The organism is Pseudocitrobacter sp. 2023LY-00077 (assembly GCF_055796175.1).
Map to the genome: position 1 here is coordinate 57672 of NZ_JBSPEI010000002.1, position 57498 is coordinate 115169.

Genomic DNA, 57498 nt, shown 5'->3' on the forward strand with positions numbered 1-57498 from the left:
CATTCCTGGCTCATCAACCTCTTTTCCCGCAACGGAAACAGAAAATAATGAGACAAAATAGGGCGTTGGGTTATTTACCACTAACTGATTACCCGTCGCGTGAAATTGCAGCTGCTGCCATGCTTTACCCGGGTCGCCCGCCAAATTGTCAGGGCGATAAAAAATCTTAAATTTAGATTTAATATTTACCTGTAATTTATTCACATCCCCTTTTTGGGAAGGTGAAATAGTCTTCACATTCAACCAGAATACGGACTCCCGATCATGCGGCAACTCCATACCGGTAAAGCTGATGCGCAGCATATTTCTTTTTTCAGGATCAAGGCGGAACAGCGGCGGCGTAACAATAAAGGGCACCGGGCGTTTGTCATTTTCGTTAAAATTCTCAGCCCAGGATTGCACCAGATACGGTGTATGGGTATCAGCATTAGTCACCGAAATAGAAGCCTCACGCTTCCCTTCCTCATATATTACGCGGGTTCCCCCCACGACCACGCCCGCCTTAGCAGCAGTAACCAATAAGAATGAAAGAGCAACGCCTGCGATAATACGTTTCATAAATAGCAATCATTTGTCAGGGGAAACGAGAAAAGGATTAATGAGCAGGAGAAATCCCCTGCTCAGATTCGACTTAGTTGTAAACCATTTCGAAGTTGGTCACACCGTCAGCGTTACCTGCCGTGACTTTATCAGCGGTGGCGCGATAGTCAGCGTAGAACAACAGATCGGCGGTACCCGCCTCACCGTCACTGCCCGCATCAATCGGGTACTCTTTGGAAATCGTACCCAGTTTAACCTGCGTGGTTTCATCCGCTTCAATCAGCTTAATGCCGACGCCAGTGGCATCACCGTCAATCGCCAGCAGATCGGCTTCATTGGCATCATGCGTACCGTCAAACAACACAGCAACTTTGCTCACTGAAGACGGGCAATCTTTCACATTGATATGGAAAGGTGTTTTGGTGGTTTCCGTACCGGTTGCTTTAAAGTAGCTGCTTGCCCACTTGCCCAAATCGACCACCTGATTGGTACTATTGGTATCGATATCGCACGCGGCGTCAGTAATTTCCCCGGTAAATTTCACCTGGCCGCCAGCACCCTGAGCACCATCCGCAGCGGGCACGGTGGTGGTCATGTCGTTGGCAATAGCGGAAAGCGTGGTGCCTGATGCCAGAGCCGCGATAACGACGGCCATAATACGGAACTGCGATTTCATTTTATTTCTCTCTTCTTTGACGGCTATCCAATGCGGTATACGCGAGGCAATAAAATGCCAAACGGTACCGCCAGTTCTTCCGTGTTGAAGTTAATCGTCGTTCCATCGGTAGGATATTGTGCACAGTCTTTATCTCAGTTTTATCAACCGAACAATATCGACTTTATTGAGTGTCAGACCCGATGAACATATTAGGTCTGCGAATAAATGATATCGGCAGTAGCACGAATTGCAACAACAAATTATGTGGTCTATGCGTTGCGGAATTTAAACATTTCCAGGTTAATCGTTAAATACGAATGATATGTTTAATTGCGGCTATCAGAGAATGACTTATGAATTACACTATGAATCATTAAAATTAACACAACTGTCAATAAGCACTGACAATTAACATAAAATTGATCTTTAGAGTGAATAATATTCATCCACAAGCTTTCAATATTTACATTAAGTAAGAACATTCCTATTAAAAATATTAACCATAGCTATAACGTGGATAAACCATGATCTTACTAAGAGTTCAAATTCAAATCATGATTATTTTACTCTTTTTATTAATCATGAATGCCGAATAGTGCACAGTTCTCATACTCGTTATTTACCTGTATATACATTAAGATAGGAACAACCCTGCATAAGGTACCAGGATAATGACAACAGAGATGATTTCCCCCCAGCAGGCGCTGACGCAACTTCATGAAGGCGCAAAGCTGGTTGATATCCGCGATGCGGATGAATTTGCCCGCGAACATATTGCCCAGGCTCAACCGTTCCCGTTAAGCGCCATTGAGCAGGGTTCGACGCTGCCTGTGAACGCCGATGACGTCGTTATTTTCCATTGCCAGTCCGGAAACCGCACCCGCAACAATCTCACCCGCCTGGTTGCCGCCGCTGCGCCTGCTAAGGTAATGGTGCTGGAAGGTGGCATTCAGGCATGGAAAGCCGCCGGGCTGGAAACAATCGAAGATAAAAAGCAGCCATTACCGCTTATGCGGCAGGTGCAAATTGCGGCCGGTGGATTAATTCTTCTGGGCTGCGTGTTGGGTTACACGGTTTCAGAGGCATTCTTCCTGCTGAGCGCCTTTGTCGGTGCTGGCCTCACCTTCGCGGGTATCAGCGGATTTTGTGGCATGGCCAGACTGTTGGCCGTCATGCCGTGGAATCGTCGTTAAGGATAACGACACTCTGCATTTACTATTTCGTTACACCAGCTTAATCTTAGGTAACGTTAACAAATAGAGCAGGAGTATCGCGATGTATTCAGTTGGTGATTTTGTACAACCGAAAATGGGTGGGCCAAAACTCAAAGTTCTGGAAACGCACAACGATCATATTGTAGCGGTACAGGCAAGCAATGAGCAGGGAGAGAAATATACCCTGAAGCTGGAAGACGTTACGCCATATACCGAAGAAGGTGATTTTGGCGTTTGCTAAAAATTGTGCGGTGAGATGGTTCTCACCGCTTTTCCCGGCCACTAGATCAGAAAATCATCCAGTGATTTACCGTTAGCCAGCCCCTGCGCGATAGGTTTTGGCGTACGGCCCTGGCCGGTCCAGGTTTTTACTTCACCGTTGAAATCGGTAAAACGATATTTTGCCGGACGCGATGCGCGTTTTTTCGGCGCGCCAGCAATCGCCGCTTTCATATCCGCCAGCTCTTCCGGCGAAATACCATCAGCCTGCATTAACTCCAGCCAGGTATTAATTTTTTCTTGCTGCTCAGCGCGTTGCTGCATCGCTAACTGCTCTTCATTTCTCTTTTCTTCAGTGACGATCCTGACTTTTTCCAGCATTTCTTCAAGAACGTCAATGGAGAAATCTCGCGCCATTGCACGCAAAGAACGGATGTTATTCAATTTTTGTAACATAACAGACATAGGGCTATAAAATTCCTTATTCAAAAAAAAAAATACATTACTACAGCTGCTAATTATATTGTATTTAAGAATATATTGCCACCGCCGAAATATTACTGAATATATCCTCACTCTGTTTCGAAATTATATTTAAATATAGCCAGCAAATACTAAATTAATATTCCCGGAAGCGATGCGCATTTGCCGCATATCGCAACGTCTTGTTAACAAAACAACAAAATGAATAATCACCCACGTTAAGTGCATAATTACAAATTAATGACATCAGAACTAACTGCTGCAAAACTCCGTTAACTGGCATAAAAAACACCAAAAATGACAAAGATCACACTTATAAACCGTATCCCACGCTTGCTGGCCTCAGTAGCGCATCTCAGTTATCTGCAACACGGTGCGCGCATAAGCATAAACTATTGATTTTTAAATAATAAAAATGATACATAACTAAAAATAATGCCAACAGTTAAAATCATCCGCTAACAGAGTATTTTATTGACAAAAAGCGTCTAAATAAAAATATTTCACTAGTTGTTAGTTTTAACCCAGCCAGATAATCTATACATATCAACAAAGGCAACCCAAAACGCCTTTAGACACCCCTTTAATGACGGTTTTCGTTACTTTTCGAGGAGCATACCGATGTTCTCTGCGCAGTCACGCCTGCGTCACGCAGCAGCAGACACTTTCGCCATGGTGGTCTACTGTTCCGTCGTGAACATGATGATTGAAATTTTTCTCTCCGGAATGACCTTTGAGCAGTCGCTTTCTTCTCGTCTGTTAGCGGTGCCGGTAAACATTATTATTGCATGGCCGTATGGTATTTATCGCGATGCCATTATGCGCCAGGCACGTCGCATTAGCCCGGCAGGCTGGGTGAAAAACCTCGCTGATACGCTGGCGTATGTTACGTTTCAGTCGCCGGTATATGTGATTATCCTGCTGACTATCGGCGCAGACTGGCATCAGATTGCCGCCGCCGTAAGCTCGAATATCGTGGTTTCAATGGTGATGGGTGCGGTGTACGGCTATTTTCTCGATTTCTGCCGCCGTCTTTTTCGTGTCAGCCAGTACAGTCAGGCAAAGGCATAATGCACAGCGACTGGCCAATGCCAGTCGCTCGCTTAGTGAAATTCGCCAAATAAACCGTTCAGGTAACGCTCCAGCGCAATGCGCGAACTGAAGCCATGAGGAATTCCATAGTGTTGCTGTTCATTTCCGCCTAAATAGAGGGGGAATTGCTGATAGTGATCGCAGGTTTTCATATCAGAAGCGGGTTCGGCCAACGAATTGCTTCGCTCTTTTAACGCCGGATGGATAATCAACGCCGTGCGTCCCATCCGCGCTTCACGATTCACATAAACATAATTCTCCCCACGGCGATAGCCATAGGCTTTTTGGGTTACCACATCCACAGTGAAGCCCACTTTTTCAAGAACGCGCGCCACCTCATCAGGTCGTAAATACATTATTTTTTCCTCGTCATCTTTTACTGCACCGCCACCTTACAGTAATCAGCATTAACCCCGCCTTCAGAAAAATCCACAAACGCGTCGATTCGCTGTGATTCGCCCCAAAGGATAAAAATTTTGCCTACACTTAATTTCGTCCCCACTTAAAAAGGAGAAGCACATGCCTAATCGATTTGGCCGCAATGACGTAGTTGATGAGACGCAGGATATTCAGGATCAAGTCAATCAGTTAGCCGACAGTCTTGAGGATGTACTGAAAAGCTGGGGTAGCGATGCAAAAGGCGAAGCTGACGCCGCACGTCGTAAAGCACAGGCGCTGTTGAAAGAGTCCCGCGCCAGACTGCATGGCCGCAGCCGTTCGCAGCAGGCCGCCTGCGATTATCTGAACTGCGCCAGCACCTATGTGCGTGATAAACCCTGGCAGAGCTTAGGCGCGGTTGCCGCCGTTGGGATATTTGTTGGCGCATTATTAAGTTTGCGTCGATAATTGAAGTGAAACAGTGAAGATAATAAATGCGCCGTATCAGGAAAATTGAGATCAGTTTCTGAACGGCTACGCGTCTGCACCCCGGCTTTTACGCCGGGGTTTTTAATTTAAGGCCTGCTTTAACGCTAACACCTGCTCCCTTGCCATCGCCTGCGACGTAATATTGGTAAAGCTCATGATGAGCCCTGGCGCACCGCTTCCGCGAATCCGCCAGTCATTCACCGCCTGCACGGCCAGCCCGGCATCACGCGCGCGCCGCGCCTGTAACCTATCGTCACCGGAAATATTGACCACCAGTTGAATGCCCCCTTGCTGCGCCACCACGTCAAAACCGTGCGCCTGTAAGGCCTCCTCCAGCCAGCGCCGCCGCTCGGCGTAATGCACGCGCATCTTCTTCAGATGCCGCCAGAAGTGGCCTTCATGGATAAAATCACCCAACGTTTGCTGCCACAGCAGCGGCACCGGGCAGGCAATTTTTTGTACGTGGCGGCGAAACTGCGCCACCAGCGGCACAGGCACCACCAGCCAGGCGGTGCGCAGCGCCGGAAACATCGCTTTGCTGAAGGTACCGGCGTAAATGACGCGTTGCGGCGCATCCAGGCTTTTAAGCGGCGGTAGCGGTTTACCCTGATAACGAAACTCACTGTCGTAATCATCTTCAATGATCCACGCCTGCTGACGCGTTGCCCAGTCCAGCAGTTGTCGGCGACGCGGCAGAGAGAGCGCCACGCCAAGCGGGCTTTGATGTGCCGGGGTGAGCAGCGCAAAACGGGCGTCTGGCACGTTAGCAAGCGCCCACTCCACATTCATCCCTTCTCCATCTACCGGAACCGGCAACAGGTTTACCCGCTCCTGCGCAATCACCGGGCGGATTAACGGAAAACCGGGATCTTCCACCCACATACCCTGACCATCCAGCGCTCGCAGAATCAGGCTCATCGACGCCGCATAGCCCGACGTAATAAAAACCTGTTCCGGCTGGCACTCAATGCTGCGCGACAACCGCAGATACTCGACAATCGCCTGACGTAGCGCCATCTCGCCACACACATCGCCCAGCGCCAGGTCAAAACGCGTCTGAGTACGCAACCGCCGTCCCATCACTTTTGCCCACAATGCACGCGGGAAGAGATCCAGCGCAGGCAGCCCAAGCTGAAAAGGTTGCGGATGCGGTTCCTCGCCGCAAAACCAGGTTGGCTCTGCCACCGCCGGTTTGAGCGTGAGATGTTCACTGACAAACGTCCCGGCCTGGCCGCGCCGTTCAAGCCAGCCCTGCGCCACCAATTCACCGTATGCATTTTCCACCGTCACGCGCGACACGCCCAGCTCCTGGGCATATACCCGGCTGGACGGCAGTCGCCTGCCGGCCGTGAGCTTGCCTTCCTCAATCGCGGTTTTCAGCTGCCTGGCAATCTGCCGATAGCGTGGGCCATCACTTTGCATCATGGTCTGCTTTTTTACTCATAATATGGCTATCTGATGCAGACCATTATAGTGCTACTTTTACGCATATCGATAACGAGGAGAAACAATATGACCCTGCTGCGCCAACCCTATAATGAATTAAGCCCGGACGTGTACAAAGGTATGGTTCAGGCAAGCCTGGCTCTGGAAAAAAGTTCGCTGGACCGCACCCTGCTGGAGCTCGTCTACCTGCGCGTTTCACAGATTAACGGCTGCGCCTTCTGTCTGGAGATGCACAGTAAAGCGCTGCGCAAAGCGGGTGTGGATCAGAGCAAGCTTGACGCCCTGGCTGGCTGGAGAGTGAGTAATCACTTCACTGAAGCGGAAGCCGCTGCGCTGGCCTGGGCAGAAGACGTGACGCACATCGCCGAGCACCATGCGGAAGATAGCGTCTATCAACCATTGCTGGCGCACTTCAACGCCGAGCAAATCAGCGATCTGACCTTCGCCATCAGCTTGATGAATGCCTTTAACCGTCTGGCTATCGCTATGCGCATGTAATTTTTAGGCAAAGTTCCCCGGCCCCCGTCGCATTACGCGCCGGGGGCTTTTTTTGTTCAAACATCTATATATTGTATGGTTGAAGTTTTCAAAAACTACATCTAGTATTCCTTTCAGGTAACCACTCCCGGACCGACGCTCTTAACTGCGCCCTATTGTCATTTTAAATGGAAATACGAATCATGCGCATTACTATTTACACTCGTAATAACTGCATCCAGTGCCACGCCACCAAACGGGCAATGGAGAGTCGTGGCTTTGATTTCGAGATGGTCAATCTCGACCAACATCCTGAGATGGCCGATACCCTGCGTGAACAGGGCTTTCGCCAGCTTCCGGTGGTGATCGCGGGGGAAACCCGCTGGTCCGGCTTCCGCCCGGATATGATCAATCGCCTGCGACCTGATGCCATTGCCGCTCACGCATGAGCCGCCTCGTCTACTTCTCCAGCAGCTCTGAGAACACGCACCGCTTTATGGTGCGTCTCGGGCTGCCTGCGATACGTATTCCGCTGAATGAGCGGGAGCGAATCCAGGTCGAGGAGCCGTACATTCTGGTCGTTCCCAGCTATGGCGGCGGCGGTACGGCAGGCGCAGTTCCGCGTCAGGTGATCCGCTTCTTAAATGACCCGCAGAACCGGGCGTTAATCCGTGGCGTGATTGCGGCGGGAAACCGAAACTTTGGCGACGCTTATGGCCGCGCGGGCGCGGTGATCGCTGAAAAATGCCACGTTCCCTGGCTCTACCGCTTTGAGCTGATGGGCACGCAACACGATATTGATACAGTGCGAAAAGGAGTGAGCGAATTTTGGCAACGACAACCGCAGAACGGGTAACCCAGGCCGTGCCTGACTATCATGCGCTTAATGCGATGCTGAATCTGTATGACCGGAACGGGCAGATTCAGTTTGAAAAGGACAGCGAGGCCGTAGATGCCTTTATGACCGCTCATGTTCAGCCGAACAGCGTCACGTTTAATGATGCAGAGGAGCGTCTGCGCTGGCTGGTCGCGGAGGGCTACTACGATGATGCCGTGCTTAAACGTTATCCACGCGCGTTTGTCACTGCGCTGATTAAACACGCGCACGCCAGCGGTTTTCGTTTCCAGACCTTCCTCGGCGCATGGAAGTTTTACACCAGCTACGCGCTGAAGACCTTCGACGGCAAACGCTATCTGGAACACTTCGCCGACCGCGTTTGTATGGTGGCGTTAACACTTGCCCAGGGCGACGAAGCGCTGGCCTGCCAGCTTACCGATGAGATGCTTTCCGGTCGTTTTCAGCCCGCGACGCCGACCTTCCTCAACTGTGGTAAACAGCAGCGCGGAGAGCTGGTTTCCTGCTTCCTGCTGCGTATCGAAGACAATATGGAGTCGATTGGCCGCGCGGTGAACTCGGCGCTCCAGCTTTCTAAACGCGGCGGCGGCGTGGCCTTTTTACTGTCGAATCTGCGTGAATCCGGTGCACCGATTAAGCGCATTGAAAATCAGTCATCCGGTGTCATTCCGGTGATGAAAATGCTGGAAGATGCCTTTTCCTATGCCAACCAGCTCGGTGCGCGTCAGGGCGCGGGGGCCGTTTATTTACACGCGCATCACCCGGACATTCTGCGATTCCTTGATACCAAACGGGAAAATGCCGACGAAAAAATTCGCATTAAAACGCTCTCGCTTGGCGTGGTGATCCCCGATATCACGTTCCAGTTAGCGAAAGAAAACGCCGAGATGGCGCTCTTCTCGCCCTATGATGTCGAACGTCTGTACGGCAAACCATTTGGCGATATCGCCATCAGCGAAATGTATGCCGAGCTGGAAGCGGACACCCGCGTGCGCAAAAAATATATTAATGCGCGTGATTTCTTCCAGACGCTGGCCGAGATCCAGTTTGAATCCGGTTATCCGTACATCATGTACGAAGATACGGTGAACCGCGCGAACCCGATTGCCGGGCGCATCAACATGAGCAACCTGTGCTCGGAGATTTTGCAGGTTAACAGCGCTTCAACCTACGATGAGAACCTCGATTATGCCGCCACCGGGCATGATATCTCCTGTAATCTCGGCTCGCTGAACATCGCGCACACCATGGATTCGCCCAACTTTGGCCTGACCATCGCCACCGCAATACGCGGGCTGACGGCGGTATCCGATATGAGTCATATCCGTTCGGTGCCATCGATTGAAGCAGGTAACGCCGCCTCACACGCCATCGGCCTTGGGCAGATGAATCTGCACGGTTATCTGGCGCGGGAAGGCATCGCCTACGGTAGCCCGGAAGCGCTGGAATTTACCAACCTCTACTTCTACACCGTCACCTGGCATGCCCTGCATACGTCAATGCTGCTGGCGCGCGAGCGCGGGCAACGCTTCGCCGGGTTTGAGCAATCACGCTATGCCAGCGGCGAGTACTTTACGCAATATCTGGAAGGTGACTGGCAACCAAAATACGACCGTGTTCGCGCCCTCTTCCAGCGCTCAGGCATTACCTTACCGAGCCACGAAAACTGGCGGCAACTGCGCGAAGCGGTAATGTGTTACGGCATTTATAACCAGAATTTACAGGCGGTACCGCCGACGGGGTCGATTTCCTATATCAACCACGCCACCTCAAGTATTCACCCGATAGTCTCGAAGGTGGAGATTCGCAAAGAGGGAAAAACCGGGCGTGTTTACTACCCTGCGCCGTTTATGAATAACGACAATCTGGCGTTCTATCAGGACGCCTACGAGATTGGCCCGCAGGCGATTATCGACACCTACGCAGAAGCGACGCGGCATGTCGATCAGGGGCTGTCATTAACGCTGTTCTTTCCTGATACCGCCACCACGCGCGATATCAATAAAGCGCAAATTTACGCCTGGAAGAAAGGCATCAAAACCCTCTACTACATTCGCCTGCGCCAGCTTGCGCTGGAAGGCACTGAAATTGAAGGCTGCGTGTCCTGCGCGCTGTAAGGAGAAAAGGATGAATCGTTTATCGCACGTCAGCGCCGTCAACTGGAACAAGATTCAGGACGATAAAGATCTGGAGGTGTGGAACCGCCTGACCAGCAACTTCTGGCTGCCGGAAAAAGTGCCGCTCTCCAATGATATCCCCGCCTGGCAGAGCCTGACGCCCGCCCAGCAGCAGCTGACCATCCGCGTGTTCACCGGCCTGACGCTGCTGGACACCATTCAGAATACGGTGGGTGCCCCGTCGCTGATGCCTGATTCGCTCACGCCACACGAAGAAGCGGTGATGTCGAATATCAGCTTTATGGAAGCGGTCCACGCCCGCTCCTACAGCTCGATTTTCTCGACGTTATGCCAGACGAAAGATGTCGATGCCGCCTACACGTGGAGCGAAGAAAACGGGTCGTTGCAGAAAAAAGCACACCTGATGCTGGCGCGTTATCAGGCCAATGAGCCGCTGAAGAAAAAAATCGCCAGCGTATTTCTTGAATCATTCCTCTTCTATTCCGGCTTTTGGTTGCCGATGTACTGGTCGAGCCGGGGCAAGCTCACCAATACCGCCGATCTTATCCGCCTGATTATTCGCGATGAAGCCGTACACGGTTACTACATCGGCTATAAGTATCAGAAAGGGCTGGAGAAAGTGAGCGAAGCAGAGCGTGAAGCGCTGAAAGATTTTGCCTTCGATTTGCTAATGGACCTCTATGACAATGAACTGGCCTACACCGAAGCGCTTTATGCCGACAGCGGTTGGGTTGATGAGGTAAAAGCGTTTCTCTGCTACAACGCCAATAAGGCGCTGATGAATCTGGGTTACGAGGCGCTGTTCCCGGCAGAAATGGCCGAGGTCAACCCGGCTATCCTCGCCGCACTCTCCCCTAACGCTGATGAAAATCACGACTTTTTCTCCGGTTCAGGTTCCTCCTATGTGATGGGAAAAGCCGTCGAAACCACCGACGACGATTGGAATTTTTAATCACGTTTTCCGGCAAAAATATCCCTCATTTTTTGCCGGATTATTTTTAGAATAACGCAATTAATCACACAAATATTTTCAGGGCTACTACACTGTTATTTTCCTCTTCATTTCACCTGAATTTATCGCTTTCAGGTGAAATTTACGGTGGAAGAACGTAAAAATATCAGAAAAATTCTAATTGCTCTCAGCCCTTATATCACGGGAAGCCCCGGCAATTCGCCCTTCCCATTTCGGCAAGCAGAATCCTCCCAAGGGTTGTCACAGAATCTCAGTATGTTAGGGTATACCCGTGTAATTATTTCCATCAGGAATCATATCGATATAAATAAATAACGGGAATTCTATTATTGCATGGCAATTAAATTAGAAGTGAAGAATCTTTATAAAGTATTTGGTGAGCATCCACAGCGCGCATTCAAATATATTGAGAAAGGCCTCAGCAAAGAACACATTCTGGAGAAAACAGGATTATCGCTTGGCGTTAAAGACGCCAGTCTGGCCATTGAAGAAGGCGAGATATTTGTCATCATGGGATTATCCGGTTCCGGCAAATCAACCATGGTACGCCTTCTCAATCGCCTGATTGAACCAACCCGCGGGCAGGTGCTGATTGACGGCGTAGACATCGCCAAAATCTCTGACGCCGAGCTTCGCGAGGTGCGCAGAAAGAAAATCGCGATGGTCTTTCAGTCGTTCGCCCTGATGCCCCATATGACCGTGGTCGACAACGCCGCTTTCGGCATGGAGCTGGCGGGCATTCCAACCGCCGAGCGTCAGGAGAAAGCCCTGGACGCGCTGCGCCAGGTCGGGCTGGAAAATTATGCCCACTCTTATCCGGACGAACTCTCTGGCGGTATGCGTCAGCGTGTTGGTTTAGCCCGTGCACTGGCTATCAACCCCGATATCTTATTAATGGATGAAGCCTTCTCGGCGCTCGACCCATTAATTCGAACGGAAATGCAGGATGAACTGGTAAAATTACAGGCCAAACATCAGCGCACCATCGTCTTTATTTCTCACGATCTCGACGAAGCCATGCGAATTGGCGATCGCATTGCCATTATGCAAAATGGTGAAGTGGTACAGGTTGGCACACCGGATGAAATTCTCAATAATCCGGCCAATGATTATGTGCGTACCTTCTTCCGTGGCGTCGATATCAGCCAGGTATTTAGCGCGAAAGATATCGCCCGTCGAAGCCCGGCAGGAATTATCCGAAAAACGCCAGGATTCGGCCCGCGATCGGCCCTGAAATTATTGCAGGATGATGACCGTGAATATGGTTATGTCATCGAACGCGGGAATAAGTTTGTTGGGATTGTCTCCATTGATACGCTGAAAGCTGCCCTGAGCGCAGGCCAGGGAATTGAAAGCGCCTTGTTGGATCCGCCATTAGTGGTTGACGCAGAAACACCGCTCAGCGAATTGCTCTCTCACGTCGGCCAGGCACCGTGCGCGGTCCCGGTTGTCGGGGAAGAACAGCAGTACGTTGGCGTAATTTCTAAACGCATGCTTCTTCAGGCTTTAGATCGCGAGGTGACAAACAATGGCTGATCAATCCAATCCGTGGGATACCGCACCGGCGGCCGATAACGCCGCACAATCCGCCGACGCCTGGGGCAGCGCGCCTGTCGACGGCGGTGGCGGCGCAGACTGGCTGACCAGCGCACCCGCGCCGCAGCCAGAGCATTTCAATATTATGGATCCGTTCCATAAGACGCTGATCCCGCTGGATAGCTGGGTGACGCACGGGATCGACTGGGTCGTGCTGCACTTCCGTCCGCTGTTCCAGGGCATTCGTGTTCCTATCGATTACATTCTCAGTGCCTTCCAGCAGTTGCTGCTGGGGATGCCGGCACCGGTTGCGATTCTCGTTTTCGCCCTGATTGCCTGGCAGATGTCGAGCCTCAGCATGGGTGTCGCCACGCTGGTGTCGCTGATTGCCATTGGCGCAATTGGCGCCTGGTCGCAGGCGATGATCACCCTCGCGCTGGTTCTGACCGCGTTGCTGTTCTGTATCATCATCGGGCTACCGTTGGGGATATGGCTGGCACGCAGCCCGCGAGCGTCGAAAATCATTCGTCCGCTGCTGGATGCGATGCAGACCACGCCAGCGTTCGTTTACCTGGTGCCTATCGTGATGCTGTTCGGTATCGGTAACGTACCGGGCGTGGTGGTGACGATTATCTTCGCCCTGCCGCCGATTGTGCGTCTGACTATTCTGGGGATTAACCAGGTGCCGGCGGATCTGATTGAAGCCTCGCGCTCATTCGGTGCCAGCCCGCGTCAGATGCTGTTTAAAGTCCAGCTTCCGCTGGCGATGCCGACCATTATGGCGGGTGTGAACCAGACGCTGATGCTGGCGCTCTCTATGGTGGTTATCGCCTCGATGATCGCCGTGGGCGGCCTGGGGCAGATGGTTCTGCGCGGTATTGGCCGTCTTGATATGGGCCTTGCTACCGTGGGTGGCGTCGGGATCGTTATTCTGGCGATTATCCTCGACCGCCTGACGCAAGCCGTCGGCCGCGATTCCCGCAGCCGTGGCAACCGTCGCTGGTACACCACCGGTCCTCTGGGTCTGCTGACCCGTCCTTTCAGCAAGTAATCCTGTTTTCACCCGGCGCATCGCGCGCCGGGCTCTCAAACCTTACTCATCATAAAAAAGGAACAACGATGCGACATAGCGTAATGTTAGCCACAGCCTTCGCCACCCTTGTTTCCACCAGCACCTTTGCGGCGGATTTACCGGGCAAAGGCGTTACCGTACAGCCGATTCAGAGCACCATCACGGAAGAAACCTTCCAGACCCTGCTGGTCAGCCGCGCGCTGGAAAAACTGGGTTATACCGTCAATAAGCCCGATGAAGTTGACTACAACGTTGCTTACACCTCACTGGCCTCCGGCGATTCCACCTTCACCGCCGTCAACTGGCAGCCGCTGCATGACGATATGTATGCCGCCGCCGGTGGCGATAAGAAATTCTACCGTGAAGGTGTCTTCGTGAACGGTGCGGCTCAGGGTTATCTGATCGACAAGAAAACCGCCGACCAGTATCACATCACCAATATTGAGCAGCTTAAAGATCCGAAAATCGCCAAACTGTTCGACAGCAATGGTGACGGCAAAGCAGATTTAACCGGCTGTAACCCTGGCTGGGGCTGTGAAGCGGCGATTAACCACCAACTGGACGCCTACGACCTGACCAAAACCGTCACCCACAACCAGGGTAACTATGCGGCGATGATGGCCGATACCATCACCCGCTACAAAGAAGGCAAACCGGTGCTTTATTACACCTGGACGCCGTACTGGGTAAGTGACGTGATGAAGCAGGGTAAAGATGTTGTGTGGCTGCAGGTGCCGTTCTCTTCCCTGCCAGGCGTGCAGAAAGACATCGACACCAAACTGCCGAACGGCGCGAACTATGGCTTCCCGGTCAGCACCATGCACATTGTTGCCAACAAAGTCTGGGCCGAGAAAAACCCGGCGGCGGCGAAGCTGTTCTCTATTATGAAACTGCCGGTTGCTGACATTAACGCCCAGAACTCGATGATGCATGAAGGTAAAGCATCGGAAGGGGATATTCAGGGTCACGTTGATGGCTGGATCAAAGCGCACCAGGCGCAGTTTGATGGCTGGGTGAAAGAAGCGCTGGCGGCGCAGAAATAACACCCTAACCCCTGCCCTCTCCCACAGGGAGAGGGAGAAAACCGGTGCAGGACGTGCAGATATGCACACTCAGTCCCCTCTCCCTCTGGGAGAGGGTTAGGGTGAGGGGCTTCCCCACAGAAACCGCACGTCTCGCCACTATTCATTTCACTTAATTCCCTCTGCTTCCGTTATTATTGGTAACATCAATAATAATCACCACGAAAATAATTTACCCCAATGACCAAAACCTCACACGGGCTGAGTCCCGCGCTGATTGTCCTGATGTCTGTCGCCACCGGGCTTGCCGTTGCCAGCAACTATTATGCACAGCCGCTGCTCGAAGCCATTGCGCGCGCATTTTCCCTGAGTGCGAGCCAGGCGGGCTTTATCGTCACGGCGGCCCAGCTTGGCTATGCAGCCGGGCTGCTGTTCCTGGTGCCGCTGGGCGACATGTTTGAACGTCGACGGCTGATTGTGGTGATGACGCTGCTTGCCGCTGGCGGGATGCTGATTACCGCCAGCAGTACATCGTTGGGAATGATGATTCTGGGTACCGCTCTGACCGGCCTCTTTTCGGTGGTGGCGCAGCTGTTAGTGCCAATGGCGGCCACGCTCGCTGCGCCGGAAAAGCGCGGCAAAGTGGTCGGCACGGTGATGAGCGGCCTGCTGCTTGGGATCTTACTGGCGCGCACCGTTGCCGGGCTGCTGGCAAGCCTGGGCGGCTGGCGCACCGTGTTCTGGGTGGCCAGCGTATTAATGGCGGTTCTGGCGCTCGCGCTGTGGCGGGGTTTACCGAAGCTCAGGCAGGAAAATCACCTGAGCTACCCGCGAATTCTGGGCTCAATTTACCATCTGTTTGCCCATAACAAACTTCTGCGCACCCGCGCGCTGCTGGGCTGCCTGACCTTCGCCAGCTTCAGCATTCTCTGGACATCCATGGCTTTCCTGCTCGCAGGCGCGCCCTATCACTTCTCCGAAGGCACCATTGGTCTGTTCGGCCTGGTGGGTGCGGCCGGCGCGTTAGGCGCGCGTCCGGTGGGGACGCTGGCTGATAAAGGCAAAGCGCATCTGACCACCACGGTAAGCTTGCTGGCGCTGCTGCTCTCCTGGCTTGCTATCTGGTACGGGCAGGTCTCCGTGGCGGCGCTGATCGTCGGTATTCTGGTGCTCGATCTGATGATTCAGGGCGTCCATATCACTAACCAGACGGTGATTTATCGCGTGCATCCCGATGCGCGTAACCGTCTGACCGCAGGTTACATGACCTGCTATTTCATCGGCGGCGCGGCCGGGTCGCTGATTTCCGCTTCCGCCTGGCAACACGCAGGCTGGAACGGGGTTTGTCTGGTTGGCGCATGCATTACGCTGCTCAATCTGTTGGTGTGGTGGCGCGGCTACCGGCACCAGCCGCAGGAGTAATTCCCTGCACTGCTTGCACCGGGCTGCGGAACGGCCCGGCCTTCACTTTGATAGATTCGTCATATAAATTCGAATCAATAATTCATTTACTTTATTTGTCACCGTCGTTACTATATCGGCTGAAATTAATGAGGTTATGCCCAAATGGATAGTTCGTTTACGCCCATTGAACAAATGCTAAAATTTCGCGCCAGCCGCCACGAGGATTTTCCGTTTCAGGAGATTCTTCTGACTCGTCTTTGCATGCACATGCAGGGCAAGCTGCTGGACAACCGCAATAAGATGCTGAAAGCTCAGGGGATTAACGAGACATTGTTTATGGCGTTAATTACGCTGGAGTCTCAGGAAAATCACAGCATTCAGCCTTCTGAGCTGAGCTGCGCGCTGGGCTCGTCTCGTACCAATGCAACCCGTATCGCCGATGAGCTGGAAAAACGCGGCTGGATCGAGCGTCGTGAAAGCGACAACGATCGTCGTTGCCTGCACCTGCAGCTCACCGATAAAGGTCATCAATTCCTGCGTGAGGTTCTGCCTCCGCAACATCATTGCTTACACCAACTCTGGTCTTCTTTAAGCGCTGCTGAAAAAGACCAGCTTGAGCATATCACCCGGAAGCTCCTCACCCGTCTGGATCAGATGGATGAAGATGGCGTTGTCCTTGAGGCACTGCGCTAAGTCCGGATATCGCTCAATTATCCTGATTGATAACAGAAAACTGACAGGCCAGCAGATTAATCCCTGCTGGCCTTTCTGATAAACAGGTCGGCTCAGCCGATGTGAAATAATAAGATCGTGGAGAATAACATGAGCGCAAATGCGGAGAGTCAAACCCCGCAGCAACCGGCCAACAAGAAAGGTACGCGTAAGCGCGCCCTGATGCTGTTGACCTTGCTCTTTGTCATTATTGCTGTGGCATATGGGATTTACTGGTTTTTAGTACTGCGTCATTTTGAAGAAACCGATGACGCATACGTGGCAGGGAACCAGGTACAAATTATGGCGCAGGTGTCCGGCAGCGTGACGAAAGTCTGGGCCGATAACACCGATTTCGTACAAAAAGGCGATGTACTGGTGACGCTCGATCAGACCGATGCGCAGCAGGCCTTCGAAAAAGCGCAAACCGCGCTGGCGTCTACCGTACGTCAAATGCGTCAAACGATGATCAACAGCAAGCAATTGCAGGCGAGCATCGACGTGAAAAAAACCGCACTGGCGCAGGCGCAAACGGACTTAAACCGCCGTATACCGCTAGGCAGTGCCAACCTGATTGGCCGCGAAGAGCTGCAACACGCGCGTGATGCGGTTGCCAGTGCACAGGCGGAACTCGACGTCGCTATCCAGCAATATAACGCCAACCAGGCGATTATTCTGGGGACGAAGCTGGAAGACCAGCCGACCGTCAAGCAAGCGGCGACAGAAGTGCGTAACGCATGGCTCGCCCTGCAACGTACCAAAATTGTCAGCCCGATGACCGGTTACGTGTCGCGTCGTGCCGTACAGCCTGGTGCGCAAATCAGCCCAACCACCGCGTTGATGGCGGTTGTTCCGGCGAACAATTTGTGGGTTGATGCGAACTTCAAAGAGACGCAGCTGGCGCACATGCGTATTGGCCAGCCGGTCACCGTTATCTCTGATATTTACGGCGACGACGTGGAATATCACGGCAAAGTGGTCGGCCTCGATATGGGGACCGGTAGCGCCTTCTCGCTGCTACCTGCGCAGAACGCCACCGGGAACTGGATCAAAGTGGTTCAGCGTCTGCCGGTTCGTGTTGAGCTGGACGAAAAACAGCTGGCGGAACATCCGCTGCGTATTGGCCTCTCCACGCTGGTGAAAGTGAATACCTCTAACCGCGACGGTCAGATCCTGGCAAGCCAGGTACGCACCAGCCCGGCTTACGAAAGTAACGCGCGTGAAATCAGTCTCGATCCGGTCAACAAGCTGATTAACGACATCGTGCAGGCCAACGCCAACTGATCCCGGGGTGAGTGTAATGCAACAGCAAAAACCGCTGGAAGGCGCGCAACTGGTCATCATGACCATTGCGTTGTCGCTTGCGACTTTCATGCAGGTGCTGGACTCCACCATCGCAAACGTGGCGATCCCAACGATCGCCGGTAACCTTGGCTCATCATTGAGCCAGGGCACCTGGGTTATCACCTCATTCGGCGTGGCAAACGCCATCTCCATTCCGATTACCGGGTGGCTGGCGAAGCGCGTCGGTGAGGTGAAACTGTTCCTGTGGTCCACCGTAGCCTTTGCTATCGCGTCGTGGGCCTGCGGCGTCTCCAACAGCCTGGGCATGCTGATCTTCTTCCGCGTAATTCAGGGGATTGTTGCCGGGCCGCTTATCCCGCTGTCGCAAAGCTTGTTGCTCAGTAACTATCCGCCTGCGAAACGCTCTATCGCGCTGGCGCTGTGGTCGATGACCGTTATCGTTGCGCCGATTTGTGGGCCTATCCTTGGCGGGTATATCAGCGATAACTATCACTGGGGCTGGATCTTCTTCATCAACGTGCCGATTGGTATCGTGGTGGTGCTGATGAGTATTCAGGCGCTGCGTGGGCGCGAAACGCGTACCGAACAGCGTCGTATCGACGGTATTGGTCTGGCGCTGTTGGTTTTGGGTATCGGTAGCCTGCAGGTGATGCTCGACCAGGGGAAAGAACTCGACTGGTTCAACTCCACCGAGATCATCGTGCTGACCATTGTGGCGGTGGTGTCGCTAAGCTTCCTGATCGTCTGGGAACTGACTGACGATAACCCGATAGTCGACCTCTCGCTCTTTAAGTCGCGAAACTTTACCATCGGCTGTTTATGTATCAGCCTGGCCTATATGCTCTACTTCGGCGCAATCGTTCTGTTGCCGCAGCTATTGCAGGAAGTGTACGGCTATACCGCGACGTGGGCAGGGCTGGCTTCTGCGCCGGTGGGCGTGATACCGGTGATTCTGTCGCCGATTATCGGTCGCTTTGCGCATAAGCTCGACATGCGTCGTCTGGTCACCTTCAGCTTTATTATGTATGCGGTCTGCTTCTACTGGCGCGCATACACCTTCGAGCCGGGGATGGATTTCGGCGCGTCGGCCTGGCCGCAGTTTATCCAGGGTTTCGCGGTGGCGTGCTTCTTTATGCCGCTGACGACCATTACGCTCTCCGGTTTGCCGCCTGAGCGTCTGGCCGCGGCGTCGAGTCTGTCGAACTTTACGCGTACGCTGGCGGGCTCTATCGGGACGTCTATCACCACAACGTTATGGACCAACCGGGAATCGTTGCACCATGCGCAGTTAACGGAGTATGTGACGCCGTATAACCCGGATTCTCAGGCGATGTACAACCAGCTTGAGGGGATGGGCATGTCGCAACAGCAGGCTTCGGGATGGCTGGCGCAGCAGATAACCAACCAGGGGCTGATTATCTCGGCGAACGAGATATTCTGGGTGTCGGCGGGGATATTTATTATTCTGCTGAGTCTGGTGTGGTTTGCCAGACCGCCATTCGGTGCCGGAGGCGGCGGCGGTGGCGCGCACTAATATGTCGATATAAAAAAAGGGCCGATGGCCCTTTTTTGTTGCCCGGTGGCGCTTCGCTTACCGGGCCTACGTTGTCCGTAAGATCATGTTGGCCGGATTAACCGGCACAACCAAACTAAATGTGCAATTCCTGTAACTTCTCTTTCGGCAGCGCCAGCTCATCGTTGCTGTTCACACGCACGTCGCGGTCGAGAATGTGGCGCGCGATGTCCTGCGCTTCTGCCAGGGAGTGCATCTGATACGTACCGCACTGGTAAACGTTCAGTTCCGGGATCTGATTCTGATCCTGAACCTTCAGGACGTCTGCCATTGCCGCTTTCCACGCATCCGCCACGCGCTGTTCATCCGGCGTACCAATCAGGCTCATATAGAAACCAGTGCGGCAGCCCATCGGGGAGATGTCGATGATCTCAACACCGTTACCGTTCAGGTGATTACGCATGAACCCGGCAAACAGGTGTTCCAGCGTGTGAATGCCCTTTTCCGGCATCACTTCTTTATTCGGCACACAGAAGCGCAGGTCAAAAACGGTAATCGCGTCACCATGCGGCGTGTTCATCGTTTTGGCTACACGGACGGCTGGGGCTTCCATACGGGTGTGATCGACAGTGAAGCTATCTAACAACGGCATTTCGTAACCTCCGGTGTATCCCTCATCCTCGGCATTTTATTTTTTCATCGTAACGGATTGAAAAATAAAAAATTTAAGCCATTCCGGTCAGGATTTTTGGGGATAAAGTGATTTTTTTTAAAAAAAACTGAACTCTTCATTCCAGTGCGAGTCTGAGTATATGAAAGACGCGCATTTGTTATCATCATCCCTGAATTCAGAGATGTATATTTGGCCACAGTGATGTGGCCTTTTTCTTTTCTGTCAGGCGTGTTTTGCCAGCAACGCTTCAAATGATTCCGTATCCGATGCTTCAAGCTTACGCTGACGTTCAACGGATGCATCACGTTCCGCAGCAAACTCCTCTTCTGTGAGGATCTCCAGCGGCTCTTCACGCAGCATATTTCGATACTGCTCCGCCAGCGCCTTACCGGTTCCGCCAATCCCTTCATCAAGCATAGAACGCAGAATGCGGGCTGAGAAAGTTAATTCCGGATTATCAAAGCAGGCGACCAGTTCATCGCACACTTTCTGGTAGGCATTCCCGCCATCAATACCGTCCATGGTCTGCGCCACGCGTTTCAGATCGCGGAACAGATCTTTACCCACTTTCGGCAGCGGGAACTGTGCGGTTTCGCAACCGATGCCCAGCGTCAGACCCGGTTTACGCCCTTCCAGAATCACGCGATTCCAGTTGGTACGCGTACATTGCAGCTCCTGGCTGCTCATTTCTGGCGCATCGGCCAGCACGCACCAGACCATAAACAGGTCAAGGAAACGAATCTGCTGCTCGTCCACGCCAATTGGCGAGAACGGGTTGATATCCAGCGAGCGCACTTCGATATACTCAATACCGCCGCGCAGCAGCGCATCGGACGGATTCTCACCGCTGCGGGTGACGCGTTTTGGGCGAATCGGCGCGTAAAGCTCGTTCTCAATTTGCAAAATATTGCTGTTGATCTGCAGACGCTTACCGTCTTTCTCAACACCAATACGCGCATATTCTTCCGATGGCGTTTTGATTGCCCGCTTTAATCCTGCCACGTATTCGTGCAATTCGTTAAACGTAATTCCGAGATTGCTTTGCGATTTATTGGTATAGCCCAGGTCGCTCAGGCGCAGAGACGTCGCGTAAGGCAAGTAATACATGCCGCATTCAGTTTTTTCAAACGGCAGCGCGCTCTCTTTCCCTTGCAGGAAGGAAGAACAAATCGCCGGAGACGCACCAAACAGATACGGGATCACCCAGCCAAAACGGTAATAGTTGCGGATCGCGCGGAAGTAACCGGCAGAGATCGCCTCTTTACCGCTCTCCGCATCCGTCACGCCGCATTTCGCCTGCCAGAATGCCATCGGCAGAGAGAAGTTGTAATGCACGCCAGAGATGGTTTGCATCAGCGCGCCATAGCGGTTCTTCAGCCCTTCACGATACAGCGTTTTCAGACGACCGACGTTTGAGGTGCCGTACTGCGCCAGTTCGATATCCTGGCCCGGCGCGATATAGCACGGCATACTCAGCGGCCACATCCGTTCATCGCCAAGATGACGCGCCGTATAACGGTGAACGTCACGCAGGAAAGTGAGCATATGGTTGACGTCGCCATCAACCGGAGTGATAAATTCCAGCAGCGCTTCGGCGAAATCGGTGGTGATCCATTTATGGGTCAGCGTCGAGCCCAGCGATTCCGGGTGTCCGGTCGTTGCCAGTGAGCCATCGGCGTTAACGCGTAGCGTCTCACGCTCAAGACCACGATTTATCCCTTTCAGTGCTTCAGGGTGTTTTTCCAGCCAGGTCAGCGCCTGTGATACATCCGGGATCAAATTGACCTCCCGCCTGTCGATATCATTTTATTAAGCATAATTGTAATGGTTGACGATTAAAGGTCACAAGCAATCCAATTAGTGCCACCACGTCATACCCTGGAGCGTCGCCGCCGCTACAGCGATGTAGCGTAACGCTTTTCCAAGGCATAAAAAAAAGAGCACCGGTCCCCAGGAGATGCGCATCCATCCCGCCAGCAGACACAGTAAATCACCGATAACGGGCATCCAGCTCAGTAACAGTGTGGCTGCGCCGTAACGTTTTAACCAGGATGTCGCTTTTTCCTGCCAGCGCGATTGCTTACGCACGGGAAACAACCGTCCAAGGATAACGTTTGTTGCCCCACCAAGGCTATTACCCATTGTTGCTATTAATACTAAAAGCCAGGGGTGACTGAGGCCAGAGACGAGAAGCGCCACAAGTACCGCTTCGGAGTTGCCCGGCAGCAGCGTGGCGCTCAGAAAGCTGCTGGCGAATAACGACGCCAGCGCCAGCCCGTCACTCACAGCAGACGAACGTCAACAGCGTCCATACCGGCGCTTCTTGCCGCCTGCAGGCCAAAATCCGCATCTTCAAACACGACGCATTTTTCCGGCGCCACGCCTAAGCGTTGTGCGCAAAGCAAGAAGGCATCGGGCGCGGGTTTGTGATTCTTGACGTGATCGGCAGCGACCACCGCAGAAAAGTAGTGTCGCAGGCCCAGATGCGCCAGCAATGCTTCAGCAATAGCGCTCTCGCTGCCTGTACCGACCGCCATCGGGCGACGTCCGTGCCAGGCTTTCACCACATCAATAAGCGGTAACGGCGTCACAGAGTCCAGCAGCATCGCTTTAACGGCGGCTGTTTTTTCCTGTGCCAGAAGATGAGGGTCGAGATCGGCCTGATGAAGTTCAATGATGGCTTGCGCGATACGCCAGGTTGGAGAACCGTTAAGGGCGACCATCGCCTGCTCGTCGAAACGCATACCATAACGCCCCAGCACCTCGTGCCACGCTTTACGGTGCGTAGGTTCGGTATCCAGGATGGTGCCATCCATATCAAAGATTAATCCCGCGTAGCGTTCGTACATCACGTTCTCACAGACAAGATAAAGTGAGATGTTACTTTAACGTAAAAGGCGGTTTTTGTCGCTGACAGACACGCTGGAAATATGCAGAGAAGAAGAGTTTAAAAGAAAATAGGATTTTGTAAGAAAATCGAGGGGAAACAAGAGATGGTGCATCCGGGAGGATTCGAACCTCCGACCGCTCGGTTCGTAGCCGAGTACTCTATCCAGCTGAGCTACGGATGCATCGGGAAATGCTATTCGTTGAAAACAAGAGATGGTGCATCCGGGAGGATTCGAACCTCCGACCGCTCGGTTCGTAGCCGAGTACTCTATCCAGCTGAGCTACGGATGCATCGGGAAACTTGCTTTACTGCCGATGTTGATATCACGAAAATGATATCAAGTAAGATGGTGCATCCGGGAGGATTCGAACCTCCGACCGCTCGGTTCGTAGCCGAGTACTCTATCCAGCTGAGCTACGGATGCATCGGGAAACTTACTTTACTACTCTGATACTACCCTGATTTAACATCACTAATGCAATGTTAAGTAAGATGGTGCATCCGGGAGGATTCGAACCTCCGACCGCTCGGTTCGTAGCCGAGTACTCTATCCAGCTGAGCTACGGATGCAAAATGGCGGTGAGGCGGGGATTCGAACCCCGGATGCAGCTTTTGACCGCATACTCCCTTAGCAGGGGAGCGCCTTCAGCCTCTCGGCCACCTCACCACACGCCTCTTACGAGTGCTTCGGAGAACTCGTTAAAAGCTCTTCGTCGCTGCGTGGCGCACATATTACTTTCTGGGCTTTATAAGTCAAACAATTTTTCGAGACCTTTTATCGTTTGCACACTTCGCGCACAATTAGGCGTTAAAAACGGCAAAAAGCCTGTTTTCTCAACAGTAAAATCGCTAACTCACGGTAAAACAAAACAGAAAGAATGCGGCACAACAGACGCGACAAAATCACGACGGGACGAAAAAGAGAAGAAAGCGAGAAGAAAACGAAGAGGTAAAACGGGAAATCTGGGAAGGATGCGTCTCACCGGGAGGTGAGACGCGAGAACTTAGTAACTGGACTGCTGGGATTTTTCAGCCTGGATACGCTGGTAGATCTCTTCACGGTGAACGGATACTTCTTTCGGAGCGTTAACGCCGATACGCACCTGGTTACCCTTCACCCCTAAAACTGTCACAGTGACCTCATCTCCAATCATGAGGGTCTCACCAACTCGACGAGTCAGAATCAGCATTCTTTGCTCCTTGAAAGATTAAAAGAGTCGGGTCTCTCTGTATCCCGGCATATCCATCATATACACACTCATCATCAGGCTTCCTTGATTTGACCTGAACGCTTCGTGCATAACGCCAAACGTACGCTGTGACAAACACCTGGTGCAACTGTCACGGCATCACATTCTGTTAAACGTAAGTTTAGCCGATATACATGACTTCAACCTGACTTTATCGTTATCAGTACTCCATATGCAAGGCGTCTTAACAATTAACGTTAAGACGCCCACACAGGATTTATTTTTGTTACAGCTTAGCGCTTACCCAATCTTTCACACTGGACAATGCTGCTGGAAGTGCCGTCGCATCGGTACCACCGGCTTGCGCCATGTCCGGGCGACCACCGCCTTTACCGCCAACCTGTTGAGCCACCATGCCGATGAGCTCCCCTGCTTTTACGCGGTCAGTGACATCCTTAGACACGCCCGCAATCAGAGAAACCTTATCGTCAGCCACGGTCGCCAGCACAATAATGGCGGAACCAAGCTGGTTCTTCAGATCGTCAACCATCGTACGCAGCATTTTCGGCTCAACGCCGGAAAGCTCGCTCACCAGCAGCTTAACGCCGTTGATGTTTTCTGCTTTGCTGGAAAGGTTTGCACTCTCCTGCGCTGCCGCCTGCTCTTTCAGCTGCTGCAGCTCTTTTTCCAACTGACGGGTACGTTCCAGCACGGTGCGCACTTTCTCCGTCAGATTATGGCTATCGCCTTTCAGCAACTGGGCGATATCGCCCAAACGATCGCTTTCTGCATGCAAGCTGGCAATCGCGCCTTCACCGGTTACCGCTTCGATACGGCGAACACCCGCAGCCGTACCGGATTCAGACACAATACGGAACAGGCCGATGTCACCGGTGCGTGAAGCGTGAGTACCGCCGCACAGTTCGGTAGAGAAATCGCCCATGCTCAGCACACGTACGCGGTCATCATATTTTTCGCCGAACAGCGCCATTGCGCCCTTCGCTTTTGCCGCGTCGAGATCCATTACGTTGGTCTCAACAGGCAGGTTACGACGGATCTGGGCATTGACCAGATCTTCGACCGCGCGAATCTCTTCCGGTTTCATCGCTTCGAAATGCGAGAAATCGAAACGCAGGACTTTGTCATTTACCAGAGAACCTTTCTGCGCAACGTGCGTGCCGAGAATCTGGCGCAGCGCCGCGTGCATCAGGTGCGTAGCGGAGTGGTTCAGACGAATACGCGCACGACGCGCTTCGTCAACATCGGCCTGCACCGCGTCGCCCACTTTCAGGGAACCCGCCGTCAGTTTGCCGAGATGACCAATCGCCTGACCATATTTCTGCGTATCGTTCACGCTGAAGCTAAAGCCCGCGCCTTTCAGCTCGCCTTTATCGCCAACCTGACCGCCCGATTCCGCATAGAACGGAGTCTGGTCCAGAATGACCACCGCTTCCTGACCGGCCGCCACGCTATCAACCGCTTTACCGTCGATAAACAGTGCAGTCACTTTGCCGTTCAGTTCCAGATGGTCGTAGCCTTTGAATTCTGACGCGCCATCAACGCGAATCATCGCGTTGTAGTCTGCGCCGAAACCGCTGGATTCACGCGCACGACGGCGCTGTTCTTCCATCGCGGCTTCAAAACCTGCTTCATCAACTTTCAGGCCGCGTTCACGGCAAACGTCCGCCGTCAGGTCAACCGGGAAGCCGTAGGTGTCATACAGACGGAAAGCGGTTTCACCATCCAGCGTGTCGCCAGTCAGCTTAGACAACTCTTCGTCCAGCAGCGCCAGGCCGCGTTCCAGCGTACGGGCAAACTGCTCTTCTTCAGTTTTCAGAACCTGTTCAACCTGCGCCTGCTGGCGTTTCAGTTCTTCACCGGCAGAACCCATCACTTCGATCAGCGGGCCAACCAGTTTATAGAAGAAGGTGTCTTTCGCGCCCAGCATGTTGCCGTGACGAATGGCGCGACGAATGATGCGACGCAGCACGTAGCCACGGTTTTCATTCGACGGCGTAACGCCATCAGCAATCAGGAACGCGCAGGAACGAATGTGGTCCGCAATCACGCGCAGTGACTTGTTCGTCAGGTCAGTCGCGCCGGTGACTTTAGCCACGGAATCAATCAGCTTACGGAACAGGTCAATTTCATAGTTAGAGTTGACGTGTTGCAGTACCGCAGTGATACGTTCCAGGCCCATACCGGTGTCGACAGACGGTTTTGGCAGCGGCTCCATGGTACCGTCAGCCTGACGGTTGAACTGCATGAAGACGATGTTCCAGATCTCAATGTAACGGTCGCCGTCTTCTTCAGGCGTTCCCGGAGGGCCGCCCCAGATGTGGTCGCCGTGATCGTAGAAGATCTCGGTGCACGGGCCGCATGGGCCGGTATCGCCCATCTGCCAGAAGTTATCGGAAGCATACGGCGCGCCTTTATTGTCGCCGATGCGGATGATGCGCTCACGCGGGATTCCGACTTCTTTTTCCCAGATTTCGTAAGCTTCATCATCGGTTTCGTAAACGGTCACCCACAGACGCTCTTTCGGCAGGGCGAACCAGTTTTCACCGGTCAGCAATTCCCACGCGTACTGAATAGCGTCGTGTTTGAAGTAGTCGCCGAAGCTGAAGTTACCCAGCATTTCGAAGAAAGTGTGGTGACGCGCGGTGTAACCGACGTTTTCCAGATCGTTATGTTTACCACCCGCACGAACGCAACGCTGCGCAGTAGTTGCGCGAGAATAATTACGTTTGTCGAGACCAAGGAAAACATCCTTGAACTGGTTCATCCCGGCGTTGGTAAACAGCAGGGTCGGGTCGTTATTCGGCACCAGGGAGCTGCTGGCAACTACCTGATGTCCCTTGCTATGGAAAAAGTCGAGAAACGCCTGACGGATCTCAGCGGTGCTCTTGCTCATAATTATCCTGAAATCAAGCTAACGAATGGTCGCCGTCGTAGCAGGTCATTTATCGTTCAACTTGCTACCAGACGGAAAAAGTGGGAATAAGATAAGTTTTCTTTAAAGGGAAGTAAAATCCCCCGTGCGGTCAATCGGCAAAATTTCGCCATATTTCCTGGATATCTTCCATCAAATAGCCGCGGTAAAGCAAAAAGCGCTGGATTTTCACTTTTTCGGCAAATGTGGTCGGTAACGGTTCACCATATTTCCGCTCCGCCTGGTCACGCGCCAGCTTGCACCAGTCGATATCACACTCGCGCATCGCCTGCTCGATGTCATTACGCGCAATGCCTTTCTGCCCGAGTTCCTGACGAATACGCGCCGGGCCGTAGCCTTTGCGGCTGCGGCTGGCGATAAACTGCTGCACAAACCGCAGGTCATCGAGATAGCGATTCTCGTGACACCAGGCGATCACTTTCTCGACCTCTTCTTCCGGCGCATCGATGGGCTCGGGGCCGTTTTTGGTCATCACCGGGGCCGTCAGTTTGCGACGCAGCTCCTGTTCGCTATGGTCACGCATCGCCAGAATACGAATGGCACGATCCAACAAACGCGCGTAGGCGGAGCGGCGTGGTGCGTTCTCGTTCATAACCCTCCCGGTCGTTTAAATGCAAAAAAGGGCTGCATTGGCAGCCCTTCTGTTTTCTGATGAGAGGTTATCAGAAATCTTCGTTGGTTTCTTTCGCGTGGGTGTCGTTTTCATCGACCACGAAATCCGGCGAAGAATCCTGATTGCTGAGCAGCAGCTCGCGCACTTTCTTCTCGATTTCTTTCGCCGCCGCCGGGTTCTCTTTCAGCCAGGAGATAGCATTCGCTTTACCCTGACCAATTTTGTCACCGTTGTAGCTGTACCAGGCGCCCGCTTTTTCGATCAGCTTCTCTTTCACGCCCAGGTCTACCAGCTCGCCCAGGAAGTTAATGCCTTCACCGTAGAGGATCTGGAATTCTGCCTGTTTGAACGGTGCGGCGATTTTGTTTTTCACCACTTTCACGCGGGTTTCGCTACCGATGACGTTATCGCCCTCTTTCACCGCGCCGATACGACGGATGTCCAGACGAACGGACGCGTAGAATTTCAGCGCGTTACCGCCGGTCGTGGTTTCCGGGTTACCGAACATCACACCAATTTTCATACGGATCTGGTTGATGAAGATAAGCAGGGTGTTGGACTGTTTCAGGTTACCGGCCAGCTTACGCATCGCCTGACTCATCATACGTGCCGCGAGGCCCATGTGAGAGTCACCGATTTCGCCTTCGATTTCCGCTTTCGGCGTCAGTGCCGCAACGGAGTCGACAACCAGCACGTCAACCGCACCAGAGCGCGCCAGCGCGTCACAGATTTCCAGTGCTTGTTCACCGGTGTCTGGCTGGGAGCACAGCAGGTTGTCGATATCAACGCCTAACTTACGTGCATAGACAGGGTCCAGCGCGTGCTCTGCATCGATAAAGGCACAGGTTTTGCCTTCACGCTGTGCCGCAGCAATAACCTGCAGGGTCAGCGTCGTTTTACCGGAAGATTCAGGCCCGTAGATTTCGACGATACGCCCCATCGGCAGACCGCCTGCACCCAGCGCGATATCCAGTGAAAGCGAACCGGTGGAGATGGTTTCCACGTCCATGGAACGGTCTTCACCCAGGCGCATGATGGAGCCTTTGCCGAATTGCTTCTCAATTTGGCCCAGTGCTGCCGCCAACGCTTTCTGTTTGTTTTCGTCGATAGCCATTTTTACTCCTGTCATGCCGAGCAAGCCCGGGGAATGAATTCTGTTCTGTTGAAGCAATTATACTGTATAGTCATACAGTATCAAGTGTTTTGTAGAAATTGTTGCCAGAGCAGCTGCAAGGCAAATGCCGTGGCCTGTCGGCGTACCGATTCCCGGTCGCCCGCAAAGCATTCACGCTGAGTGACGCCCTGCCCGGTCGCACTTGCCACGCCAAACCAGACGGTGCCGACGGGCTTCTCATCGCTGCCACCATCCGGCCCGGCAATGCCGCTGACCGATACCGCATAAGAGGCGCGCGCAGCCCGCAATGCGCCCACGGCCATTTCGACCACTACCGGTTCGCTCACCGCGCCGTGCTGTTCCAGCGTCACCGCGCTGACGCCAATCATTTGTGATTTGGCTTCATTGCTATAGGTGACAAAGCCGCGCTCAAACCACGCGGAGCTTCCCGCGACATCGGTCAGGGTTTTGGCAATCCAGCCGCCGGTGCAGGATTCTGCCGCGGTAACCGTTGCGCCCTGCGCTTTCAGCGCCTGCCCGACCTTTTCGCTCAGTTGAAATAATTCGCTGTCAGTCATCACCACTCCTGTCAGGTAGATATCTGTCGGACAAGATAGCACTTTCCCAACACAGATGGGGGCGAGGTGTCGATTTTACGAGGGGGGTTCAGAAAATGGATCTCAAGCATAACCCTGGTGCTTTTCGGATAGCAGCCTGAAAAACGTGGTGAGATAATTTTACCGGGACCCACCACGGAAAAATGGAAAGGATAGGGATATGGCGAAACCACGAACTGCAGCTGAAAAAAAACTCAAGCAAACTGAACAATTGCGCTTAATTACGATTATTTGCGGCCTGTTTACATTACTGAATGTGGTGTTACGTGTCAGTACAGGTCCGTTTGATTTATTGTTTATGGCGGTTGAAGCGTTGCTTGGTCTGGGGTGTCTGATTTATGGCCTGCATTTGGGTAAAACAGTGAAATCATTAAAAGCCAGCAAGACACAGTGAAATATATGTCGGCCCTCACGGGCCGACCGATATTACTGCATACTGGCAACAATAGTCTCCACGTTATGCCGCACCATCTTCACATAGCTGTCCGCTACGCCGCCCGGTTTCGATAACGCTTCCGGATAAAGCTCGCCGCCTGCCTGCGCACCGGTTGCGGACGCAATCTGTTTGACCAGTCGCGGGTCGAGCTGATTTTCCATAAACCAGGTGTGTACCCCATCGGCTTTGATTTGTTTAATCAATGCGCCGACCTCCGCCGCGTTCGCTTCGCTTTCTGATGACAGCCCCTGCGGCGAAAGGAAATCCACCTGATACGCTTTGGCAAAATAGCCGAACGCATCGTGGCTGGTCAGCACCTTACGCTTCTCGCGCGGAATAGGGCTGAAACGCTGCTTCACCCAGCTATCGAGCGCCCTGAGCTCATCCACATATTTCGCACCGTTAGCTTTAATTACGCTGGCGTCCTGCGGGTCCGCTTTAGCAAGGCCCTCGGTAATGTTCTGCGCATAAATGACGCCGTTCGCCACGTTATTCCAGGCGTGTGGGTCCGTCACCGTTTGTCCATCCTCTTCCAGCGTTTGCGTGGCGACGCCCCGCGAGGCAACGACCAGTTGCCCTTTAAACCCGGACGCTTTGACTAATCGGTCAATCCACCCTTCCAGCCCCAGTCCGTTCACCACCACCACATCCGCTTTGCTCAGCAACGCGCTCTCTTTTGGCGACGGCTCAAAAGTATGCGGATCGCCGTCCGGCCCCACCAGCGTCGTCACCTTCACCGCATCGCCCCCAACCTGCTGCGTGATATCGCCCAGCACCGAAAAACTGGTGACCACATTGAGCGTTTTCGCCATTGCGCCCTGCGCGATTAACCCCAGCGCCAGCGCCAGAATCACCTTCTTCATTTTCATACCATCCCCTCAGTTAAAAAGCGCCCGCAGGCGATAGGCCAGCCTGCTACGCGTGCCAAAAATTAGTGAAAAAAGAAAAACCAGGCTGGCGGTCAGCACAATAGCTGGCCCGGCTGGGAGGCTCGCCGCCCACGAGAAACTCAACCCTATCCAGGCGCAAAGTACACCGCAAAGGCCCGCCAGCCCGAGCATGGCTGGCAGCGTTTGCGCCCAGCAGCGAGCCGCTATCGCGGGCAGCATCATCACGCCCACCGCCATCAAGGTACCCAGCACCTGAAACCCGGCCACCAGGTTCAGCACCAGCAGTGCGAGGAACAATCCGTGCAGCGCCGAGGGCAGCCAGCGCGCATTCACCTGTAACCAGCTGCTGTCGAACGCTTCAACCACCAGGCCGCGATAGCACACCGCCAGCGCGATCAGCGTGATGCTGGCCACCAGCGCGACAAACAGTGCAGACGGCCCATCCACCGCCAGAATGGAACCGAACAGCAGATGCAGCAGATCGACGTTTGAGCCGCGAAGCGACACCAGCGTGACGCCCAGCGCCAGAGAGCCCAGGTAGAATCCGGCAAAGCTGGCATCTTCTTTCAGAAGCGTGCGGCGACTCACCCAGCCCGCCCCCAGCGCCACGGCGATCCCTGCCACGAAACCGCCGATCGTCATTGCCAGCAATGACATTCCATTCATTAAGTAGCCCACGGCAACGCCGGGAAGAATGGCGTGCGAAAGCGCATCGCCCATTAAGCTCATTCGCCGCAACAGGAGAAATACGCCGAGCAGCGTGGTGCTCAGTGAGAGCGCGAGGCACACCATCAGCGCGCGGCGCATAAAGCCAAACTCAATAAACGGCAGAAAAAAGGTGTGCCAGATCATGCTGACCTCGCAGGTAACATCGGGGATATTGCGCGCATGCCGCCCAGCTCAAGCACCTGTGGAAAAAAGCGCGCCACTTTTTCGCTGTCATGCAGCACCGCCAGCACCGTTTGCCCATGCCGCTGCATATCAAGGATGAGCGACATCACCATCTCAGTCGTCGTTTCATCGATGCCGGTAAAGGGTTCATCCAGCATCACCAGCGGGGCCTGCTGAACGAGGATGCGGGCAAAGAGCATGCGCTGAAACTGGCCGCCGGATAAGCTGCCTATCGCTGTTTTCGCCATCGACAGCAACCCTACCCGATCCAGCGCATCAGCTACGCGTCGGCGCACCATCCGATCAATGCCGAAACACAATGAGATGCGCGGCCACGCTCCCTGGCACACGACATCCTGCACCGTTAACGGAAATTGCTGATCCATCAGCTGTCGCTGCGCCAGCCAACCGATAACCGGGCGGCGCGTCTGCCAGTGCACACGCCCACTTACAGGAGGAATAAATCCGGCGAGGGTTTTTAGCAGCGTCGATTTACCGCAACCATTCTCACCGACGATCGCCATCAGGCTGCCACGTGTGATGCATCCATCGACGGGCGGCGCAATCGCCTCGCCGTCATAGCCGACACAAAGGTTATTCAGAACGATCATGGCAGCGATACCGCCCACCAGGCGACCAGCCAGATAAACGCCAGCAGCAGACAAACGCCTGCCAGCCGTCTCAGGCTGGATAGAGAGAAAAGCGAAGATGACATCAATAGCGCCCCAATCATTATGTTATAACATAACAATAAACAGTGAGCAGATAGATGTAAATCCTTGTCAGCGCCTGAGGGTGTATCGAAATGTAACTCCCCTCCCGGACGGGAGGGGAAGCGGGATTACTGAACGCGAGCCAGCGCGACGGCCTGACCAAGCTGCCAGACAGCCATTGCATAGTGCGTGCTGTGGTTATAGCGGGTGATGGTGTAGAAGTTCGGCAAGCCGTACCAGTACTGATAACTGGTGCCGACATCCAGACGCAGCAGGCTCGCCTGCTGATGGTTGCCCAGCGAATCCATCGGCGTCAGGCCCGCAGCAGAAAGCTGCGACACGCTGTATTTAGTTTTAAAGCCGTTTTCCAGCCCTGGTGCCTGGCCCATCGCCTGCACCGCTACCTGGTCGCCCTTCACCCAACCGTGCTGTTTGAAGTAGTTTGCCACGCTGCCGATGGCATCTTCCGGATCCCACAGGTTAATGTGTCCGTCACCATTAAAATCAACAGCGTACTGTTTGTAAGAGGACGGCATGAACTGGCCATAGCCCATTGCGCCTGCGAAGGAACCTTTCAGATCCAGCGGGTCATCGCTTTCGTCGCGTGCCATCAGCAGGAAGGTTTCCAGCTCGCCGGAGAAGTACTCCGCGCGGCGCGGGTAGTTAAAGGAGAGCGTCGCCAGCGCATCGAGGATACGGGTTTTGCCCATCACGCGGCCCCAGCGGGTTTCAACGCCAATAATGCCGACGATAATTTCCGGCGGCACGCCGTACACCTGCCATGCGCGTTTCAGCGCCGCTTCATGTTGGTTCCAGAACGCTACGCCGTTTTGCACGTTGTCCGGAGTAATAAACTGTTTGCGATAGCGCAGCCACGCACCGTTTGGCCCGCTCGGCGGCAAGCCGGTCGGTGCCTGGCGATCCATCAGACGCAGCACGTAATCAAGACGTTTCGCCTGGGAGAGAATTTCGTGCAGCTGTTGTCGGTCAAAGCCGTGCTTGCTCACCATCTTATCGATGAACTGCTCTGCCGCCGGGTTATTGGCAAAATCACCGGTTGGGATCAGCGCATTGTGCTGCGGCTCCAGCAGGAAACCGCCGGAAGGTGTGCCAGCCGTTGCCGGAGCGGCGGCGGTTTTTGGTTTGCTGCTACAGGCAGCGAGCAGAACACACAGGGGCAGTAAGGCGATATAACGACGCTTCAACATGGGACATCCATTTAACAATATCGGCAAGAGTTAATTATGGTAAAGCAATCGCAACGCCTCAAGGAAGCGCCTTCGCGTGTCGCAGAGAAAAAAACTTCGCCCTCAGCGAAACGCCCAGACCTTGATCGCGCTATTGGTATTAGGGGCAAGAAATCATTACCCTTACGCCGCACGTCGGTAAACGCCGAACCCTACACCTACGACATACAAAAATGACAGGATGCAACGCCATGATTGCGGATAAAAATTTTTTACTTGAAGCGGGCCGTCAAACGCTGGTGCTGGAACTTCATGAAGCCAGCCAACTGCCGGACCGCCTGGGTGATGACTTTATCAAAGCCGCCGAAGCCATCATTAATTGCAAAGGCAAACTGATTGTTTCCGGTATCGGTAAATCGGGCCATATCGGTAAAAAACTCGCCGCAACCTTCGCCAGTACTGGCACCCCCGCATTCTTTGTTCATCCGGCAGAGGCGCTGCACGGCGATCTCGGTATGGTAGAAAGTCAGGATGTGATGCTGTTTATCTCCTACTCCGGCGGCGCGAAAGAGCTGGATCTCATCATCCCGCGTCTGGAAGAAAAATCCGTTGTTCTACTGGCGATGACCGGAAAATCCCACTCGCCGTTGGGTTTAGCCGCAAAAGCCGTTCTTGATATTTCCGTGGAGCGTGAAGCCTGCCCGATGCGTCTGGCCCCCACTTCCAGCACCGTGAATACGCTGATGATGGGCGATGCGCTGGCGATGGCCGTGATGCAGGCGCGGGGTTTCAATGAGGAAGATTTTGCCCGTTCGCATCCGGCTGGCGCACTGGGCGCGCGCTTACTGAATAAAGTGCATCATCTGATGCGCCGCGATGCCGAGGTGCCGCAGGTGAGCATTCACGCCAGTATTATGGACGCGATGCTCGAACTGAGCCGCACCGGGCTGGGCCTGGTTGCCGTATGCGATGAGCAGTTGCAGGTGAAAGGCGTGTTTACCGACGGCGACCTGCGCCGCTGGCTGGTTGGCGGCGGCGCGCTGGCGGATAACGTGAGCCTGGCGATGACGGTGAACGGCACGACGCTGAATGCGCAGAGTCGCGCCATTGATGCTAAAGAACAACTGATGAAGAAAAAAATCAGCGCCGCGCCGGTGGTGGATGACCACGGCCAACTGGTTGGCGCGATCAACCTGCAAAACTTCTATCAGGCCGGAATTCTTTAATCCTTCATTCCCAGACGTTTCGCCAGCCGATGCAGGTTGGCGACGTCTGTCTCCAGCGCCCGCGCGCTGGCCGCCCAGTTATTGTTGTTTTGCGACAGCGCCTGACGAATCATCTCACGCTGGAAGTGCTCGGTCGCGTCACGCAGGTTGTGACACACGGGTAACGCTGGCGCTTCACTTTCAAGGACTGGCGCAACCGTGCTTTCTTCAAACGTGAAATGCTGCGCTTCCAGAATCACTTCGCCACCGTTGCGCGTTGCGCGCGCCAGCACCACCGCGCGATGCACGGCATGTTCCAGCTCTCGCACGTTGCCCGGCCAGCCATAACTCAGCAAATGCGCCCGCGCCCCGGAGCTTAGAATCACGCGGGACAACCCGAGACGCAACCGACACTGTTCGCAGAAATAGCCCGCCAATAGCACCACGTCATCACCACGTTCACGCAGCGGTGGAACGGAGAGCGGGAAGACGCTCAGACGATGGAACAGATCGGCACGAAAACGCCCGGCCAGCACCTCTTCGCGCAGGTCGCGGTTGGTGGCCGCCAGCACGCGCACATCGACGCGCAGGCTACGGTCATCGCCGACGCGCTGAATATCGCCATACTGCAATACGCGCAGCAATTTGGCCTGCAACGACAGAGACAGTTCGCCAATTTCATCGAGGAATAGCGTACCGTTATCGGCCATTTCAAACTTACCGCTACGGTTGCTGATTGCCCCGGTAAACGCGCCCTTTACATGGCCAAAGAGCTCACTTTCCGCCACGCTTTCCGGTAGCGCCGCACAGTTGAGATAGACCAGCGGGTTAGCCGCACGCGGCGATCCTTCATGAATCGATTTCGCCACCAGCTCCTTCCCGGTACCCGTTTCGCCACTAATCAACACATTGAGATCGGACGCCGCGACGATTTCTATCTCTTTTTTCAGCTGCATCATATTCGGCGACAGGCCAATCATATCGGTATTGGCAACCGGCTCAAAGGCGGCAGGCGTTCCCGGCAGCATATTCTGACTTTCCAGCTGTTCAATCAGCAGCGCGTTGCTGAGTGCCCCGGCGGCCAATGCAGATATCAGTCGCAGCTCTTCATCGCTGAAGACATCAAACTGTGCCGGCTCCATCGCATCGAGCGTCAGCGCGCCAATCAGATTCTGCCCGGCAAACAGCGGCAGCCCGACACAGGCATGCACTTTCAGGCTCTCCTGACCGGGAATTAATCCATCATAGGGGTCGGGTAAATCGCTGTCTGCGGGGAAGCGGACGACATCTCCGGCGCGGGCGATGGCTTCCAGACGCGGATGCCCTTCCAGAGTAAAGCGACGACCCAGCACATCCTGCGCCAGCCCGTCGATTGCCAGCGGGATAAATTGCCGCGCATCGTAGCGAAGCAGCGCCGAGGCGTCGCATTCCAGTATCTGACGCAGCGTGGTGATTAAACGCTGAAAGCGATCCTGATGCCCAACCCCACTTTGTAGCTCGATGGCGATATTCGCCAGTACATCGACCGAGAAACTCATGATGACCTCATTGTCTTTTTGACAATGCATATTGTCATATCGACCATACCAATAACAGTCATTTTGACAATAAAAATGCACGATAAAATATTAAAAATATATAAAACAACAAGTTAAAAAGTTGGCACGCAACCTGCAATAAGCAAAACATCTTTTTTAAAAACACTGCATTTGATTGAGGTTGCTATGTCTATTCTGGTTAAAAATAACATTCATTGGGTTGGCCAACGTGACTGGGAAGTGCGTGATTTTCACGGTACCGAATATAAAACGCTGCGCGGTAGCAGCTACAACAGCTATCTGATCCGTGAAGGTAAAAATGTCCTGATCGACACCGTTGACCACAAATTCAGCCGCGAATTCGTGCAGAACCTGCGCAGCGAAATCGACCTGAACGACATCGACTACATCATTATCAACCACGCGGAAGAAGACCACGCCGGTGCGCTGACCGAGCTGATGTCTTACATTCCGAACACCCCGATTTACTGCACCACCAACGCCATTGATTCCATCAACGGTCACCACCACCATCCGGAATGGAATTTCCATACGGTGAAAACCGGTGACAGCCTGGATATCGGTAACGGCAAACAATTGATCTTCGTTGAAACCCCGATGCTGCACTGGCCGGACAGCATGATGACTTACATGACTGGCGACGCGGTTCTGTTCAGTAACGACGCCTTTGGCCAGCACTACTGCGACGAACGTCTGTTCAACGACGAAGTGGATCAGACCGAACTGTTTGAACAGTGCCAGCGCTACTACGCCAATATCCTGACGCCGTTTAGCCGCCTGGTAACGCCAAAAATTACCGAGATCCTCGGCTTCAACCTGCCGGTCGATATGATTGCCACCTCCCACGGTGTGGTATGGCGTGACAATCCGACGCAAATCGTTGAACTGTATCTGAAATGGGCGGCCGATTATCAGGAAGACCGCATCACTATTTTCTACGACACCATGTCGAACAACACCCGCATGATGGCGGATGCGATTGCTCAGGGCATCAACGAAGTTGACCCACGCGTGGCGGTGAAAATCTTCAACGTTGCCCGCAGCGATAAAAACGAAATCCTGACCAATGTTTTCCGTTCTAAAGGTGTGCTGGTCGGTACTTCAACCATGAACAACGTGATGATGCCGAAAATTGCCGGTCTGGTCGAAGAGATGACAGGTCTGCGTTTCCGTAACAAACGCGCCAGCGCATTCGGTTCACATGGCTGGAGCGGCGGCGCGGTTGACCGTCTCTCTACCCGCTTGCAGGATGCCGGTTTTGAAATGTCGTTGAGCCTGAAAGCCAAATGGCGCCCGGACTTTGACGCGCTGGAAGTGTGCCGCGAACACGGTCGGGAAATCGCCCGCCAGTGGGCGCTTGCGCCGCTGCCGGAGGTGAGTGCCGAAGTCACAACCGCGCAGGAAGAATGCGCCTGTGCCGCAGCGGCAGCCGCTGACCTCGGCCCAAGCATGCAGTGCAGCGTCTGCCAGTGGATTTACGATCCGGCAAAAGGCGAGCCGAACCAGGATGTCCAGCCGGGCACGCCGTGGAGCGACGTGCCAGACAACTTCCTGTGCCCGGAATGCTCACTAGGTAAAGATGTCTTCGATGTGCTGGCCACGGAGGCAAAATGAATAATGGCATCGTGATCATCGGGTCGGGCTTCGCGGCCCGCCAACTGGTGAAAAATATTCGCAAACAGGATGCTGCCGTGCCGCTGACCTTGATCGCCGCCGACAGTATTGATGAGTACAACAAGCCAGACCTCAGCCACGTCGTCAGCCGGGGGCAAACCGCCGCCGACCTGACGCTGCAAACCGCGGGCGAGTTTGCCGAGCAGTACAATCTGAATCTCTTTCCACAAACCTGGGTAAGCGACATCGACGCACAGGCCAAAGTGGTGAAAAGTCAGGACAGAGAGTGGCGCTACGACAAACTGGTGCTGGCGACAGGCGCATCAACCATCGTACCGCCGGTTCCCGGAAAAGAGCTGATGCTGACCCTCAACAGCCAGCAGGAATTCGGGGCCGCGCAGAGTATCCTGCGTGATGCGCAGCGTGTACTGATTATCGGCGGCGGGCTGATTGGCAGCGAGCTGGCGATGGACTTCAGTCGCGCTGGTAAAGCGGTGACAGTGGTGGATAACTCCGCCTGCATTCTGGCGTCACTGATGCCGCCGGAAGTGAGCAGCCGTCTGCAACATCGTCTGACCGACATGGGCGTGCATCTGCTGCTGAAAACCCAGTTGCAGTCGCTGGAGAAAACGACAACCGGGATTGTGGCGCAGTTTGACCGTAATCGTCAGGTTGAAGTGGATGCGGTCGTCGCCGCCACCGGCTTACGCCCGGAAACCGCGCTGGCCCGTCACGCGGGCGTGGAGATCAATCGCGGCGTGAAGGTCAACAGCGCGATGCAAACCAGTAACCCGGATATCTACGCGTTGGGCGACTGCGCGGAAATCAACGGAGCCGTGCTGCCCTTCCTGCAACCGATTCTGTTAAGTGCGATGTGTCTGGCGAAGAACCTGCTCGGCCAGAATGGCGAACTGAAATTGCCGCATATGCTGGTGAAGGTGAAAACGCCGGATCTGCCGCTGCATCTGGCGGGGGAAACGCGCCGTCAGGATCTGGACTGGACCATCGCCACCAGCGCGCAGGGCATGCTTGCCCAGGGCTATGATGACAACCAGCAGCTTCGCGCCTTTGTGGTCAGTGAAGAGAGAATGAAGGAGGCATTTAGCCTGTTGAAGTTATTGCCGAGCTGATTTGCTACGCCATTGCTGAACTTAACCTTGCTCGCGAATTTTGCAGAGCCCTTCTTAACCTCAGATACATGGACGTATCGCGTCTGATTTTTGCCCCGGTCGCCGGGGCTTTTTTTTGGCGCCGTGCGCACATTATTGTCGGGTGGCGGCTACGCCTTACCCGACCTACCTATTTGCACCATCAGACAAGCCCAAACCACCCGGCATCACGCGCACCTGGCCGCAGCCACCACCGCCTGCCCGAACGCAATTGCCCCATCACCTGCGGGCAAACTGTGCGGGAAAAGCAGTGTAAAATCAGCCAGATGATGCTGCAACCGCGCACGCAGCAGCGCGTTATGCAGCACACCACCACCAAACGCCAGCGTCGGGATACCCCGCGCCTGTGCTTCGCGACGCATCATACCGCCCAGCCCCTGCGCCAGCGCATCGTGAAATGCCCACGCTTTCTCCGCCGGGCTGGCCTGCCAGCTCAACCACTGCGGCCAGAATTCTGCAAGGTCGAACTGTTCACTTTGCAACGGATGTTCGACGCCGGTACACGTCGCCGCCAGCGCTTCCAGACGACAAGCCGCCTCACCTTCATAGCTCAACGTCAGCGGCGCACAACCTAGCGCACAGGCCACCGCATCAAACAATCGCCCGCACGATGACGCGCGCGGCGCATTAATACCGCGCTCAATCGCCCGCGCCAGCAGCAGCCAGTTTTGCTCGCGCACGGTGGCGGTTGCCGGATAACTTTCCCACTCCGGCACAAACGCCAGGCAGTGCGCCAGCAGGTTACGCCACGGCTGACGTGCCGCCAGGTCGCCCCCCGGCAGCGCTACCGCAGGCAGGCCGCCAAGATGTTCACACTCGCGGTAGTTCACCCGCAGACATTCACCGCCCCACAACGCGCCCTCTTCCCCCATGCCAATGCCGTCCAGCGCCAGCGCGATTACATCACCGCCGTCCAGCGGCCAGTTGTGTTCCGCCAGGCACGCGGCAATATGCGCATGATGATGGAGTACCGTTTGATGGGGTAAATCGCGGGCCGCAGCCCACTGCGACGAGTGGTAGCCGGGATGCGCATCCGCCACCACCGCCTGCGGGGTAAAATCGTAGATAGCCTGCATCAAACGCAACGACTGCTGCCATTGCGCCTCGACACCTTCATCAGTGAGATCGCCAAAATGCTGGCTCAACACCGCCTGCTCGCCGCGTACCAGGCAGAAGGTATTTTTGAGATCTGCCCCCAGGCAAAGCATCGGCGGAATATCGTGAAAACCCGGCGGCAGTGGAATGGCGTCCGGTACATAGCCGCGCGATCGACGCAGCATTTCGCCATTTTGCCGCACCACCGAGTCATCCATCCGCTGCACAATATCGCGATTATGCAGCAAAAATCCGTCGGCAATATCCGCGAGATCCGCCAGTGCCAGCGCATTGGTCAGCGCGGGCGGTTTACCGCTAAGATTCCCGGATGTCATCACCAACGGGCGATTCAACGCCTGCATCAGCAAATGCTGAATTGGGTTAGCCGGGAGCATGACGCCCACTTCCGCCAGCCCCGGCGCAATGTCATCACACAAGCCGCTGACGCAGGATTTATCCACCAGCACAATCGGTGCTGCGGGCGTGCGCAGTAATCGGCTGGCGTCACCGCTGAGATTCGTCGTAGTGGGGATCATCACCGCCAGCGGTTTCGCCGGGCGATGCTTACGGGCGCGCAGCGTCGCTACCGCCCGAGCATTGCCCGCATCACAGGCCAGATGAAAACCACCCAGCCCTTTAATCGCCACAATGCCGCCCGACGTGAGAAGCGCAATCGCCGCCTGTAGCGCCGCCTCATGATGCAGCGGTTCGCCCCCGGCATGCCACGACAGCCACGGGCCGCACTCGGCGCAGGCCACCGGCTGGGCGTGAAAGCGACGATCGTAAGGATTGCGGTACTCCGCCTCACAGGCAGAGCACAGCGGAAACGCCGCCATCACCGTCAGCGGACGGTCGTACGGCATGGCGTTGATAATGGTGAAACGTGGGCCACAGTGGGTACAGTTGATAAAGGGATAACGATAACGGCGCTCCTGCGGGTCATTCATCTCCGCAAGACACGCCGGGCAGGTTGCCGCATCCGGGACAATCTGCGTGCTCATCGCCCCCGCGCCGCTTTCGCGGATCACGAAATCGTCAGGCACGTTCTGCCACACATAAGGCTGCACCTGCGTCTCATCAATGCGCGCCAGCGGCGGGCAGTGTTGATGAAGCGCGGCAAGGAAATCCGCTTCTTCACCCAGCAAACGAACGAGCACCCCCGCACCGTCGTTGCAGACATCGCCCACGCGCGCCTGCTGCTGAGCCAGTTGCCAGACAAAGGGGCGGAAGCCCACCCCCTGTACTTTACCGCGAATGCGGATTTCGACGCCGTTATGCGTTATCGTCATTCATTACCCTGCTACCGCCTCGCGCAGGCGGGATTTCATCGACTGGTAGCTTTCCAGCGCGTAGTTTTCCGCCCAGTTTTGATCCTCAATCGCACTGATATTCACCGCACAGTACTTGGTTTCCGGCGTTTTAGAGATGGGATCGAGGTTGTCCTGGGTCAGTTCGTTACAGGCGCCAATCCACCACTGGTAGGTCATATAGACACTGCCGTGATTGATACGCTCGTTGACGTTGGCGCGCGTGATCACTTTACCGCGACGCGACGCCACCCACACCAGTTGTTTGTCTTTGACGCCCAGCTTCTGCGCATCCTGCGGGTTAATCTGCACAAAGCCCGGTTCATCGGCCAGCGATTGCAGCGCCGCACAGTTACCGGTCATCGAACGGCAGGAGTAGTGTCCCACTTCACGCACGGTGCACAGTACCAGCGGATATTGATCATCCGGACATTCGGCTGGCGCACGCCACGGTGCAGCAAACAGATGCCCTTTGCCATCCGGGGTATCGAACTGATTGCCTGCATAAAGATACGGTGTGCCTGGGTGATCGAGCGTCGGACACGGCCACTGAACGTGCCCCATGTCGCCCATTTTATCGTAAGTCACGCCAAAGAAGAGCGGGCAAAGCTCACGCATTTCGTCCCAGATTTGCTGGTTATTGTCGTAATGCATCGGGTAGCCCATTTTCTGGGCAATCAGGCTGATAATTTCCCAGTCACGTTTGACGTTATATTGTGGCTCGATCGCTTTTTCGAAACGCTGGAAGCCACGGTCAGCACAGGTGAAGACGCCACCGTGTTCGCCCCAGGAGGTAGCGGGCAGCAGCACATCGGCCTGCTCGGCGGTTTTGGTCATAAAGATGTCCTGCACCACCACGAAATCGAGCGCTTCGAACCCTTTGCGCACCAGGCCTAAGTCGGCTTCGGTTTGCAGCGGATCTTCACCCATGATGTAGTAGGCTTTCACCTTCCCTTCCAGCGCCAGATGCGGCACTTCAGTAATGCGCACGCCCACTTTGTCGTCCATCACGCTGGCGTCAATACCCCATGCTTTGGCGAATTTCGCCCGCACGTCGGCATCGACCACGTCCTGATAACCAGGGAACTGGTTGGGGATCACCCCCATGTCGCACGCGCCCTGCACATTGTTCTGACCCCGCACCGGGCCGACGCCGACATGTTCACGTCCCAGATTACCGGTGAGCAGCGCAAGCGTTGCCAGCCCTTTCACCACATCCACGGCCTGACCAAACTGAGTGACGCCCATGCCCCACATAATGGTGGCGCTTGGTGCCGCCGCGTAGGTACGCATCGCCTGACGAATTTGTTGCGCCGTCACGCCGGTCAGCGCTTCCACCGCTTCCGGCGCATAATCTTTCACGATTTCACGCAGCTCGTCGATGCCGGTGGTGTAGCGCGCAACATATTCTTTGTCGTAGAGATTTTCTTCCAGCAGCACATGGGAAAACGCATTCACCAGCGCCATGTTGCAGCCGTTTTTGATTTGCAGATGTTGATCGGCGATACGCGCGGTTTCAATGCGACGCGGGTCGCAGACGATAATTTTCGCGCCTTTCTCTTTGGCTTTGATTACGCGACGCGCCACGATAGGGTGCGAATCGGCGCAGTTGTAGCCAAAGACCAGCAGACAGCTTGAGTTTTCAATGTCTTCGATGGAGTTACTCATCGCGCCGTTGCCGAGCGCTTCCTGCAAGCCTGCGACGGAAGGCCCGTGGCAGACGCGCGCGCAGCAATCGACGTTATTGGTATTCAGCACGCCGCGCGCAAATTTTTGCATCACATAGTTGGTTTCATTCCCGGTACCGCGCGATGACCCGGTGGTCATAATGGCGCGCGGACCGAATTTCGCTTTGATCTCGCCTAAGCGTTTTGCCGTATAGCTGATGGCTTCATCCCAGCTCACTGGCGTCAGCTTGCCGCCTTTTTCATAGCGGATCATCGGCTGCGTCAGGCGCGGCGTCAGCAGTTTGGTGTCGTTCAGGAAATCCCAGCCGTAATAGCCTTTCAGGCACAGTTCATGCTGGTTAGTTTTCCCATCGGCAGCTTCCGCGCGGATGATTTTATTGTTATCGACAACCAGCTTCAGTTTGCAGCCAGCACCACAATACGGACAAACACTTGTAATTTTTTTCATCAGTAACAGACCTGTTAAAAGTGAAACGGAGGATCATTAAAACGGCAGGGAAATCGACGTATCGAGCGCAGCGCGGCGACGTTTTTCGGCGCTGATTTGCTCAAGCTTGTCGCGGTCAACGCAGAAAATAGCGTGCGTCGGGCAGGCTTCCATACAGGCCGGGCCTTGCTCGCGGTGGAAGCAAAGGTCGCATTTGTTGGCTTCGGCTTTTTCGGCACGCACGTTGAGGCCCGCGCCGCTGTTGCGTACAACCGGGCGCACGACCACTTCCATCGCGCCATACGGGCAGGCCACGACGCAGGTTTTGCAGCCGATGCAGCGTTCCTGCATCACATGCACAAAACCTTTTTCGCGGCGAATCGCGCCGTTCGGGCAGACGTTCGCGCACGGCGCGTCTTCGCACTGGCGGCATGCGGTCGCGGTAGAGACGTTCACGCCTTTAATGACGTGAATTCGCGGCAGGAAAGATTCCGGCGTCAGCGCGGCGCAATCCTGTTCGGCCTGGTGGCTGACCACGCATGCCACTTCGCATGTCCGGCAGCCTATACATTTACTCGCATCTGCAATGATGAAACGGTTCATCAAATTCTCCAGCAATGACAATGAATGAGCCGGAGAATGCATTATTCGCGCCAACTTTTAGTTAGTTGTTTATTAAGGATTTTTTATTTGAAGCACTGTGTCTAACCCTGTCATCGTCACGAGTGACGATGACAGGTGACGAGATTAACCCTGCGGGCCTGCGTCCAGAGAGTCGCGCGCGATAAGCTCGCCGAGGAAGGAAGGTTGTGGTTTGAATTCGCCGCCGTCGAGCATGAAAATCAGGCGATGGATAATCTCCTGAATCATCTCTGTCACCGGGATTTTAACGCTGGAGAGCGATGGCAGCATGTACGGCGCAAGGGCGATATCATCAAAACCGACGACGGAGACCTGCTCCGGCACGCGCAGGCCGCGCGACTGAAGTTGTTTCATCGCCCCGATGGCCATGTCATCGTTGCTGGCGACCAGCGCGCTAAAGTTAACGCCGCGCTCAAGCAGCATATCAACACCTGCCGAACCCGTCGCAGGCGTCCATTTCCCTTCCACAATCAGCGCATCACGCAATGGAATATGGTGTTCAGCTAAAGCGGCTTTGTAGCCTGACAAGCGTTCAATGCCGGTCGGCGAATCAAGCGAGCCGGTAATAAATGCGATATCGCGATGCCCCTGTGCAATCAGCTTCTCCACCGCATTCTGGCTGGTACGCGCCTGGTCGCAGTACACACAGTGGCTGAGGTTACGGCGCAGGCGACGGTTGAGCACCAGCACCGGCTGTTCATGCTGCTGAATCAGCTCGTCGATTTCGTCAACGCTGAGAAAACGCGGGTAGATGATGATGCCGTCGCAGCGCATATCGAGCAGATACTGAATCGCCGCCCGCTCCTCTTCCGCGCTGTGTTTACCATCGGCGAGGATCAACTGACGGCCCTGGTTTTCCGTCATCCGCGCGGCGTGAAACAGCAGTTCGCTGAAATAGACGCCGTGATACAGGGTATTGGTGACAACCAGCCCCAGCGTTTGCGTGCGTTTGGTCGCCAGATTACGCGCCAGCAGATTAGGCCGATAGCCGCACTCTTCAATCGCCTGCCAGACCCGGTCTTTGGTCTCCTGACCCACATAGCCGTTGCCGGTCAGTACGCGTGAGACCGTCGCTTTCGACACGCCAGCCAGCATTGCCACCTCCAGCATCGTCGCCATTTCGCTTCCCTCGTCAAAAATGATGGGCGCAGTGTACTTCAGACACTGCCCTTTTTCAGCTTTTGCCATACATGGCGATCGCCATCACAAATTTAAAAAATGAATTTTTACTCTCTTGCCAGATATTATGAAACTCTTCATGATTTTGTGGAACCGGTTTCCTATGCAACGTTTCATCGCCCAGGCGGTGAGTCCCCTACAGATAAAAACAGGATAGAATCCGATGTCCAAAAACTACGCGGCGCTGGCGAAGTCCATCGTCGATTTACTCGGCGGCGTCAGCAACATCAGCGCAGTGACCCACTGCATGACGCGTCTGCGCTTCGTGTTGAAAGACGACTCACGGGTGGATAGCCCCGCGCTGAAAAGCCTGAGCTGCGTGCTCGGCGTGGTGCGCAGCGATAACCAGTGCCAGGTGATCATCGGCAACACCGTTTCCCAGGCATATCGGGAAGTGGTGAGTCTGCTACCGGGGGAGTTGCAGCCTGCCGTGCTGCAGGGGAAACCGAAGATAACGCTGAAGCGCATCGGCGCGGGGATCCTTGATGCGTTGATCGGCACCATGTCACCGCTGATCCCGGCGATTATCGGCGGATCGATGGTCAAGCTGCTGGCGATGATCCTCGAAATGTCCGGCGTGCTGACCAAAGGCGCACCGACGCTGACCATTCTGACGGTGATCGGCGACGGCGCGTTCTTCTTCCTGCCGCTGATGGTCGCCGCCTCTGCCGCCGTGAAATTTAAAACCAACATGTCGCTGGCCATCGCCATTGCAGGCGTGCTGGTGCACCCAAGCTTTATCGAACTGATGGCGAAAGCCGCACAGGGCGAGCATGTGGAATTCGCCTTCGTGCCGGTCACGGCGGTGAAATATACCTATACGGTTATTCCGGCGCTGGTGATGACCTGGTGCCTGTCGTACATCGAACGCTGGGTGGATCGCATTACGCCTGCGGTAACGAAAAACTTCCTCAAACCGATGCTGATTGTGCTGATTGCCGCCCCGCTGGCGATCCTGCTCATCGGCCCGATTGGAATCTGGATCGGCAGCGGCATTTCTGCGCTGGTTTACACTATTCACGGCTATCTCGGCTGGCTGTCGGTCGCCATTATGGGCGCGCTGTGGCCGCTGCTGGTAATGACCGGGATGCACCGCGTCTTTACGCCCACCATTATTCAAACCATCGCCGAAACGGGTAAAGAGGGCATGGTAATGCCGTCGGAAATCGGTGCGAACCTGTCGCTGGGCGGCTCATCGCTGGCGGTGGCGTGGAAAACCAAAAACCCGGAACTGCGCCAGACGGCGCTGGCTGCGGCGGCCTCGGCAATTCTGGCGGGTATCTCTGAACCGGCGCTGTACGGCGTGGCGGTCAGGCTGAAACGCCCGTTAATCGCCAGCCTGATCAGCGGCTTTATCTGCGGTGCCGTTGCAGGTATTGCCGGGCTTGCCAGTCACTCGATGGCGGCTCCCGGCCTGTTCACCAGCGTGCAGTTCTTTGACCCCGCGAATCCGATGACCATTGTGTGGGTCTTTGGCGTGATGGCGCTGGCGGTGGTGCTCTCCTTTATTTTGACGCTGATCCTGGGCTTTGAAGATATCCCGGTCGAAGAAGCTGCCGCCGATGCCCGCACGCGTCAGGCCGCAGCGCCAGCAACCGTCTGAAACACATAACATATAACGAGGAAACGCATGTCGATATTTCCGGAAGGATTTTTATGGGGCGGCGCACTGGCCGCCAACCAGTGCGAAGGGGCTTATCTTGAAGGCGGTAAAGGCCTGACCACGGTCGATATGATCCCGCATGGCGCGAATCGCCTGCCGGTTAAGCTGGGCCTGGAAAAACGCTTTAGCCTGCGTGACGATGAGTTTTACCCCAGCCATCAGGCGACCGATTTTTATCATCGCTACAAAGAAGATATCGCCCTGATGGCGGAAATGGGCTTTACCGTGTTTCGCACCTCCATTGCCTGGGCGCGTCTTTACCCCAACGGCGATGAGCTGACGCCGAACGCGGAAGGCATTGCCTTTTACCGCGCGGTATTTGAAGAGTGTAAAAAGTACGGCATCGAACCGCTGGTCACGTTATGCCACTTCGATGTGCCAATGCATCTGGTGACAGAGTACGGCTCGTGGCGCAACCGCAAAATGGTCGAGTTCTTCACTCGCTACGCGCGCACCTGCTTTGAAGCGTTTGACGGGCTGGTAAAATACTGGCTCACCTTCAATGAAATCAACATCATGCTTCACAGCCCCTTCTCCGGTGCCGGGCTGGTGTTTGAAGACGGTGAAAATCAGGATCAAGTGAAGTATCAGGCGGCGCACCATGAGCTTATTGCCAGCGCGCTGGCCACCAAAATCGCCCACGAGGTTAACCCGCAAAACCAGGTTGGCTGCATGCTGGCGGGCGGCAATTTCTACCCTTACTCCTGCAAGCCGGAAGATGTGTGGATGGCACTGGAGAAAGACCGCGAAAACCTGTTCTTTATCGATGTGCAGGCGCGTGGCGCGTATCCCTCATACTCCGCCCGCGTATTCCGCGAAAAAGGCGTGGTGATTGAGAAAGCCGAGGGCGATGACGAGATCCTGAAAAATACCGTCGATTTCGTGTCGTTCAGCTACTACGCGTCTCGCTGCGCATCTGCCGAGATGAACGCCAATAACACCAACGCGGCGAACATTGTGAAATCGCTGAAAAACCCGCACATCCAGGCCAGCGAATGGGGCTGGGGCATCGACCCGCTGGGGCTGCGCATCACCATGAACATGATGTACGACCGCTACCAGAAGCCGCTGTTTTTAGTGGAAAACGGGCTGGGTGCGAAGGACGAAGTGAACGCGCAGGGTGAGATTAACGACGACTATCGCATCAGCTATCTGCGCGAACATATCCGCGCGATGGGCGAGGCAATTGGCGACGGCATTCCGGTGATCGGCTACACCAGTTGGGGCTGTATCGACCTGGTGGCGGCCTCGACGGGCGAGATGAGCAAACGGTATGGTTTTGTCTATGTCGACCGCGATGACGCAGGCAACGGCACGCTGGCCCGCACGCGCAAAAAATCGTTCTGGTGGTATAAGAAGGTGATTGCGAGTAACGGGGAAGATTTGGGATAACAGCAGTGCCGGATAGCGCTAACGCTTATCCGGCCTACGGTATTGCATAGATTGGTAGGCCGGATAAGGCGTAGCCGCCATCCGGCATGGTTACTCCTCAGCCTCTAACTGCGCAAACCCGCCGTTACATTCCCAACCTTCAAGCCGCTGATAAACCACCTCAACCGCGTCTTTAATCGCCTGGGTCATCGGGTAATAGAAACCGACAATATCCGGCTGAATGCCGAGGAAAATCACCTCGCCGACATCTTCTTTGAGCTGTTCGACCAAATAGTTCAGCGGCATATTATGGGTGGTCATCATAAACATCTCGGCGATGTCATCCGGGTCGATGATGCGGATCTCGCCGGGGTTTAGCCCCATGTCGGTGGCATCGACAATCAGCAGACGTTCCGGGTGCAGTTCGCGGATGGCGAAGACGTCGTTTTCCGGCGCGCTGCCGCCGTCAATCACCACCCAGTTGCCTTTCGGCGCGGCGGCGCACATTTCGGCGAGCAACGGGCCTGCGCCATCATCGCCCATCATGCTGTTGCCTACACAGAGTAATACGTCAGTCACTTAATACGCTCGCTATACTTATATTGCTGTCAAATTCATTAAAGTTCTTGAAATCCATATTCCTTCTCTAACCACTTCATTCCACTACTTGTCAGAGAAGAAGCAAAAATCATGTTATCTACATCGCCATCTTTGTTAGTAAAATGCCAGATAAGATTGGTATCTTTCATATAAATCACCAGACCATGACTCTCAACGCTGTGTTCTACCACCTTTAACCATCCCTCCGTGGATAGTTTTAAAAATCGCCAAAAATCATCTTTACTCTGATAATTACGTTCATAAACTGCACCACCAAATGCATAACCGCCTTGAGCACATTGATAGTACATAAGCATTTCAAGAAAATAAGGCAGAGTCATCTCTTCCGAATGCCACTCAGGGTGTTCAGCATCACTATTAGAACACTGATATACGATTAATTCTGAATTATCGGTATCAGAAATTTTTACGCTCCAATAACAAACACCCTGATTTTCTTGCAAAAAAACAAGATAGTCACCTTCCAGAAATATTTCGTTTGGTGGCAAAAACAATTCAAAAGACGATGTGAACATTTTCAACCGCCCCACTAATTGCCAGAAGGACTTCAGTGTCTCAGGAATTCTCACTCCTGGCGTATGCTCGACCTGTTCAATGTCATTTAAATCATAGCCGTCAGTATTGAGCAAAGCCCTTCCTAAAAGGCTTTCAGCCACATCCTTCATTTGGATATCCATATCGCAACCCTTATGGCTAGTCAGGAAAATGATTGTCGAGAGTCAACGAACTCTCGACGCGCAAGTCTAAGCAATTAGCCAGAAAAAGGTTTGAAGTCAGTCACGAAGCCTCCGGACCATCAAATAAATCGCACTTTCCTGATAAATCGCGTGCAGCATACCGAGCATCGCTTCGCTCCATTCCTTCTGCTGCGCTGTTTGCCCCGCACGCGCTTTATCAAACGCGTTCGCGAGCATAGAGACGTGATTACTGTCGATAACGATTTCACCGTACTTCGGCACGCCTTCCATTTTGCGCCGCGCGACGCTGCCCTCTTCCAGCGTAGCAATCCATGCGAGGTATTGATCCCACGGGCAGGTCAGCGCGGCTTCGAGGCAGTCGATCACCCCGAGGTGGTGGCCAATCGCCAGGCTGTAATAGACAACCTGCTGCGCCTCAGACGGCGTCGCATCGTTCTCATCAATAAATTTACGGCTCAGTTGACTGAACACCACCGTTTCGCTCATCGGATACGCGCCTCTTCAACAACGTGATTAAGCTGGCCGACGATTTCGGTCAGACGGGGATCGCTTTCGGCTTCCAGCCAGCGCTGAACCTGGTGATCGCCCTGCCCCAGCAGACGCAGATAATCGTCTGCAATCTGGCGGCCATAGCGATAGCCCGCCAGACGGCGCGCGGCGCGGTCAACGCGAACGCGCAGCGGCTGGTTCATATCCGGGTGCAGCAGTTCTGCCGGTTGTGCGTCCAGTTCACCCGGCGCGCGGGCGTGGATTTTCTGCTCCAGCAGGCCGAGCGCCATTGCAAAGCCATACAGCGTGGCGGCAGGCGTCGGCGGGCAGCCTGGGATGTAAACATCCACCGGCACGATTTTGTCGGTGCCGCCCCAGACGCAGTACAGGTCGTGGAAGATGCCGCCGCTGTTGCCGCAGGCGCCGTAAGAGATACAGATTTTCGGGTCCGGCGCCGATTGCCAGGCACGCAGCGCCGGGGAACGCATGGCGCGGGTGACTGCGCCAGTGAACAGCAGGATGTCCGCATGACGCGGCGACGGCACAACTTTAATGCCGAAGCGTTCAGCATCAAACAGCGGCGAAAGCGTGGCGAAAATCTCGATTTCGCAGCCATTACAGCCGCCGCAGTCCACGCGGTAAACATACGCGGAACGTTTGATGTTTTTCAGTAACGCCGTTTTCATGCTGGCGATGGACTCTTCCACCGTCATCGGCACCGGCATGCCGTTATCATCACGTGGGCCTAGTAAAGCACTCATCAGATGGCCTCTTTCATATGGCGAGTCAGTTCAATACGGTCGGACGGCACCAGGCATTTCTGGCGTTTGCATTCCGGGCAGGTTTCGAAGCTTTCGCGATGTTTTTCCGCGCGGCTGTCGCCGTTGTGCTTGAGGATCGCAATGGCGTAGTCGATCTCTTTTTGCACCGCAAACGGACGCTGACAAACGCGGCAGTTACAGATGTCAAAGCGCGACTGCTGTAAGAAGTCCTCTTTTTTCCACACCGCCAGTTCGTACTCCTGCGACAGTTTAATCGCCGCCGTTGGGCACACTTCTTCACAGCGGCCGCAGAAAATGCAGCGACCCAGGTTGAATTGCCACGCCAGTTGGTTGGTGGCTAAATCCGTTTCCACGGTCAGCGCGTTAGACGGGCACGCGTTCACGCAGGCCGCACAGCCTACGCACTGCTGCGGATTATGTTCCGGTTTGCCACGGAAGTTTTTATCAACCGGCAGCGGCTCCAGCGGATACGACGCGGTGGTCGTACCGGTTTTGATCACTTTTTTGATAAAGGTAAACATGGCGATTCCTTATTTCAGCGGCGAGTTTTTACGCTCGATGCTGTAGCGCTCAAGTTCTTTGTACGGCACCACTTTGCTTTTCTTCTTACGCACATCAACCACAGTCATGCGGTCGGTACAGGAGTAGCAAGGGTCGAGGCTACCGATAATCAGCGGCGCATCGGAAACGGTGTTGCCGCGCAGCATGTAGCGCAGGGTCGGCCAGTTCGCATAGGTCGCCGCACGGCAGCGCCAGCGGTAGAGTTTCTGGTTGTCGCCGGTCATGCTCCAGTGGATATCATCGCCGCGCGGCGCTTCGGCAAAGCCAAGGGCGAAGCGATGCGGAATGTAGGTAAAGCCTTCCACCGCCAGCGGGCCGCCAGGCAGGTTATCGAGGCCGAAATCAATCATATTCAGCGCGGTAAAGACTTCGTTGATACGCACTTTCAGGCGCGAAATCACATCACAGCCCTGCTCGCTGTGGACTTCCATCGGCAGCAGGCCATAACCGACAAACGGGTGATCGGCGCGGGTGTCGCGGGCGTGTCCACTGGCGCGAACCATCGGGCCGACGTTACTGAAGTCGCGGGCGATTTCCGGGTCAAGACGACCAATGCCGACGGTGCGCTGTTCCATGTTCGGGGTGCTCAGCAGCACGTCTACCAGGTCCTGCACGTCGCGACGCATCTGCTGCGCCAGCTGGCGGGTCTGGATCATGTCATCTTTCAGCAGGTCGCGACGAATACCGCCAATCAGGTTCAGACCGTAGGTTTTACGCGCCCCGGTGAGGATTTCCGCCATTTTCATGGAGGTTTCACGCACGCGGAAGAACTGCATAAAACCGGAGTCAAACCCGGTGAAGTGGCAGGCCAGGCCGAGGTTCAGCAGGTGCGAGTGCAGGCGTTCCACCTCCAGCAAAATGGCGCGGATCATCTGCGCACGTTCCGGCACCACGATGCCCATCGCATTCTCAACGGAGGTGGTGTACGCCGTGCTGTGGGCGAAGCCGCAGATACCGCAGACGCGATCCGACAAGAAAGTGACTTCGTTGTAGCCCATACGGGTTTCCGCCAGTTTTTCCATGCCACGGTGGACGTAGAACAGACGGTAATCGGCGTCGATAATATTTTCACCGTCAACAAACAGACGGAAGTGACCCGGTTCATCAGAGGTAACGTGCAACGGGCCAATCGGCACCACGTTGTTCTTTTTGCTGCCCAGTTCGTTGATGAACTCGTAGGTTTCGGCATCGGTGGTCGGTGCCGGGCGCTGACGGTAATCCATGCTGTCTTTACGCAGCGGATAAAGTTCGTCCGGCCAGTCATCCGGCAGAACCAGACGACGCTCATCCGGTAAACCAACCGGAATCAAACCGTACATGTCGCGCACTTCGCGCTCGCCCCACACCGCGGCAGGCACGCGCGGCGTCACGGACGGATATTCCAGCGTGTTGGCGTCCACTTCGACGCGCACCGTTACCCAGCATTTCGTGCCCTGCTCCATGGAGAGCACGTAATAGACCGCGTAGTGGCCGTTCAGCTTGCGTTCATCGTTGCCGAACAGCACCGACAGCCAGCCGCCCTGTTTGTAGTAAAGAAACTCCACCACTTCCGGCAGGTAGTTCACCTTCACCGTAATAGTAAGCTGATCTTTCGTCTGCCAGGCTTCATCCAGCACCACGCCCGGAAAGGTCTGATGCAGTGCGGCGAGGTAATGTTGACCGATTTTTTCTTCAGACATGCTCAAACTCTCTTAATCACGCCGCCAGCAAGGAGACGAAAGCTAAAAACGCAAAACCAAAACCCGCCCAAGTGACGCGAGACGTGGCGCAAAAACGCAGACGCGCCATGCTGTTTTCGAACAGGGCAATCACCAGAACGCCGACCACCAGTTTGACGACCGCAGCCACCAGCGCCAGCACAAGGCCGCCAACGCTGAAGCTGGTCATCTGGCCCCACGGAATGAAGACGCCGACGAACATTTGCAGCACCACCAGTTGTTTCAGGCTGATGCCCCATTTCAGGATGCCGAAGCCACTGCCGCTGTACTCAGACAGCGGGCCTTCCTGCAACTCCTGCTCTGCTTCAGCCAGGTCGAACGGCAGTTTGCCCATTTCGATAAAGGTGGCGAACGCGCAGGCGCAAAGGGCCAGCAGCAGCGGCAGGGAGTGAGAAACAGGCCAGTGATAAACGGTGTTCGCGATATTGCTGATGTGCGTAGACCCCGCCACCAGCGCGGCCACCCACAGGCCGAGCAGCAGAATCGGCTCCACCAGCACGCCCAGCATCGCTTCACGGCTTGCGCCGATGGCGGTGAACGGGCTACCGGTATCCAGCCCGGCGATGGCAAAGAAGAAACGGGCAATGGCGAACAGATAAATCAGGGTGATGAGATCGCCCAGAGACGGCATCAAAGACCCTACTGTTACCACCGGCAGCGCGGTCGCAATGGTGAGCATCACGCCGACCATCACAAACGGCGTCAGGCGGAAGACCCAACCGGATGCATCCGGCCCGACGCTCTGGCGGCCCAGCAGTTTGATAATGTCGCGATACTCCTGCAACACCCCCGGCCCACGGCGGTTATGCATACGCGCGCGGGCCACGCGGGTAATGCCGGACAGCAGCGGCGCCGCGGCAAACAGCACCAGCGCCTGCAGTAATGCAAAGAAAACGGTCATTCTCAGGCTCCTCGCGAAATCACAATCACCACCAGCACGGCAAGCTCAACGAGCGCCACACCGCGCAGCAACGCTGGCGCACTGGCGTTCTGCCAGCCTGGCACCAGACGCACCGGGTTCAGCCAGTCGCGCAGTTTCAGCACCACGGCAAAGGCTTCTTTAACCGGCATGGCAAAACCGTGCGCGGTGACGACCATTGATTGCTCATGGTCATAGCCACACACCCACGCCGCGCCGCGTGAACGGTTCGGCAGGCGGTCGCCTTTGAAGATTGTCATGATGATGAACGGCAGCAGCGGGCAGGCAATCAGCAGTAAGGTGATCATCGGCTGAGACACCACGGTGCTCGCGGTCTGCAACGGCAGCGGCACGGCGGAGGTCAGCAGCGGCAGCAGCCAGGGTGCCGCAACGCCACCCACGACGCACAGCAGCGCCATCGCCACGGTGCTCACGCCCATCAGCAGCGGTGCGCAGCAGGCGTTTTCCGCCTCTTTCGTACGCGGTGCGCCAAGGAAGGTGACGCCATAGACTTTCGCCATACACATCACCGCCAGCGCGCCGGTAATGGCGAGGCCCACCGCCAGCAGCGGTCCTAACAGACGCCCAATAAACAGGTCGCTGGTGCTCAGTTTGAAGAAGGATTGATAGATAACCCATTCGCCCGCGAAGCCGTTCAGCGGCGGCAGCGCAGCCATCGCCATCAGACCAACCAGCATGGCAATGGAGATAACCGGCATTTTTTTGCCGATACCGCCCAGTTTTTCGATATCGCGATGCCCGGTGCGATACCACACCGCGCCTGCGCCGAGAAACAGCGTGGTTTTAAACAGGCTGTGGTTCACCAGGTGATAGAGACCACCGGTTAAGCCCAGCGCCACCAGAACCGGCTGTTGCAGCGCAATACCGGTTACGCCAGCGCCAAGGCCGAGCAGAATGATGCCGATATTTTCCAGCGTGTGGTACGCCAGCAGACGCTGAATATTGTGTTCCATCAGCGCATAAAGACCGCCGACAAACGCGGTGATCATTCCCAGCACCAGCAGGGCAATCCCCCACCACAGCGGTTGATTCACGCCAATCAGCGAGACGGTCAAAATGCCGAGTAAACCGACTTTCATCACTACGGCGGAGAACAGCGCCGCAGCCGGTGCGCTGGCATTGGCATGCGCCTGCGGCACCCAACCGTGCAGCGGAATAATCCCCGCCAGCAGGCCGAAGCCCAGCACGCTCAGAACCCAAATATCAGATCCGAGCGGCAGCAGCAGCGTCCGTTGATTCAGGACGGAAAGCTCCAGCGAGCCGTAGCGTTGCCACAGCAACCAGCAGGCGACCGCCAGCAGAATTGTGCCCAGGCGACCCAACGCAAACCACAGTTTGCCGGAGGTGGCGCAGCCGGTCAGGAACGCGCCGCACAGCGCCATGATTTCCGCCATGACAACCATCGAACCCAGGTTATCTGCAAGCGTAGCGCATACCGCCGCCGCCAGCAGAATGTTCATCAGCCAGCCATTGGCTTTCGCCTGCGGATGACGATGCCAGGTAATGTTAAACAGGCTGATAAACAGACCACACAGGCCAAAAGCAATCAGCCAGATGGAATTCAGCGGAGTGGCCAGCACGCGATGACCCACCAGCGGGAGTACCCCGGCAATGGGCTGCGCATGCGTTAATACCCCAAAACCCGCCAGCGCCGTGCAGACACTGCCGACCGCGCCGCCAATACCGGCAACCCAGCCGCTCAGCGGTTTATTGAACGACAGCAGAAAAGCGAGCACCGCCGCCGCCGCAAACCAGGCGACCGCACTATCAATTAACGACATCACGCTCATTTCGCCTCTCCTTCCTGCATGCTCTGCAACAGCGACAGATCGCCTAAGTCGGTATTAAAGGTCAGTTCGCGTTTGCGTTTGCTGACGCGAGCAATATCCATGTTATTGACCAGATGCAGCGCTTTAGTTGGGCAGGTGCGTACACAGGCCGGGCCTTCTTCGTCGAAGTCGCACAAATCGCACTTCACGGCGATGGCGCGAACGCCCGGCACCCAGTCCAGCAGCGTGCTCACGCGCGCAGGCGCAGGCGGTGCAGGCAGTGCTTTCGGGGTATTGGCATTGGCCGGAATATCCAGCGGACGGCTACCGGAGAATTCGATGGCACCAAACGGGCAGGCGATGCCGCACAGTTTGCAGCTTACGCACAGGCTTTCATTGAGCTGTACCCCACCGTCAACGCGGTTGATAGCGTTCACCGGGCAAACGGTGGCGCACGGCGCGTCTTCACAGTGGTGGCACATCTGCGGGGCAGATTCTTTTTCATTGCGCATCACGCGCAGACGCGGCATGGACTGCAATCCATGATGGCGATGCGTCTCGGAACAGGCGGCTTCGCAGGTGCGGCAGCCAATACAGACGCTTGAGTCAGCAATTACAAAACGGTTCACCAGGTCTTCCTCAGGTGACAGTCATTTTTGACGAAATCATGCAGAGCAGGTGTCATTTCGACACCTGTCGACACACCGGTACTTCAGGCTACTTTGGCCGTATTCACGCTTTGCGCCAGCGGGTTGAACGTCACCGGGCTGTCGCTTTCCAGCGCGGCATACAGGGCGTCATAAACCGGGGCGATTTTTTCCAGATAGTGTTCCAGCACCTGCTCGCGGTCGCGGCATTTGACACCGTTATCCACGGTGCCGTCGGCGTTTAACTCCGCGCGGGCAATACATTTTTTGTCTTCTCCGTCGCGCGTTTCGACGGTGTATTCGATGGTGTGGCTGTTGAAGCCGCCGACCAGGCTCACGGAAAGCACAAAGTGTTCGAACAGCACAAAGCTGAGATCCTTATCCGGCGCGCAATTCACCGCATGATGCAGGCGCGCTTTGGAAAGCGTGATCCCCTGAACCAGCGAGTTGCAGTAAATACGCCACTGTTCCTGTTGGCGATGGTGTCGATCGGCGATGAAGTCAGCTTTTTCGCTAATTTCCCAAATGGTCATGTCAGGTTACCCGGTTGATAGAGACTCACCCTGATAAGCACGTTCCATGCCAGTTTTTATGCTGTTGAAAAATATGGGTTTTACACATTATGACAGCAAGGAGTGACATGTCATTTCGTCAGTTTGAC

General features: G+C 54.9%; 55 protein-coding genes and 5 tRNA genes (1 of these 60 cut by a window edge). 22 read left to right on the forward strand and 38 right to left on the reverse strand.

What is annotated here, in order from left to right; genetic code table 11:
* Positions 1 to 558, reverse strand: partial view of a fimbrial biogenesis chaperone gene (locus tag ACWWFX_RS02680; protein ID WP_473223161.1) — the 5' portion only. It extends 105 nt beyond the left edge of the window; the window shows 558 of its 663 coding nt (coding positions 1–558); its start codon is at positions 556 to 558; the stop codon falls past the left edge of the window.
* A 73-nt stretch (positions 559 to 631) separates the two neighbouring features.
* Positions 632 to 1216 carry a fimbrial protein gene (locus ACWWFX_RS02685; RefSeq protein ID WP_276222437.1) on the reverse strand — a complete coding sequence of 195 codons (585 nt, stop codon included), beginning with the start codon at positions 1214 to 1216 and terminating at the stop codon, positions 632 to 634.
* A 653-nt stretch (positions 1217 to 1869) separates the two neighbouring features.
* On the opposite strand from ACWWFX_RS02685, the gene ACWWFX_RS02690 reads away from it, so the two are divergent.
* Both ACWWFX_RS02690 and ACWWFX_RS02695 read left to right on the forward strand, forming a co-directional pair.
* Positions 1870 to 2391 (forward strand): rhodanese family protein, encoded by a 522-nt coding sequence (locus ACWWFX_RS02690; protein WP_473223162.1) that lies wholly within the window; start codon positions 1870 to 1872, stop codon positions 2389 to 2391.
* 82 nt (positions 2392 to 2473) lie between these two features.
* Positions 2474 to 2653, forward strand: coding sequence for a hypothetical protein (locus ACWWFX_RS02695; RefSeq protein ID WP_473223163.1), 180 nt, complete (start codon positions 2474 to 2476; stop codon positions 2651 to 2653).
* A 41-nt stretch (positions 2654 to 2694) separates the two neighbouring features.
* On the opposite strand, the gene stpA is transcribed toward ACWWFX_RS02695, so the two are convergent.
* Complete coding sequence (stpA, locus tag ACWWFX_RS02700) at positions 2695 to 3096, reverse strand: DNA-binding protein StpA (RefSeq protein WP_276222443.1); 402 nt, start codon at positions 3094 to 3096, stop codon at positions 2695 to 2697.
* Positions 3097 to 3735: 639 nt separating this feature from the next.
* On the opposite strand from stpA, the gene alaE reads away from it, so the two are divergent.
* Positions 3736 to 4185: an L-alanine exporter AlaE gene (alaE, locus tag ACWWFX_RS02705; RefSeq protein WP_015963324.1), complete on the forward strand. Its 450-nt coding sequence runs from the start codon at positions 3736 to 3738 to the stop codon at positions 4183 to 4185.
* A 32-nt stretch (positions 4186 to 4217) separates the two neighbouring features.
* Here the strand turns inward: alaE and ACWWFX_RS02710 are convergent, their stop codons facing one another.
* Positions 4218 to 4562: a DUF2002 family protein gene (locus ACWWFX_RS02710; protein WP_276222447.1), complete on the reverse strand. Its 345-nt coding sequence runs from the start codon at positions 4560 to 4562 to the stop codon at positions 4218 to 4220.
* 163 nt (positions 4563 to 4725) lie between these two features.
* On the opposite strand from ACWWFX_RS02710, the gene ACWWFX_RS02715 reads away from it, so the two are divergent.
* Positions 4726 to 5052 (forward strand): DUF883 family protein, encoded by a 327-nt coding sequence (locus tag ACWWFX_RS02715; protein ID WP_276222449.1) that lies wholly within the window; start codon positions 4726 to 4728, stop codon positions 5050 to 5052.
* Between the two features lie 102 nt (positions 5053 to 5154).
* Here the strand turns inward: ACWWFX_RS02715 and pdxR are convergent, their stop codons facing one another.
* Complete coding sequence (gene pdxR / locus ACWWFX_RS02720) at positions 5155 to 6495, reverse strand: MocR-like pyridoxine biosynthesis transcription factor PdxR (protein WP_473223298.1); 1341 nt, start codon at positions 6493 to 6495, stop codon at positions 5155 to 5157.
* 90 nt (positions 6496 to 6585) lie between these two features.
* Between pdxR and ACWWFX_RS02725 the strand changes: the two genes are divergently transcribed.
* The 12 genes from ACWWFX_RS02725 to emrB all read left to right on the forward strand — a co-directional run bounded on the left by ACWWFX_RS02725 (position 6586) and on the right by emrB (position 19547).
* The gene (locus ACWWFX_RS02725) at positions 6586 to 7017 is read left to right on the forward strand and encodes a carboxymuconolactone decarboxylase family protein (protein WP_473223164.1); all 432 of its coding nucleotides are present in this window, start codon (positions 6586 to 6588) and stop codon (positions 7015 to 7017) included.
* Positions 7018 to 7199: 182 nt separating this feature from the next.
* Complete coding sequence (nrdH, locus tag ACWWFX_RS02730) at positions 7200 to 7445, forward strand: glutaredoxin-like protein NrdH (RefSeq protein WP_015963319.1); 246 nt, start codon at positions 7200 to 7202, stop codon at positions 7443 to 7445.
* The gene (gene nrdI, locus ACWWFX_RS02735) at positions 7442 to 7852 is read left to right on the forward strand and encodes a class Ib ribonucleoside-diphosphate reductase assembly flavoprotein NrdI (RefSeq protein WP_473223165.1); all 411 of its coding nucleotides are present in this window, start codon (positions 7442 to 7444) and stop codon (positions 7850 to 7852) included. Before nrdH ends, nrdI begins: the two co-directional genes overlap by 4 nt.
* Positions 7825 to 9969 (forward strand): class 1b ribonucleoside-diphosphate reductase subunit alpha, encoded by a 2145-nt coding sequence (nrdE, locus tag ACWWFX_RS02740; RefSeq protein ID WP_473223166.1) that lies wholly within the window; start codon positions 7825 to 7827, stop codon positions 9967 to 9969. The genes nrdI and nrdE overlap by 28 nt, the downstream gene beginning before the upstream one ends.
* Positions 9970 to 9979: 10 nt before the next feature.
* Positions 9980 to 10942, forward strand: a complete 963-nt coding sequence (gene nrdF / locus ACWWFX_RS02745; RefSeq protein ID WP_473223167.1) for a class 1b ribonucleoside-diphosphate reductase subunit beta — start codon at positions 9980 to 9982, stop codon at positions 10940 to 10942.
* A gap of 354 nt (positions 10943 to 11296) precedes the next feature.
* Positions 11297 to 12499, forward strand: a complete 1203-nt coding sequence (proV, locus tag ACWWFX_RS02750; RefSeq protein WP_276222457.1) for a glycine betaine/L-proline ABC transporter ATP-binding protein ProV — start codon at positions 11297 to 11299, stop codon at positions 12497 to 12499.
* Positions 12492 to 13550: a glycine betaine/L-proline ABC transporter permease ProW gene (gene proW / locus ACWWFX_RS02755; RefSeq protein ID WP_473223168.1), complete on the forward strand. Its 1059-nt coding sequence runs from the start codon at positions 12492 to 12494 to the stop codon at positions 13548 to 13550. The genes proV and proW overlap by 8 nt, the downstream gene beginning before the upstream one ends.
* A 68-nt stretch (positions 13551 to 13618) precedes the next feature.
* Positions 13619 to 14614, forward strand: a complete 996-nt coding sequence (proX, locus tag ACWWFX_RS02760) for a glycine betaine/L-proline ABC transporter substrate-binding protein ProX (RefSeq protein WP_473223169.1) — start codon at positions 13619 to 13621, stop codon at positions 14612 to 14614.
* A 219-nt stretch (positions 14615 to 14833) separates the two neighbouring features.
* Complete coding sequence (locus ACWWFX_RS02765) at positions 14834 to 16015, forward strand: MFS transporter (protein WP_327622004.1); 1182 nt, start codon at positions 14834 to 14836, stop codon at positions 16013 to 16015.
* A 144-nt stretch (positions 16016 to 16159) separates the two neighbouring features.
* Positions 16160 to 16690: a transcriptional repressor MprA gene (mprA, locus tag ACWWFX_RS02770; RefSeq protein WP_015963311.1), complete on the forward strand. Its 531-nt coding sequence runs from the start codon at positions 16160 to 16162 to the stop codon at positions 16688 to 16690.
* Between the two features lie 129 nt (positions 16691 to 16819).
* The gene (emrA, locus tag ACWWFX_RS02775) at positions 16820 to 17992 is read left to right on the forward strand and encodes a multidrug efflux MFS transporter periplasmic adaptor subunit EmrA (RefSeq protein WP_276222463.1); all 1173 of its coding nucleotides are present in this window, start codon (positions 16820 to 16822) and stop codon (positions 17990 to 17992) included.
* A gap of 16 nt (positions 17993 to 18008) precedes the next feature.
* Positions 18009 to 19547 carry a multidrug efflux MFS transporter permease subunit EmrB gene (gene emrB, locus ACWWFX_RS02780; RefSeq protein WP_276222465.1) on the forward strand — a complete coding sequence of 513 codons (1539 nt, stop codon included), beginning with the start codon at positions 18009 to 18011 and terminating at the stop codon, positions 19545 to 19547.
* A 115-nt stretch (positions 19548 to 19662) separates the two neighbouring features.
* On the opposite strand, the gene luxS is transcribed toward emrB, so the two are convergent.
* The 14 genes from luxS to pncC all read right to left on the reverse strand — a co-directional run bounded on the left by luxS (position 19663) and on the right by pncC (position 29537).
* The gene (gene luxS, locus ACWWFX_RS02785) at positions 19663 to 20178 is read right to left on the reverse strand and encodes an S-ribosylhomocysteine lyase (protein ID WP_015963308.1); all 516 of its coding nucleotides are present in this window, start codon (positions 20176 to 20178) and stop codon (positions 19663 to 19665) included.
* A gap of 243 nt (positions 20179 to 20421) precedes the next feature.
* Positions 20422 to 21978, reverse strand: a complete 1557-nt coding sequence (gshA, locus tag ACWWFX_RS02790) for a glutamate--cysteine ligase (protein WP_276222468.1) — start codon at positions 21976 to 21978, stop codon at positions 20422 to 20424.
* Between the two features lie 78 nt (positions 21979 to 22056).
* On the reverse strand, positions 22057 to 22485 hold the full coding sequence (locus ACWWFX_RS02795) for a YqaA family protein (protein WP_108476423.1): 429 nt from the start codon (positions 22483 to 22485) through the stop codon (positions 22057 to 22059).
* Entirely contained in the window at positions 22482 to 23048 is a 567-nt protein-coding gene (gene yqaB / locus ACWWFX_RS02800; protein WP_473223170.1) for a fructose-1-phosphate/6-phosphogluconate phosphatase, read from the reverse strand. Before yqaB ends, ACWWFX_RS02795 begins: the two co-directional genes overlap by 4 nt.
* Positions 23049 to 23193: 145 nt before the next feature.
* Positions 23194 to 23270: transfer RNA gene (locus ACWWFX_RS02805), tRNA-Arg, on the reverse strand.
* 32 nt (positions 23271 to 23302) lie between these two features.
* A tRNA-Arg gene (locus tag ACWWFX_RS02810) sits at positions 23303 to 23379 on the reverse strand.
* 57 nt (positions 23380 to 23436) lie between these two features.
* Positions 23437 to 23513, reverse strand: a tRNA-Arg gene (locus ACWWFX_RS02815).
* A gap of 69 nt (positions 23514 to 23582) precedes the next feature.
* Positions 23583 to 23659, reverse strand: a tRNA-Arg gene (locus ACWWFX_RS02820).
* 4 nt (positions 23660 to 23663) lie between these two features.
* A tRNA-Ser gene (locus ACWWFX_RS02825) sits at positions 23664 to 23756 on the reverse strand.
* Between the two features lie 337 nt (positions 23757 to 24093).
* Positions 24094 to 24279: a carbon storage regulator CsrA gene (csrA, locus tag ACWWFX_RS02830; RefSeq protein ID WP_000906486.1), complete on the reverse strand. Its 186-nt coding sequence runs from the start codon at positions 24277 to 24279 to the stop codon at positions 24094 to 24096.
* Between the two features lie 286 nt (positions 24280 to 24565).
* Positions 24566 to 27193, reverse strand: coding sequence for an alanine--tRNA ligase (gene alaS, locus ACWWFX_RS02835; RefSeq protein ID WP_276222486.1), 2628 nt, complete (start codon positions 27191 to 27193; stop codon positions 24566 to 24568).
* A gap of 130 nt (positions 27194 to 27323) precedes the next feature.
* Entirely contained in the window at positions 27324 to 27824 is a 501-nt protein-coding gene (recX, locus tag ACWWFX_RS02840) for a recombination regulator RecX (protein ID WP_276222489.1), read from the reverse strand.
* 70 nt (positions 27825 to 27894) lie between these two features.
* Positions 27895 to 28959, reverse strand: coding sequence for a recombinase RecA (gene recA / locus ACWWFX_RS02845; protein WP_276222491.1), 1065 nt, complete (start codon positions 28957 to 28959; stop codon positions 27895 to 27897).
* Positions 28960 to 29039: 80 nt separating this feature from the next.
* Positions 29040 to 29537: a nicotinamide-nucleotide amidase gene (pncC, locus tag ACWWFX_RS02850; protein ID WP_015963301.1), complete on the reverse strand. Its 498-nt coding sequence runs from the start codon at positions 29535 to 29537 to the stop codon at positions 29040 to 29042.
* 199 nt (positions 29538 to 29736) lie between these two features.
* Between pncC and ACWWFX_RS02855 the strand changes: the two genes are divergently transcribed.
* Positions 29737 to 29970, forward strand: coding sequence for a hypothetical protein (locus tag ACWWFX_RS02855; protein WP_456146262.1), 234 nt, complete (start codon positions 29737 to 29739; stop codon positions 29968 to 29970).
* 32 nt (positions 29971 to 30002) lie between these two features.
* Here the strand turns inward: ACWWFX_RS02855 and ACWWFX_RS02860 are convergent, their stop codons facing one another.
* The 4 genes from ACWWFX_RS02860 to mltB all read right to left on the reverse strand — a co-directional run bounded on the left by ACWWFX_RS02860 (position 30003) and on the right by mltB (position 33714).
* Positions 30003 to 30881: a metal ABC transporter substrate-binding protein gene (locus ACWWFX_RS02860; RefSeq protein WP_456146263.1), complete on the reverse strand. Its 879-nt coding sequence runs from the start codon at positions 30879 to 30881 to the stop codon at positions 30003 to 30005.
* Between the two features lie 9 nt (positions 30882 to 30890).
* On the reverse strand, positions 30891 to 31754 hold the full coding sequence (locus ACWWFX_RS02865) for a metal ABC transporter permease (protein ID WP_276222496.1): 864 nt from the start codon (positions 31752 to 31754) through the stop codon (positions 30891 to 30893).
* Positions 31751 to 32437: a metal ABC transporter ATP-binding protein gene (locus ACWWFX_RS02870; RefSeq protein ID WP_473223299.1), complete on the reverse strand. Its 687-nt coding sequence runs from the start codon at positions 32435 to 32437 to the stop codon at positions 31751 to 31753. The genes ACWWFX_RS02865 and ACWWFX_RS02870 overlap by 4 nt, the downstream gene beginning before the upstream one ends.
* Positions 32438 to 32634: 197 nt before the next feature.
* Positions 32635 to 33714, reverse strand: coding sequence for a lytic murein transglycosylase B (gene mltB, locus ACWWFX_RS02875; RefSeq protein ID WP_276222498.1), 1080 nt, complete (start codon positions 33712 to 33714; stop codon positions 32635 to 32637).
* Positions 33715 to 33944: 230 nt separating this feature from the next.
* Here mltB and gutQ point away from each other — a divergent pair, with 230 nt between their 5' ends.
* Positions 33945 to 34919, forward strand: coding sequence for an arabinose-5-phosphate isomerase GutQ (gene gutQ / locus ACWWFX_RS02880; protein ID WP_473223171.1), 975 nt, complete (start codon positions 33945 to 33947; stop codon positions 34917 to 34919).
* Here gutQ and norR read toward each other — a convergent pair.
* Entirely contained in the window at positions 34916 to 36436 is a 1521-nt protein-coding gene (gene norR, locus ACWWFX_RS02885) for a nitric oxide reductase transcriptional regulator NorR (RefSeq protein WP_473223172.1), read from the reverse strand. The genes gutQ and norR overlap by 4 nt on opposite strands.
* Before the next feature lie 186 nt (positions 36437 to 36622).
* Between norR and norV the strand changes: the two genes are divergently transcribed.
* Both norV and norW read left to right on the forward strand, forming a co-directional pair.
* On the forward strand, positions 36623 to 38071 hold the full coding sequence (norV, locus tag ACWWFX_RS02890; protein WP_473223173.1) for an anaerobic nitric oxide reductase flavorubredoxin: 1449 nt from the start codon (positions 36623 to 36625) through the stop codon (positions 38069 to 38071).
* Positions 38068 to 39201 carry an NADH:flavorubredoxin reductase NorW gene (gene norW, locus ACWWFX_RS02895; protein WP_473223174.1) on the forward strand — a complete coding sequence of 378 codons (1134 nt, stop codon included), beginning with the start codon at positions 38068 to 38070 and terminating at the stop codon, positions 39199 to 39201. Before norV ends, norW begins: the two co-directional genes overlap by 4 nt.
* A gap of 206 nt (positions 39202 to 39407) precedes the next feature.
* Here the strand turns inward: norW and hypF are convergent, their stop codons facing one another.
* From hypF to ACWWFX_RS02915, 4 genes are all read right to left on the reverse strand, one after another.
* On the reverse strand, positions 39408 to 41624 hold the full coding sequence (gene hypF, locus ACWWFX_RS02900; protein ID WP_473223175.1) for a carbamoyltransferase HypF: 2217 nt from the start codon (positions 41622 to 41624) through the stop codon (positions 39408 to 39410).
* 3 nt (positions 41625 to 41627) lie between these two features.
* Entirely contained in the window at positions 41628 to 43778 is a 2151-nt protein-coding gene (gene fdhF, locus ACWWFX_RS02905) for a formate dehydrogenase subunit alpha (protein ID WP_473223176.1), read from the reverse strand.
* 36 nt (positions 43779 to 43814) lie between these two features.
* The gene (gene hydN / locus ACWWFX_RS02910; RefSeq protein ID WP_473223177.1) at positions 43815 to 44360 is read right to left on the reverse strand and encodes an electron transport protein HydN; all 546 of its coding nucleotides are present in this window, start codon (positions 44358 to 44360) and stop codon (positions 43815 to 43817) included.
* A 144-nt stretch (positions 44361 to 44504) separates the two neighbouring features.
* Positions 44505 to 45518, reverse strand: a complete 1014-nt coding sequence (locus ACWWFX_RS02915) for a LacI family DNA-binding transcriptional regulator (RefSeq protein WP_473223300.1) — start codon at positions 45516 to 45518, stop codon at positions 44505 to 44507.
* Between the two features lie 223 nt (positions 45519 to 45741).
* Here ACWWFX_RS02915 and ascF point away from each other — a divergent pair, with 223 nt between their 5' ends.
* Together ascF and ACWWFX_RS02925 are read left to right on the forward strand one after the other, a co-directional pair.
* Positions 45742 to 47181 (forward strand): PTS cellobiose/arbutin/salicin transporter subunit IIBC, encoded by a 1440-nt coding sequence (gene ascF, locus ACWWFX_RS02920; protein ID WP_473223178.1) that lies wholly within the window; start codon positions 45742 to 45744, stop codon positions 47179 to 47181.
* A gap of 27 nt (positions 47182 to 47208) precedes the next feature.
* Positions 47209 to 48633 (forward strand): 6-phospho-beta-glucosidase, encoded by a 1425-nt coding sequence (locus ACWWFX_RS02925; RefSeq protein ID WP_473223179.1) that lies wholly within the window; start codon positions 47209 to 47211, stop codon positions 48631 to 48633.
* Between the two features lie 90 nt (positions 48634 to 48723).
* Here ACWWFX_RS02925 and hycI read toward each other — a convergent pair whose 3' ends face one another.
* The 10 genes from hycI to hycA form a co-directional block, all read right to left on the reverse strand.
* Positions 48724 to 49191 (reverse strand): hydrogenase maturation peptidase HycI, encoded by a 468-nt coding sequence (hycI, locus tag ACWWFX_RS02930; RefSeq protein ID WP_276222522.1) that lies wholly within the window; start codon positions 49189 to 49191, stop codon positions 48724 to 48726.
* 38 nt (positions 49192 to 49229) lie between these two features.
* Entirely contained in the window at positions 49230 to 49910 is a 681-nt protein-coding gene (locus ACWWFX_RS02935; RefSeq protein ID WP_473223180.1) for a hypothetical protein, read from the reverse strand.
* Between the two features lie 96 nt (positions 49911 to 50006).
* On the reverse strand, positions 50007 to 50417 hold the full coding sequence (locus ACWWFX_RS02940) for a formate hydrogenlyase maturation HycH family protein (RefSeq protein ID WP_231826428.1): 411 nt from the start codon (positions 50415 to 50417) through the stop codon (positions 50007 to 50009).
* The gene (locus tag ACWWFX_RS02945) at positions 50414 to 51181 is read right to left on the reverse strand and encodes an NADH-quinone oxidoreductase subunit B family protein (protein ID WP_276222524.1); all 768 of its coding nucleotides are present in this window, start codon (positions 51179 to 51181) and stop codon (positions 50414 to 50416) included. Before ACWWFX_RS02945 ends, ACWWFX_RS02940 begins: the two co-directional genes overlap by 4 nt.
* Entirely contained in the window at positions 51181 to 51723 is a 543-nt protein-coding gene (locus ACWWFX_RS02950) for a formate hydrogenlyase complex iron-sulfur subunit (protein WP_276222526.1), read from the reverse strand. Before ACWWFX_RS02950 ends, ACWWFX_RS02945 begins: the two co-directional genes overlap by 1 nt.
* Before the next feature lie 9 nt (positions 51724 to 51732).
* Entirely contained in the window at positions 51733 to 53442 is a 1710-nt protein-coding gene (hycE, locus tag ACWWFX_RS02955) for a formate hydrogenlyase subunit HycE (protein WP_473223181.1), read from the reverse strand.
* A 16-nt stretch (positions 53443 to 53458) separates the two neighbouring features.
* Entirely contained in the window at positions 53459 to 54382 is a 924-nt protein-coding gene (locus ACWWFX_RS02960; RefSeq protein WP_276222529.1) for a respiratory chain complex I subunit 1 family protein, read from the reverse strand.
* A 2-nt stretch (positions 54383 to 54384) separates the two neighbouring features.
* Positions 54385 to 56211, reverse strand: coding sequence for a formate hydrogenlyase subunit 3 (gene hycC, locus ACWWFX_RS02965; protein ID WP_473223182.1), 1827 nt, complete (start codon positions 56209 to 56211; stop codon positions 54385 to 54387).
* A complete protein-coding gene (locus ACWWFX_RS02970) occupies positions 56208 to 56819 on the reverse strand; it encodes a 4Fe-4S dicluster domain-containing protein (protein WP_473223183.1) in 612 nt (203 codons plus the stop codon). Before ACWWFX_RS02970 ends, hycC begins: the two co-directional genes overlap by 4 nt.
* A gap of 83 nt (positions 56820 to 56902) precedes the next feature.
* Entirely contained in the window at positions 56903 to 57370 is a 468-nt protein-coding gene (gene hycA / locus ACWWFX_RS02975) for a formate hydrogenlyase regulator HycA (protein ID WP_276222536.1), read from the reverse strand.
* Between the last annotated feature and the right edge of the window lie 128 nt (positions 57371 to 57498).

Excerpts from the sequence above, each read along its gene's own strand:
- ACWWFX_RS02685 (WP_276222437.1), bottom strand. The coding sequence starts at position 1,216 with ATGAAATCGCAGTTCCGTATTATGGCCGTCGTTATCGCGGCTCTGGCA.
- ACWWFX_RS02690 (WP_473223162.1), top strand. The coding sequence starts at position 1,870 with ATGACAACAGAGATGATTTCCCCCCAGCAGGCGCTGACGCAACTTCAT.
- ACWWFX_RS02695 (WP_473223163.1), top strand. The coding sequence starts at position 2,474 with ATGTATTCAGTTGGTGATTTTGTACAACCGAAAATGGGTGGGCCAAAA.
- stpA (WP_276222443.1), bottom strand. The coding sequence starts at position 3,096 with ATGTCTGTTATGTTACAAAAATTGAATAACATCCGTTCTTTGCGTGCA.
- alaE (WP_015963324.1), top strand. The coding sequence starts at position 3,736 with ATGTTCTCTGCGCAGTCACGCCTGCGTCACGCAGCAGCAGACACTTTC.
- ACWWFX_RS02710 (WP_276222447.1), bottom strand. The coding sequence starts at position 4,562 with ATGTATTTACGACCTGATGAGGTGGCGCGCGTTCTTGAAAAAGTGGGC.
- ACWWFX_RS02715 (WP_276222449.1), top strand. The coding sequence starts at position 4,726 with ATGCCTAATCGATTTGGCCGCAATGACGTAGTTGATGAGACGCAGGAT.
- pdxR (WP_473223298.1), bottom strand. The coding sequence starts at position 6,495 with ATGCAAAGTGATGGCCCACGCTATCGGCAGATTGCCAGGCAGCTGAAA.
- ACWWFX_RS02725 (WP_473223164.1), top strand. The coding sequence starts at position 6,586 with ATGACCCTGCTGCGCCAACCCTATAATGAATTAAGCCCGGACGTGTAC.
- nrdH (WP_015963319.1), top strand. The coding sequence starts at position 7,200 with ATGCGCATTACTATTTACACTCGTAATAACTGCATCCAGTGCCACGCC.
- nrdI (WP_473223165.1), top strand. The coding sequence starts at position 7,442 with ATGAGCCGCCTCGTCTACTTCTCCAGCAGCTCTGAGAACACGCACCGC.
- nrdF (WP_473223167.1), top strand. The coding sequence starts at position 9,980 with ATGAATCGTTTATCGCACGTCAGCGCCGTCAACTGGAACAAGATTCAG.
- proV (WP_276222457.1), top strand. The coding sequence starts at position 11,297 with ATGGCAATTAAATTAGAAGTGAAGAATCTTTATAAAGTATTTGGTGAG.
- proW (WP_473223168.1), top strand. The coding sequence starts at position 12,492 with ATGGCTGATCAATCCAATCCGTGGGATACCGCACCGGCGGCCGATAAC.
- proX (WP_473223169.1), top strand. The coding sequence starts at position 13,619 with ATGCGACATAGCGTAATGTTAGCCACAGCCTTCGCCACCCTTGTTTCC.
- ACWWFX_RS02765 (WP_327622004.1), top strand. The coding sequence starts at position 14,834 with ATGACCAAAACCTCACACGGGCTGAGTCCCGCGCTGATTGTCCTGATG.
- mprA (WP_015963311.1), top strand. The coding sequence starts at position 16,160 with ATGGATAGTTCGTTTACGCCCATTGAACAAATGCTAAAATTTCGCGCC.
- emrA (WP_276222463.1), top strand. The coding sequence starts at position 16,820 with ATGAGCGCAAATGCGGAGAGTCAAACCCCGCAGCAACCGGCCAACAAG.
- emrB (WP_276222465.1), top strand. The coding sequence starts at position 18,009 with ATGCAACAGCAAAAACCGCTGGAAGGCGCGCAACTGGTCATCATGACC.
- luxS (WP_015963308.1), bottom strand. The coding sequence starts at position 20,178 with ATGCCGTTGTTAGATAGCTTCACTGTCGATCACACCCGTATGGAAGCC.
- yqaB (WP_473223170.1), bottom strand. The coding sequence starts at position 23,048 with ATGTACGAACGCTACGCGGGATTAATCTTTGATATGGATGGCACCATC.
- csrA (WP_000906486.1), bottom strand. The coding sequence starts at position 24,279 with ATGCTGATTCTGACTCGTCGAGTTGGTGAGACCCTCATGATTGGAGAT.
- alaS (WP_276222486.1), bottom strand. The coding sequence starts at position 27,193 with ATGAGCAAGAGCACCGCTGAGATCCGTCAGGCGTTTCTCGACTTTTTC.
- recX (WP_276222489.1), bottom strand. The coding sequence starts at position 27,824 with ATGAACGAGAACGCACCACGCCGCTCCGCCTACGCGCGTTTGTTGGAT.
- recA (WP_276222491.1), bottom strand. The coding sequence starts at position 28,959 with ATGGCTATCGACGAAAACAAACAGAAAGCGTTGGCGGCAGCACTGGGC.
- pncC (WP_015963301.1), bottom strand. The coding sequence starts at position 29,537 with ATGACTGACAGCGAATTATTTCAACTGAGCGAAAAGGTCGGGCAGGCG.
- ACWWFX_RS02855 (WP_456146262.1), top strand. The coding sequence starts at position 29,737 with ATGGCGAAACCACGAACTGCAGCTGAAAAAAAACTCAAGCAAACTGAA.
- ACWWFX_RS02860 (WP_456146263.1), bottom strand. The coding sequence starts at position 30,881 with ATGAAAATGAAGAAGGTGATTCTGGCGCTGGCGCTGGGGTTAATCGCG.
- ACWWFX_RS02865 (WP_276222496.1), bottom strand. The coding sequence starts at position 31,754 with ATGATCTGGCACACCTTTTTTCTGCCGTTTATTGAGTTTGGCTTTATG.
- mltB (WP_276222498.1), bottom strand. The coding sequence starts at position 33,714 with ATGTTGAAGCGTCGTTATATCGCCTTACTGCCCCTGTGTGTTCTGCTC.
- gutQ (WP_473223171.1), top strand. The coding sequence starts at position 33,945 with ATGATTGCGGATAAAAATTTTTTACTTGAAGCGGGCCGTCAAACGCTG.
- norR (WP_473223172.1), bottom strand. The coding sequence starts at position 36,436 with ATGAGTTTCTCGGTCGATGTACTGGCGAATATCGCCATCGAGCTACAA.
- norV (WP_473223173.1), top strand. The coding sequence starts at position 36,623 with ATGTCTATTCTGGTTAAAAATAACATTCATTGGGTTGGCCAACGTGAC.
- norW (WP_473223174.1), top strand. The coding sequence starts at position 38,068 with ATGAATAATGGCATCGTGATCATCGGGTCGGGCTTCGCGGCCCGCCAA.
- hypF (WP_473223175.1), bottom strand. The coding sequence starts at position 41,624 with ATGACGATAACGCATAACGGCGTCGAAATCCGCATTCGCGGTAAAGTA.
- fdhF (WP_473223176.1), bottom strand. The coding sequence starts at position 43,778 with ATGAAAAAAATTACAAGTGTTTGTCCGTATTGTGGTGCTGGCTGCAAA.
- hydN (WP_473223177.1), bottom strand. The coding sequence starts at position 44,360 with ATGAACCGTTTCATCATTGCAGATGCGAGTAAATGTATAGGCTGCCGG.
- ACWWFX_RS02915 (WP_473223300.1), bottom strand. The coding sequence starts at position 45,518 with ATGGCGACGATGCTGGAGGTGGCAATGCTGGCTGGCGTGTCGAAAGCG.
- ascF (WP_473223178.1), top strand. The coding sequence starts at position 45,742 with ATGTCCAAAAACTACGCGGCGCTGGCGAAGTCCATCGTCGATTTACTC.
- ACWWFX_RS02925 (WP_473223179.1), top strand. The coding sequence starts at position 47,209 with ATGTCGATATTTCCGGAAGGATTTTTATGGGGCGGCGCACTGGCCGCC.
- ACWWFX_RS02935 (WP_473223180.1), bottom strand. The coding sequence starts at position 49,910 with ATGGATATCCAAATGAAGGATGTGGCTGAAAGCCTTTTAGGAAGGGCT.
- ACWWFX_RS02940 (WP_231826428.1), bottom strand. The coding sequence starts at position 50,417 with ATGAGCGAAACGGTGGTGTTCAGTCAACTGAGCCGTAAATTTATTGAT.
- ACWWFX_RS02945 (WP_276222524.1), bottom strand. The coding sequence starts at position 51,181 with ATGAGTGCTTTACTAGGCCCACGTGATGATAACGGCATGCCGGTGCCG.
- ACWWFX_RS02950 (WP_276222526.1), bottom strand. The coding sequence starts at position 51,723 with ATGTTTACCTTTATCAAAAAAGTGATCAAAACCGGTACGACCACCGCG.
- hycE (WP_473223181.1), bottom strand. The coding sequence starts at position 53,442 with ATGTCTGAAGAAAAAATCGGTCAACATTACCTCGCCGCACTGCATCAG.
- ACWWFX_RS02960 (WP_276222529.1), bottom strand. The coding sequence starts at position 54,382 with ATGACCGTTTTCTTTGCATTACTGCAGGCGCTGGTGCTGTTTGCCGCG.
- hycC (WP_473223182.1), bottom strand. The coding sequence starts at position 56,211 with ATGAGCGTGATGTCGTTAATTGATAGTGCGGTCGCCTGGTTTGCGGCG.
- hycA (WP_276222536.1), bottom strand. The coding sequence starts at position 57,370 with ATGACCATTTGGGAAATTAGCGAAAAAGCTGACTTCATCGCCGATCGA.